Source organism: Acinetobacter sp. ACZLY 512 (genome assembly GCF_023614015.1).
GTDB classification, from domain to species: domain Bacteria; phylum Pseudomonadota; class Gammaproteobacteria; order Pseudomonadales; family Moraxellaceae; genus Acinetobacter; species Acinetobacter soli.
Genome location: NZ_JAKIVI010000002.1, coordinates 288,358 through 346,028, shown reverse-complemented (window position 1 = coordinate 346,028; position 57,671 = coordinate 288,358). Strand labels below are relative to the sequence as shown.

General features: G+C 43.0%; 52 protein-coding genes, 1 pseudogene and 1 riboswitch (2 of these 54 only partly in view). Of the genes and pseudogenes, 37 read left to right on the top strand and 16 right to left on the bottom strand.

Annotated features, from left to right (window positions below):
• From murG to lpxC, 7 genes are all read left to right on the top strand, one after another.
• Positions 1 to 761, top strand: partial view of an undecaprenyldiphospho-muramoylpentapeptide beta-N-acetylglucosaminyltransferase gene (murG, locus tag L2096_RS04030; RefSeq protein WP_250364917.1) — the 3' portion only. The gene continues 337 nt to the left of window position 1, outside the view; 761 of the gene's 1,098 nt are visible here — the last part of the coding sequence; its start codon lies off the left edge, out of view; it ends in the stop codon at positions 759 to 761.
• A 13-nt stretch (positions 762 to 774) separates the two neighbouring features.
• On the top strand, positions 775 to 2,229 hold the full coding sequence (murC, locus tag L2096_RS04025; protein WP_004933901.1) for a UDP-N-acetylmuramate--L-alanine ligase: 1,455 nt from the start codon (positions 775 to 777) through the stop codon (positions 2,227 to 2,229).
• 45 nt (positions 2,230 to 2,274) lie between these two features.
• Positions 2,275 to 3,204, top strand: coding sequence for a D-alanine--D-alanine ligase (locus L2096_RS04020; RefSeq protein ID WP_004944800.1), 930 nt, complete (start codon positions 2,275 to 2,277; stop codon positions 3,202 to 3,204).
• Positions 3,205 to 3,206: 2 nt separating this feature from the next.
• Positions 3,207 to 4,061 (top strand): cell division protein FtsQ/DivIB, encoded by an 855-nt coding sequence (locus tag L2096_RS04015; protein ID WP_004944803.1) that lies wholly within the window; start codon positions 3,207 to 3,209, stop codon positions 4,059 to 4,061.
• 63 nt (positions 4,062 to 4,124) lie between these two features.
• The gene (gene ftsA / locus L2096_RS04010) at positions 4,125 to 5,387 is read left to right on the top strand and encodes a cell division protein FtsA (RefSeq protein ID WP_004933909.1); all 1,263 of its coding nucleotides are present in this window, start codon (positions 4,125 to 4,127) and stop codon (positions 5,385 to 5,387) included.
• Between the two features lie 165 nt (positions 5,388 to 5,552).
• The gene (gene ftsZ, locus L2096_RS04005) at positions 5,553 to 6,722 is read left to right on the top strand and encodes a cell division protein FtsZ (RefSeq protein WP_004933913.1); all 1,170 of its coding nucleotides are present in this window, start codon (positions 5,553 to 5,555) and stop codon (positions 6,720 to 6,722) included.
• Between the two features lie 111 nt (positions 6,723 to 6,833).
• A complete protein-coding gene (gene lpxC / locus L2096_RS04000) occupies positions 6,834 to 7,736 on the top strand; it encodes a UDP-3-O-acyl-N-acetylglucosamine deacetylase (protein ID WP_076033187.1) in 903 nt (300 codons plus the stop codon).
• Between the two features lie 97 nt (positions 7,737 to 7,833).
• On the opposite strand, the gene L2096_RS03995 is transcribed toward lpxC, so the two are convergent.
• Positions 7,834 to 8,274: a hypothetical protein gene (locus L2096_RS03995; protein ID WP_004933917.1), complete on the bottom strand. Its 441-nt coding sequence runs from the start codon at positions 8,272 to 8,274 to the stop codon at positions 7,834 to 7,836.
• A 110-nt stretch (positions 8,275 to 8,384) separates the two neighbouring features.
• Here L2096_RS03995 and L2096_RS03990 point away from each other — a divergent pair, with 110 nt between their 5' ends.
• The 9 genes from L2096_RS03990 to recJ all read left to right on the top strand — a co-directional run bounded on the left by L2096_RS03990 (position 8,385) and on the right by recJ (position 21,628).
• The gene (locus L2096_RS03990; RefSeq protein WP_004933921.1) at positions 8,385 to 9,080 is read left to right on the top strand and encodes a M23 family metallopeptidase; all 696 of its coding nucleotides are present in this window, start codon (positions 8,385 to 8,387) and stop codon (positions 9,078 to 9,080) included.
• Positions 9,081 to 9,394: 314 nt separating this feature from the next.
• Positions 9,395 to 12,109: a pyruvate dehydrogenase (acetyl-transferring), homodimeric type gene (gene aceE / locus L2096_RS03985; RefSeq protein ID WP_004933924.1), complete on the top strand. Its 2,715-nt coding sequence runs from the start codon at positions 9,395 to 9,397 to the stop codon at positions 12,107 to 12,109.
• A 3-nt stretch (positions 12,110 to 12,112) separates the two neighbouring features.
• Positions 12,113 to 14,098, top strand: coding sequence for a 2-oxo acid dehydrogenase subunit E2 (locus tag L2096_RS03980; protein ID WP_250364916.1), 1,986 nt, complete (start codon positions 12,113 to 12,115; stop codon positions 14,096 to 14,098).
• A gap of 112 nt (positions 14,099 to 14,210) precedes the next feature.
• Positions 14,211 to 14,363, top strand: a riboswitch (yybP-ykoY riboswitch).
• A 48-nt stretch (positions 14,364 to 14,411) separates the two neighbouring features.
• Complete coding sequence (locus tag L2096_RS03975; protein ID WP_004933930.1) at positions 14,412 to 14,987, top strand: TMEM165/GDT1 family protein; 576 nt, start codon at positions 14,412 to 14,414, stop codon at positions 14,985 to 14,987.
• 203 nt (positions 14,988 to 15,190) lie between these two features.
• Entirely contained in the window at positions 15,191 to 16,207 is a 1,017-nt protein-coding gene (locus L2096_RS03970; protein WP_004944810.1) for an AI-2E family transporter, read from the top strand.
• Between the two features lie 129 nt (positions 16,208 to 16,336).
• The gene (gene guaB, locus L2096_RS03965; RefSeq protein ID WP_004933934.1) at positions 16,337 to 17,803 is read left to right on the top strand and encodes an IMP dehydrogenase; all 1,467 of its coding nucleotides are present in this window, start codon (positions 16,337 to 16,339) and stop codon (positions 17,801 to 17,803) included.
• A gap of 116 nt (positions 17,804 to 17,919) precedes the next feature.
• A complete protein-coding gene (gene glmM, locus L2096_RS03960; RefSeq protein ID WP_004933937.1) occupies positions 17,920 to 19,254 on the top strand; it encodes a phosphoglucosamine mutase in 1,335 nt (444 codons plus the stop codon).
• An 11-nt stretch (positions 19,255 to 19,265) separates the two neighbouring features.
• Entirely contained in the window at positions 19,266 to 19,922 is a 657-nt protein-coding gene (gene pdxH / locus L2096_RS03955) for a pyridoxamine 5'-phosphate oxidase (protein WP_004933945.1), read from the top strand.
• Entirely contained in the window at positions 19,922 to 21,628 is a 1,707-nt protein-coding gene (gene recJ / locus L2096_RS03950; protein ID WP_250364954.1) for a single-stranded-DNA-specific exonuclease RecJ, read from the top strand. The genes pdxH and recJ overlap by 1 nt, the downstream gene beginning before the upstream one ends.
• Before the next feature lie 47 nt (positions 21,629 to 21,675).
• On the opposite strand, the gene L2096_RS03945 is transcribed toward recJ, so the two are convergent.
• On the bottom strand, positions 21,676 to 22,449 hold the full coding sequence (locus L2096_RS03945; RefSeq protein WP_104123983.1) for a putative porin: 774 nt from the start codon (positions 22,447 to 22,449) through the stop codon (positions 21,676 to 21,678).
• 446 nt (positions 22,450 to 22,895) lie between these two features.
• On the opposite strand from L2096_RS03945, the gene prfB reads away from it, so the two are divergent.
• The 3 genes from prfB (at position 22,896) to L2096_RS03930 (ending at position 25,543) form a co-directional block, all read left to right on the top strand.
• A protein-coding gene (gene prfB / locus L2096_RS03940) for a peptide chain release factor 2 (RefSeq protein WP_119690053.1) occupies positions 22,896 to 23,991 on the top strand; the annotation gives its coding sequence in 2 pieces (ribosomal slippage) (positions 22,896 to 22,967 and positions 22,969 to 23,991; 1,095 coding nt in all).
• A 159-nt stretch (positions 23,992 to 24,150) separates the two neighbouring features.
• On the top strand, positions 24,151 to 24,450 hold the full coding sequence (locus L2096_RS03935; protein ID WP_004933957.1) for an ArsR/SmtB family transcription factor: 300 nt from the start codon (positions 24,151 to 24,153) through the stop codon (positions 24,448 to 24,450).
• A gap of 22 nt (positions 24,451 to 24,472) precedes the next feature.
• Positions 24,473 to 25,543 (top strand): alkene reductase, encoded by a 1,071-nt coding sequence (locus L2096_RS03930; RefSeq protein ID WP_250364915.1) that lies wholly within the window; start codon positions 24,473 to 24,475, stop codon positions 25,541 to 25,543.
• Positions 25,544 to 25,602: 59 nt separating this feature from the next.
• Here the strand turns inward: L2096_RS03930 and L2096_RS03925 are convergent, their stop codons facing one another.
• Together L2096_RS03925 and L2096_RS03920 are read right to left on the bottom strand one after the other, a co-directional pair.
• Positions 25,603 to 26,817, bottom strand: a complete 1,215-nt coding sequence (locus L2096_RS03925) for an amino acid aminotransferase (protein ID WP_250364914.1) — start codon at positions 26,815 to 26,817, stop codon at positions 25,603 to 25,605.
• 109 nt (positions 26,818 to 26,926) lie between these two features.
• Entirely contained in the window at positions 26,927 to 27,892 is a 966-nt protein-coding gene (locus tag L2096_RS03920) for an NAD(P)-dependent oxidoreductase (RefSeq protein ID WP_151764346.1), read from the bottom strand.
• Between the two features lie 257 nt (positions 27,893 to 28,149).
• Here L2096_RS03920 and L2096_RS03915 point away from each other — a divergent pair, with 257 nt between their 5' ends.
• The 8 genes and pseudogenes from L2096_RS03915 (at position 28,150) to L2096_RS03880 (ending at position 35,133) form a co-directional block, all read left to right on the top strand.
• Positions 28,150 to 28,569 (top strand): RidA family protein, encoded by a 420-nt coding sequence (locus L2096_RS03915; protein ID WP_250364913.1) that lies wholly within the window; start codon positions 28,150 to 28,152, stop codon positions 28,567 to 28,569.
• Between the two features lie 14 nt (positions 28,570 to 28,583).
• Complete coding sequence (locus tag L2096_RS03910; RefSeq protein ID WP_171493582.1) at positions 28,584 to 29,255, top strand: DUF1028 domain-containing protein; 672 nt, start codon at positions 28,584 to 28,586, stop codon at positions 29,253 to 29,255.
• Between the two features lie 36 nt (positions 29,256 to 29,291).
• Positions 29,292 to 30,278 carry a LysR family transcriptional regulator gene (locus L2096_RS03905; RefSeq protein ID WP_151764343.1) on the top strand — a complete coding sequence of 329 codons (987 nt, stop codon included), beginning with the start codon at positions 29,292 to 29,294 and terminating at the stop codon, positions 30,276 to 30,278.
• Positions 30,279 to 31,418 carry an acetylornithine deacetylase gene (argE, locus tag L2096_RS03900; RefSeq protein ID WP_250364912.1) on the top strand — a complete coding sequence of 380 codons (1,140 nt, stop codon included), beginning with the start codon at positions 30,279 to 30,281 and terminating at the stop codon, positions 31,416 to 31,418. It begins immediately after the preceding gene.
• A 235-nt stretch (positions 31,419 to 31,653) separates the two neighbouring features.
• A pseudogene (locus L2096_RS16135) lies at positions 31,654 to 32,331 on the top strand (amino acid ABC transporter permease); the annotation flags it as partial.
• Positions 32,332 to 32,436: 105 nt separating this feature from the next.
• The gene (locus L2096_RS16130; RefSeq protein ID WP_250364953.1) at positions 32,437 to 33,198 is read left to right on the top strand and encodes an amino acid ABC transporter ATP-binding protein; all 762 of its coding nucleotides are present in this window, start codon (positions 32,437 to 32,439) and stop codon (positions 33,196 to 33,198) included.
• A gap of 196 nt (positions 33,199 to 33,394) precedes the next feature.
• Entirely contained in the window at positions 33,395 to 34,237 is an 843-nt protein-coding gene (locus L2096_RS03885; protein WP_151764340.1) for an ABC transporter substrate-binding protein, read from the top strand.
• A gap of 26 nt (positions 34,238 to 34,263) precedes the next feature.
• Positions 34,264 to 35,133 (top strand): phytanoyl-CoA dioxygenase family protein, encoded by an 870-nt coding sequence (locus L2096_RS03880; protein ID WP_208476719.1) that lies wholly within the window; start codon positions 34,264 to 34,266, stop codon positions 35,131 to 35,133.
• A gap of 77 nt (positions 35,134 to 35,210) precedes the next feature.
• On the opposite strand, the gene L2096_RS03875 is transcribed toward L2096_RS03880, so the two are convergent.
• Positions 35,211 to 35,936 carry a class II aldolase and adducin N-terminal domain-containing protein gene (locus tag L2096_RS03875; RefSeq protein WP_250364911.1) on the bottom strand — a complete coding sequence of 242 codons (726 nt, stop codon included), beginning with the start codon at positions 35,934 to 35,936 and terminating at the stop codon, positions 35,211 to 35,213.
• A 315-nt stretch (positions 35,937 to 36,251) separates the two neighbouring features.
• On the opposite strand from L2096_RS03875, the gene L2096_RS03870 reads away from it, so the two are divergent.
• The 4 genes from L2096_RS03870 (at position 36,252) to L2096_RS03855 (ending at position 39,859) form a co-directional block, all read left to right on the top strand.
• Entirely contained in the window at positions 36,252 to 37,412 is a 1,161-nt protein-coding gene (locus tag L2096_RS03870) for a hypothetical protein (RefSeq protein WP_250364910.1), read from the top strand.
• Positions 37,413 to 37,539: 127 nt separating this feature from the next.
• Positions 37,540 to 37,776, top strand: a complete 237-nt coding sequence (locus tag L2096_RS03865; RefSeq protein ID WP_250364909.1) for a phytanoyl-CoA dioxygenase family protein — start codon at positions 37,540 to 37,542, stop codon at positions 37,774 to 37,776.
• Positions 37,777 to 37,913: 137 nt separating this feature from the next.
• Positions 37,914 to 38,057, top strand: a complete 144-nt coding sequence (locus L2096_RS03860) for a hypothetical protein (RefSeq protein ID WP_250364908.1) — start codon at positions 37,914 to 37,916, stop codon at positions 38,055 to 38,057.
• A gap of 527 nt (positions 38,058 to 38,584) precedes the next feature.
• Positions 38,585 to 39,859, top strand: coding sequence for a flavin-containing monooxygenase (locus L2096_RS03855; RefSeq protein ID WP_250364907.1), 1,275 nt, complete (start codon positions 38,585 to 38,587; stop codon positions 39,857 to 39,859).
• 247 nt (positions 39,860 to 40,106) lie between these two features.
• Here L2096_RS03855 and L2096_RS03850 read toward each other — a convergent pair whose 3' ends face one another.
• A complete protein-coding gene (locus tag L2096_RS03850) occupies positions 40,107 to 40,952 on the bottom strand; it encodes a hypothetical protein (protein WP_250364906.1) in 846 nt (281 codons plus the stop codon).
• Positions 40,953 to 41,247: 295 nt separating this feature from the next.
• Here L2096_RS03850 and L2096_RS03845 point away from each other — a divergent pair, with 295 nt between their 5' ends.
• A complete protein-coding gene (locus L2096_RS03845) occupies positions 41,248 to 41,799 on the top strand; it encodes a TetR/AcrR family transcriptional regulator (RefSeq protein ID WP_250364905.1) in 552 nt (183 codons plus the stop codon).
• Between the two features lie 466 nt (positions 41,800 to 42,265).
• On the opposite strand, the gene L2096_RS03840 is transcribed toward L2096_RS03845, so the two are convergent.
• From L2096_RS03840 to L2096_RS16045, 4 genes are read right to left on the bottom strand one after another with little or no spacing between them, the layout of a single operon-like run.
• Positions 42,266 to 43,093 carry an ABC transporter substrate-binding protein gene (locus L2096_RS03840; protein WP_250364904.1) on the bottom strand — a complete coding sequence of 276 codons (828 nt, stop codon included), beginning with the start codon at positions 43,091 to 43,093 and terminating at the stop codon, positions 42,266 to 42,268.
• A gap of 18 nt (positions 43,094 to 43,111) precedes the next feature.
• On the bottom strand, positions 43,112 to 43,960 hold the full coding sequence (locus L2096_RS03835) for an urea carboxylase-associated family protein (RefSeq protein WP_243897819.1): 849 nt from the start codon (positions 43,958 to 43,960) through the stop codon (positions 43,112 to 43,114).
• A gap of 47 nt (positions 43,961 to 44,007) precedes the next feature.
• Positions 44,008 to 44,664 carry a GntR family transcriptional regulator gene (locus L2096_RS03830; RefSeq protein WP_250364903.1) on the bottom strand — a complete coding sequence of 219 codons (657 nt, stop codon included), beginning with the start codon at positions 44,662 to 44,664 and terminating at the stop codon, positions 44,008 to 44,010.
• A 5-nt stretch (positions 44,665 to 44,669) separates the two neighbouring features.
• Positions 44,670 to 46,193, bottom strand: a complete 1,524-nt coding sequence (locus L2096_RS16045) for an amino acid ABC transporter permease/ATP-binding protein (RefSeq protein WP_284444895.1) — start codon at positions 46,191 to 46,193, stop codon at positions 44,670 to 44,672.
• A 396-nt stretch (positions 46,194 to 46,589) separates the two neighbouring features.
• On the opposite strand from L2096_RS16045, the gene L2096_RS03815 reads away from it, so the two are divergent.
• Together L2096_RS03815 and L2096_RS03810 are read left to right on the top strand one after the other, a co-directional pair.
• Positions 46,590 to 47,873, top strand: a complete 1,284-nt coding sequence (locus L2096_RS03815; RefSeq protein ID WP_250364902.1) for a 3-deoxy-D-manno-octulosonic acid transferase — start codon at positions 46,590 to 46,592, stop codon at positions 47,871 to 47,873.
• Positions 47,870 to 48,577, top strand: a complete 708-nt coding sequence (locus tag L2096_RS03810) for a 16S rRNA (uracil(1498)-N(3))-methyltransferase (RefSeq protein WP_250364901.1) — start codon at positions 47,870 to 47,872, stop codon at positions 48,575 to 48,577. Before L2096_RS03815 ends, L2096_RS03810 begins: the two co-directional genes overlap by 4 nt.
• On the opposite strand, the gene L2096_RS03805 is transcribed toward L2096_RS03810, so the two are convergent.
• Positions 48,557 to 49,507, bottom strand: coding sequence for a mechanosensitive ion channel family protein (locus L2096_RS03805; RefSeq protein ID WP_227264946.1), 951 nt, complete (start codon positions 49,505 to 49,507; stop codon positions 48,557 to 48,559). The genes L2096_RS03810 and L2096_RS03805 overlap by 21 nt on opposite strands.
• A gap of 135 nt (positions 49,508 to 49,642) precedes the next feature.
• Positions 49,643 to 50,227, bottom strand: coding sequence for a DUF805 domain-containing protein (locus tag L2096_RS03800; RefSeq protein WP_048765289.1), 585 nt, complete (start codon positions 50,225 to 50,227; stop codon positions 49,643 to 49,645).
• A gap of 285 nt (positions 50,228 to 50,512) precedes the next feature.
• On the opposite strand from L2096_RS03800, the gene acs reads away from it, so the two are divergent.
• Both acs and L2096_RS03790 read left to right on the top strand, forming a co-directional pair.
• Complete coding sequence (gene acs, locus L2096_RS03795; protein WP_250364900.1) at positions 50,513 to 52,468, top strand: acetate--CoA ligase; 1,956 nt, start codon at positions 50,513 to 50,515, stop codon at positions 52,466 to 52,468.
• A gap of 141 nt (positions 52,469 to 52,609) precedes the next feature.
• On the top strand, positions 52,610 to 53,791 hold the full coding sequence (locus tag L2096_RS03790) for an acyl-CoA dehydrogenase family protein (RefSeq protein WP_250364899.1): 1,182 nt from the start codon (positions 52,610 to 52,612) through the stop codon (positions 53,789 to 53,791).
• Positions 53,792 to 53,813: 22 nt separating this feature from the next.
• Here L2096_RS03790 and L2096_RS03785 read toward each other — a convergent pair whose 3' ends face one another.
• The 3 genes from L2096_RS03785 to msuE form a co-directional block, all read right to left on the bottom strand.
• Entirely contained in the window at positions 53,814 to 54,365 is a 552-nt protein-coding gene (locus tag L2096_RS03785; RefSeq protein ID WP_250364898.1) for a cysteine hydrolase family protein, read from the bottom strand.
• A gap of 220 nt (positions 54,366 to 54,585) precedes the next feature.
• The gene (gene sfnG, locus L2096_RS03780; protein ID WP_055415512.1) at positions 54,586 to 55,686 is read right to left on the bottom strand and encodes a dimethylsulfone monooxygenase SfnG; all 1,101 of its coding nucleotides are present in this window, start codon (positions 55,684 to 55,686) and stop codon (positions 54,586 to 54,588) included.
• Between the two features lie 30 nt (positions 55,687 to 55,716).
• The gene (msuE, locus tag L2096_RS03775; protein ID WP_250364897.1) at positions 55,717 to 56,451 is read right to left on the bottom strand and encodes an FMN reductase; all 735 of its coding nucleotides are present in this window, start codon (positions 56,449 to 56,451) and stop codon (positions 55,717 to 55,719) included.
• Positions 56,452 to 56,822: 371 nt separating this feature from the next.
• Here msuE and L2096_RS03770 point away from each other — a divergent pair, with 371 nt between their 5' ends.
• Positions 56,823 to 57,473, top strand: a complete 651-nt coding sequence (locus tag L2096_RS03770; protein WP_004933991.1) for a response regulator — start codon at positions 56,823 to 56,825, stop codon at positions 57,471 to 57,473.
• A gap of 60 nt (positions 57,474 to 57,533) precedes the next feature.
• Here the strand turns inward: L2096_RS03770 and L2096_RS03765 are convergent, their stop codons facing one another.
• A protein-coding gene (locus L2096_RS03765) for a hypothetical protein (protein ID WP_004944834.1) crosses the window boundary here: on the bottom strand, positions 57,534 to 57,671 show its end. 633 nt of this gene lie beyond the right edge of the window; only the last 138 of its 771 coding nucleotides appear in the window; the start codon falls outside the window, past its right edge — the gene reads right to left on this strand; the stop codon is at positions 57,534 to 57,536.

Genomic DNA, 57,671 nt, shown 5'->3' with positions numbered 1-57,671 from the left:
CTGGCGGGCTTGCCGCGCGTATTTTAGGGATACCGGTGCTGATTCATGAGCAAAATGCGGTTGCAGGCTTTACCAATACGCAGCTCGCACGTGTTGCTGCAAAAGTCTGTGAAGCTTTCCCCAATACGTTTCCTGCACATAGCAAAGTCGTAACCACAGGTAATCCGGTGCGTCAGGAAATTTCAGCCATTCTTAGTCCGAAGTGGCGCTATGACAGCCGTGAAGCAGCTGGCCAACCACTAAATATTTTAATTGTAGGCGGATCGTTGGGAGCACAGGCACTCAATGAACGTTTGCCAGAGGCGCTGTTAAAGCTCCGATTGCCGCTCAATATTTTTCATCAATGTGGGCAAAAACAGCTTGATGACACCCGTGCACGCTATGCCAATGCACCCTCTCATGTACATGTACAAGTGATGCCGTTTATCGAAGATATGGCACAGGCTTATAGCGATGCCGATCTGATTATTTGCCGTGCTGGTGCGCTAACCGTCACTGAAGTGGCAACAGCCGGTGTGGCGGCAGTTTTTATACCATTACCCATCGCAGTGGATGATCACCAAACTGCCAATGCCAAGTTTTTAGCTGATGTCGGTGCTGCCAAAATTTGCCAACAATCTAGCATGACGCCAGAAACGCTCGATGCATTGTTGCGCCCGCTCATGAATCGTCAGTTACTCTCTGAAATGGCCGTGAAAGCCCGCCAACATGCGCAACCCAATGCTACCCAACACGTGGTAGACCTTATTGAAACTTTGTAAGTTAGAGTGCCCTATGTCACCAACAACCCCAGCCGATCAAGCCAAAAAACTCATTAAAGTTCCTGAGATGCGCCGTATTAAACACATTTATTTTGTGGGAATCGGTGGTGCTGGGATGTGCGGCATTGCAGAAGTTTTAAAAAACCAAGGGTATAAAATATCTGGCTCGGATATCAAAGCCTCTAAAACCACGGCACAGCTTGAAGAAAAAGGCGTAAAAGTTTATATCGGACACAGTGCCGAAAACCTGAAAGCTGTAGATGTACTGGTGGTATCGACAGCCATCGATCAGGAAAACCCTGAAATTAAAGCAGCGATGGAGCAGCGTATTCCTGTGGTGCGCCGTGCAGAAATGCTGGGTGAGCTGATGCGCTACCGTCATGGGATTGCAGTTGCAGGCACGCATGGTAAAACCACAACCACCAGCTTGCTGACCACCATGTTGGCCGAAGAAAATCTGGATCCAACTTATGTGATTGGCGGTTTGCTCAATCGTACCGGAGTGAATGCTGCGCTCGGTGCAAGTCGCTTTATTGTGGCCGAAGCTGATGAATCCGACGCCTCATTTTTATATTTGCAACCAATGGCCGCCATTATTACCAATGTCGATGCGGACCATATGGATACCTACGGTGGAAGCTTCGACAAATTAAAAGATACCTTTGTCGAGTTTATTCATCGTTTACCGTTTTACGGTTTGGCTGTGGTGTGTGGCGATGATCAGAATGTGCGTGAAATCATGCCACGTTTTGGCCGCCCAACCTTGACCTATGGCTTTAATGAAGACAACGATATTCGTGCTGTAGACGTGGTGCAAGAAGGCATGCAGTCGCATTTTACCGTATTGCGAAAAGATCGCGAACCATTGCGTCTGACGGTTAATCAGCCAGGGCTGCACAACATTTTAAATGCACTTGCAGCGATTGGTGTGGCCACCGATGAAGGGGTTTCCGATGCAGCGATTGGTCGTGCGCTAGAAGGTTTTAGTGGTGTTGGACGCCGTTTTCAGGTGCAAGGTGAATATGCACTTGGTGATGGAGATGTCAAACTGGTCGATGATTATGGCCACCATCCAAAAGAAGTCGAAGCCACCATTAAAGCGGCCCGTCAAAGCCATCCAGATCGTCGTCTGGTCATGATGTTTCAACCGCATCGTTACAGCCGTACCCGTGACTGTTTCGATGATTTTGTAGAAGTGCTGTCACAGGTGGACCAACTGCTGTTGCTCGAAGTTTACCCTGCGGGTGAAAAGCCGATTGTTGGTGCCGACAGCCGCGCCTTGGCACGAAGTATCCGCCTACGTGGTGATGTAGAGCCTATTTTGGTCGATCCGGTTGAAGGCAATTTGCCCAACATCATACAAAAAGTGTTACAAGCAAATGACTTGTTATTGACGCAAGGTGCGGGTAACGTGGGAGCAATTTCAGTCGATCTTGCCCAGCAGCATTTGTATTTAAAATCAGTGTAATGGTTTTGGTCAGATTCAGTGTGCGAAAAATTTAAGGATAAAAACGTGTCAAATGCGTCAAAGTTCGGCAAAGTTGCCGTGTTGTTTGGTGGGAAATCAGCTGAGCGAGAAGTTTCTTTAGATAGTGGTCAGGCCGTACTCGATGCATTGTTACGTTCGGGTGTTCAAGCAGAAGCATTTGATCCTAAAGAACGTAGCGTCACCGAACTGGTGGGTTACGATCGCGCGTTTATCGTATTGCATGGTCGGGGCGGGGAAGACGGCCAGATTCAAGGTGTACTGGAATGGTTAGATATTCCTTATACCGGAACAGGTGTACAAGGCTCCGCCATTGGCATGGATAAAATTAAGACCAAGCAAATTTGGCAGGGCAGTGACTTACCGACTGCACCTTACCGGATTATCAATAAAGATTCAGATTTGAACGAAATTGTGGCGTCTCTTAACCTGCCTGTGATCATCAAGCCAGTACATGAAGGCTCAAGTATTGGCATGAGTAAAGTCGAAAAAATGGCAGACTTTGCAACCGCCATTGAAAAAGCAACCGCCCATGATGCCGTGGTAATGGCTGAACAATGGATCACGGGGCGCGAGTACACGATTGTGGTGCTAAATGGTCAAGCTTTGCCCGTCATTCGTTTGCAGCCACCTCAAGACGTGGCGTTTTACGATTACGATGCCAAGTATCAGCGTAACGATGTGCAATACGGTATTCCGTCGGGATTGTCCGATGCCGATGAAAAGAAACTACAAGCACTCACTTTGCGTGCCTTTCATGCCGTTGGAGCCAGTGGTTGGGGGCGTGTCGATGCGATGCAGGATGAGCATGGAAACTTCTGGTTGCTCGAAATCAATACTGTACCGGGAATGACCAGCCATTCGCTTGTACCAAAGGCTGCGCAGGCCGTTGGAATCGATTTTGATGCACTGTGCGTTGAAATTTTAGCGCAAACTCTTACAGGTTCGACACACTAAATATGGCTCAGCTTCCAGCATCCATGCGTCGTAAACGAGCGGCGATTACATCCATTCATGAAAAGCCACCCACGCGCAAGCAAAAGCTTGCCAATATTGGTGGCTGGATCTTGCTGTGTATTGCATTTGTGGTGCTGGCTGCTGGCGTGTTTGGTTTGTATAAAGTGATTACCGATGCAAAAATTGCCGATTTAGACATTGTCGGCACACGCTCTGGTATCGAGCAATCACAGCTTGAGCAGCATATACGACCCATCATCAAAGAAAATTACTTTACCTCGGATCTAGAGCAGATCCGCGACAAAGCACTAGAGATTTCTTGGGTAGATCGCGTAGTGGTATCACGTGCTTGGCCCAATAGTATTCGTGTACGGATTATGCCGCGACATCCAATTGCACGCTGGGGCACGGGCCGATTGCTCAGTGACAGCGGCGATGTGTATGCAGAAGCCGAACTCAAAAATCATCCAAATTTACCGATGCTACATGGGCCAATCACCCAGTCGAAGGCCATGATGCGTCGCTATAACGAAATTAATCAATTATTCCAGCCCGTCAATTTACGTTTAACCGAGCTTTATCTCACCGAGCGTATGACGTGGTTTATGCAATTTGATTCTGGTCTGCGTATTATTGTGGATCAAGATCAAACCATGAGTAAACTGCAACGTTTAAGCCATCTGGCTCAAACTGACCTGAAACCAGTGTGGTCCAAAATCTCAGCCATTGATTTACGCTATAGAAATGGATTATCACTACAATGGAAAACAGGCGCACCGCCTAAGATACTAAATGGTCAGTTTGTTGTAACGAGTGATGACACAAATGTTGCATCTGGAATAACAGCAAAGCCATAATGTTTGGCTTTAAAAATAACAGGCATTTTGCCATATTATACAACGAACGAATGGTAGTGAGTAATGAGTGAAGCTGTTCCCTCGATTGTTGCGATTGACATTGGGACGCATAAAGTTTCAGTTTTAATTGGTAAAGTTCACGCACCGGATAACATTCAAGTCATCGGGATGGCGACTGCACGCAACCGTGGCATGAATAAAGGAAAAATCGTCAGTCTCGATAAGGTCATTTCGGCAATTAAAAATGCAGTGGCTGAAGCAGAGAATATGGCGGAATGTCGTGTGCACACGGCATGGGTGTCAATTCCAACAACAGAATTACAAAGTTTTTATGCCTCTGGCCGAACGCCGATTGCCAAAGCCGACCACACCATCACCACCAATGAAGTGGTACGTGCCTTAGAGCTGGCCAAAGCCAGTCATGTCACGCCAGATTATTATTTGGCCAGTGCGGTGCCGTTAGGTTTTGAGCTCGACGACGAATCAGAGTGGGTACAAAATCCGATCAATATGTCGGCGCATAGCATGACCGGTCATTATCAGCTGATGATGATGCCGATCAGTATCATGCAGAATCTGGATCGGGCCATGAAAGGCGCCAACATTGGTGTTGAAAAGATGGTGGTGTCGTGTTTGGCGACTGCCGAAGCCAGCCTGCTCAAAGACGAAAAAGAATATGGTGTGTGTTTGCTCGATATGGGTGCAGGTATTTCTAATCTTGCGGTATATTTAGACGGACGTTTAGCACTGGCACGTACTTTGCAGCGCGGTGGGGAAAATGTAACTCGTGACATTGCAGCAGTACTGCAAACCACCACGGAAGAAGCAGAACGTATTAAAATTCTGCATGGTTGCGTGGATTTGAGTGCGATCAAACCCGATCAGATGATTCAGGTACAGGCGATTGATGGGCCACAAACCATTAGTCGTATTGAGCTAGCAGAAATCATCATTGCACGCTATGAAGAGATTTTAGGTCAGGTTCGTGATGAACTTGAGCGTAGTGGTGCCATTCATGGTCTGTATCATGGTGTGGTTTTAACAGGTGATGCTTGTCAGATTGAAGGTATGGTGAGTCTGGCACGCCGTATACTGGGTGTTTCGGCACATTTAGGTAATCCGCCATTACAGGTGTATGCTGATGAACAGCATCAGGCGGCTATGCGTCGCTCGATGTATGCCACAGCTGCGGGCTTACTGATGTTTAGCCAAAGTGAACTGCAAGATACCGTTGAAGATTCTGAAGAGGTCGCCCAGCGTTCATTGTGGAATCGGGTTGCAAATGGTTGGAATACCTTAAATACCAAGTTAAAAGCCATCTTTTAAGGTGTATGTATTTTTGGACAATATTGTTGGGAAGTTGTAATAGAAAATTGTCGTACTTGACAAGGTCACTCTTGAGCAGCATCCTAAAAATGAAGTTTTATTAAAGATCAAGGCAGTATACGGGCTGAAGTGACTGCCAATATGAATTAGGGAACTCTACAGGTCATGGCCTCATTTGAATTTATAGAAGATGAACTAAGCGATAGCAACGGTCAAGCCCGTTTCACTGTGTTTGGTGTAGGTGGTGGTGGCGGAAATGCCGTACAGCACATGGTGCAATCCGACATCAAAGGTGTGAAATTTGTTTGCGCCAATACAGACAAGCAAGCTTTAGATAGCATGAATGCACCTTTTAAGATGCAGCTTGGTGAGCAAAGCACACGTGGTTTGGGTGCAGGTGCAAACCCGGAAGTGGGTCAGATTGCAGCAGAAGAAAGCCGCGAAATTATCCGCCAGCATTTAGAAGGCACCGATATGGTGTTTGTGACTGCCGGTATGGGCGGTGGAACCGGAACTGGTGCTGCGCCAGTTGTGGCTGAAATCGCACAAGAGATGGGCATCTTAACCGTTGGTGTAGTAACAACGCCATTTAACTTTGAAGGCCGCCGTCGTTTGCGTGCTGCCGAAAAAGGTATAGAAGCACTTGAGGCACATGTTGATTCATTGATTATTATTCCAAATCAGCGTTTGCTCAGTGTCTATGGCGACATCTCAATGCGTGATGCGTACAAAAAAGCAGATGATGTCTTGCTTAATGCGGTACGTAGTATCTTTGATTTAGTAGTCAACCGTGGTCACATTAACCTTGACTTCGCCGATTTGAAAACTGCCATGAGTACCCGTGGCTACGCCATGATGGGTGCTGGTTTAGGCCGTGGTGAAGATCGTGCGCGTCAGGCAGCTGAGCAAGCCATTCGCAGTCCGCTGCTCGATAATGTCAATATCATTAATGCCAAGGGTGTATTGATCAACATTACCGGTGGTGATGATATTACCTTGCGTGAAACCGAGATTATTACCGACGTGGTTAACCAGATTGTCGATCTTGATGAAGGCGAGATTTTCTACGGTACGGTATTTGACCCTGAAGCACGCGATGAATTACGTGTGACTGTGATTGCAACAGGGTTAACGCGTAATGCCTCTGAAGCAGAACCGCGTAAACGTCATGTTCAACATCATGTGAATGTACCAAGTGCACATACAACTGATGACGATGACGTACCAGCGATTAACAAGCGTCAGGGTGTTGAAGCGGCAGCTGCACCAAGCTCTTCACCACGCTCTTCACCGATGAGTATTCAGGATTATCTTAAAAATCAACAACGTAAATAATAACGTTATTGAGTTAACTAAAAGGTAGTGAGATTCACTACCTTTTTTATTTTTTATCAATAGCTAAATATGCTAACTTATATCGGTTTTTAGAGATAAAGTAAGCGTAGCATGTTGAAACAACGTACCCTCAAACGCGTGGTTAAGGCGAGTGGCATTGGTCTTCATAGTGGTCAGAAGGTCATGATCAATTTTTTGCCTCATGCAATTGACGGTGGCATTGTATTTCGCCGGATTGATTTAGATCCACCAGTCGACATTCACGCCGATGCTTTGCTCATTCAAGAAGCATTCATGTGTTCCAATCTGGTCATTGATAATGTCAAAGTGGGCACCATTGAGCATGTCATGAGTGCAATTGCAGGATTGGGAATAGATAACCTGATTATTGAAGTGTCTGCCTCGGAAGTTCCGATTATGGATGGTAGTGCAGGGCCGTTTATCTATTTATTGATGCAAGGTGAACTGTGTGAACAGGATGCCCCAAAAAAGTTTATAAAAATCTTAAAACCTGTTGAAGCACTGATCAACGATAAAAAAGCCATTTTTACTCCGCACGATGGCTTTCAACTTAATTTTACCATTGATTTTGATCATCCAGCCTTTGCCAAAGAATACCAGTCAGCCACGATTGATTTTTCGACCGAAACGTTTGTATACGAGGTGAGTGAAGCACGTACATTTGGCTTCATGAAAGATTTGGATTACTTAAAAGCCAATAATCTTGCACTGGGCGCCAGCCTTGAAAATGCCATTGGTGTAGATGATACCGGTGTTGTGAATGAAGAAGGCTTGCGTTTTTCGGATGAGTTTGTACGCCATAAGATATTAGACGCCGTAGGGGACTTGTATTTGATGGGTCATCAGATTATTGCCAAGTTCGATGGCTACAAATCTGGCCATGCTTTAAATAACCAGTTACTTCGCAACGTACAAAGCGATCTAGCCAATTATAAAATTGTAACATTTGATGACGCACAGGATTGCCCAATTTCTTACGTAAACATTGGCTAAGTCATTGTCTCGCAGTTGTTATGTTATAGTGTAATTCTTTAAAGAGATAACTGCATCACAGATTTAACGCACCGCGAGCCAGACCTAACGCTCGAGATTATTTTTTATTGCTTGCCAAACGTAGTAAAGCTTGGCTAAGCTTAGGGTCGCTCACCAAACCAGCAGCACCTTGTAACATATCTTGGGTTTCTGGTGGGAGAGAGGTAACTGACGGTGATGATGTTGGGGGAAGTTGCGATTTTGGTCGTAAACGCACTTGGAGTCGTTGCAGTTCGTGTAAGCCTTCTAGTTGAGCTAATTTCGTAATGTATTGTGTTTGAAGATAACCGAGCTGACTAATCATGGCCTGATTTTCGCCGGTGAGGGTCAAGACACCATATTGATAACAGACTACTTGCCATTTTTCAGGTTGCGGCAATAAGGGTTGAATTAATTTCGTAAGTTTTTGCCACTGTGCAACTTGCGTTGTAAGAAACGTTAAGTTTCCTGTTTTTATGTGTTTTCTTGTTTGTTGAAACACGTTTTTAGGTTCAGACATAGTCGTGACTCACTGCAGGCAATGTCTCATCTTATACGCGTCATTCAATGGATATCAAGGAAGAGATCACGCAAGGAACTTTTAGTAAGAACAGTTTCACGAGGTTTTTTATGCATACGCGTCGAATTTTACTTGCTTTTTCTCTGGCAGCTTCTGCCGCATCAGTTGCTTTCGCTGATTACCAAACGATTGACCAGACAGATACATCATCCGACCGACTCGAACAGCTTTCCCGTACACTCAGTCAAGGTTCTTACACGCATCCAGACGATTTGGATATTCCCGGTAAGACACAGGTTTCAGTCACCTTACGAGAAAAAACAACTGAACTGAACAATCAAAGCATCGAAAAAAAGTACGGTAAATCCTCTTCTTCGCGTTATAGCGCCGCCTCAAATAACAGCCCTTACTCATGGTTAGTAACGCATCCATTGCCAGACATGGTGCGTGTCTCTTCGGAATTTGGTACACGAACTTTACTCGGCACCACACGCGCACATGAAGGAATTGATCTCTCTGCGCCAAGTGGTACACCGATCTATGCTTCTGGCCCAGGTATTGTGACCAAGGCGGGTTGGGGTACAGGTTATGGTCAATATGTCGAGATTAATCACGGCAACGGTTACCTCACACGCTATGCACATGCTTCACGCGTGATGGTACAGGTCGGTGACCGTGTAGGTGCGGGTGAGCACATTGCCAATGTTGGCTGTACAGGGCGCTGCACGGGACCACATTTACACTTTGAAGTGGTGAAAGACGGTCAGCGCAAGAATCCAGGTTCTTATCTTGCCATGTTGCCATAAGTTCTTTATATCCATCTGACTCCTGTTTTATTGAATCTTGCTTTACATAAATTCTTAACAATAAACAAACCGCGCAAAAGTCGCGGTTTGTTTATTTTTGAGTCAAATTTGACTCTAACATCAAATTTCAAATACTCGTGTATAAAAAAACAGCTTTAATTGGCGTTTTTTTGTTATTTTGGGTTATAAAAAGTCAATCAGTATTTATTATCTAAATAATAGTGCCTATCTGTATTCACCTGCGGGGATAACTTGCATGGCGGTAAATATGATAAAAATACACCCTAGACAAAAGACTAAGGAAAAGGTGAACTATGGCGTTTTATGGTGATTCCGACGCACAAGAAACCCAAGAATGGCAAGATGCATTTGATTCGGTTTTACAGCACATGGGAACTGAACGTGCAGCTTTTTTATTGGAAAAGCTTTATCAACGCGCGATTGCGAAGCATGTTCCCATTCAACGCTTGAATACACCTTATCTCAATACAATTTCTGTGGATGAACAGCCTGCAATGCCGGGCGATCAAGACATGGAACGCCGTATTCGTGCATTGATCCGTTGGAACGCGTTGGCCATGGTACTACGTGCCAACAAAACAGGCGACGACTTAGGTGGTCACTTGGCCAGCTTTGCATCTTCAGCAACGCTTTACGACGTTGGATTTAACCACTTCTTCCGTGCCAACAGCGACAGCTTTGGCGGCGACATGATCTACTATCAAGGTCACTGTGCACCTGGTATTTATGCGCGTTCTTTTCTTGAAGGCCGTTTGACAGAAGACCAACTCAATAATTTCCGCCGTGAAGTAAATGGCAATGGTCTATCAAGCTATCCACATCCTTACTTAATGCCAGATTACTGGCAGTTCCCAACCGTATCGATGGGCTTGGGTCCAATCATGTCGATTTATCAAGCACATATTCAAAAGTACTTGATGAACCGTCGTCTGATCAAAGAAGAAGACCGTAAAGTCTGGGCATATCTCGGCGATGGCGAGATGGATGAGCCAGAAAGTACTGGTGCAATTTCACTGGCAGGTCGTGAGAAACTCGACAACCTGATCTGGGTAGTCAACTGTAACTTGCAGCGTCTTGATGGTCCTGTACGTGGTAACGGTAAAATTATTCAAGAGCTTGAATCGTTGTTCCGCGGTGCCGGATGGCGCGTGATCAAAGTGGTTTGGGGCCGTCATTGGGATCCACTTTTGGCCAAAGACACCTCAGGTGCGCTTAAAGCAATTATGGATGAAGCAGTTGATGGTGACTACCAACGCTACCAAGTAAAAGGTGGTGCTTACACCCGTGCGCACTTCTTTGGTAAATATCCAGAAGCTGAAGAGCTGGTGAAAAACTTAAGCGATGAAGATATCGACAATCTGAATCGTGGTGGTCACGATCCGTACAAAGTATACGCAGCTTATGCTGAGGCAATGAAGAGCACTGGTCAGCCAACCGTTATTCTGGCAAAAACTGTGAAAGGTTACGGTTTGTCTGACGAAATTGAAGCGGTCAACAAAACGCACCAAATCAAGAAAATGCATGTTGACTCACTCAAATATGTACGTAATCGTTTCAACTTGCCATTTAACGATGAGCAATTAGAAGATTTGCCGTTCTATCGTCCTGCAGAAAACTCGCCAGAACTCAAATATATGAAAGCGCGTCGTGAGGCTTTAGGTGGTTATCTGCCTGCACGTCGTAAAGAAAGCGAATCTTTGGCGATTCCTGAAATTTCAGTATTTGACAGTGTATTGAGCGGTAGCAACGGTAAAGAACAATCGACCACCATGGTGATGGTGCGTTTGATCGCGTCGTTGTTAAAAGAAAAAGCGATTAAAGATCGCGTAGTGCCAATCGTGCCAGATGAAGCACGTACCTTCGGTCTTGAAGGGATGTTCCGCCAGTTGGGTATTTATGCTGCCCATGGTCAGAAATATACCCCAGAAGACAATGAACAGCTCATGAACTACCGTGAAGCAAAAGACGGTCACATGTTGCAAGAAGGCATCAACGAGGCGGGTGCGATGAGTGCATGGGCCGCGTTGGCAACCAGTTATTCAACCAATAACTTGCCAATGATTCCGATGTACATGTATTACTCAATGTTTGGTTTCCAGCGTATCGGTGATATTGCATGGGCAGCAGGCGATGCACAGGCACAAGGTTTCTTGTTGGGCGCGACCGCTGGCCGTACGACGCTAAACGGTGAAGGCTTACAGCACCAAGATGGTCACTCGCATATCCTTGCAGGAACGATTCCAAACTGTATCTCTTATGATCCATGTTTCGGTTATGAGCTTGCAGTGGTCGTACATGATGGCTTGAAGCGTATGTATGTCAATCAAGAGCGTGTATTCTATTACCTAACGCTCATGAACGAAAACTACGAGCATCCAGAAATGCCAAAAGGCGCTGAAGAAGGCATCAAACGTGGTATGTACCTGTTTGAAAAAGATGAAAAAGCCACTGTTCAGTTACTTGGTTCTGGCGTGATCTTACGTGAAGTCATCAAAGCGGCGAAAATCTTGCGTGAAGAATATCAAATTCACTCAAATATCTGGAGTGTTACCAGCTTCAACGAGTTGGCGCGCGACGGTATGGCCTGTGATGAATACAACCGCTTGCATCCGCTAACCGAAGAAACCAAAGAATCTTGGGTATCTCAGCAGCTTCGTGGTACAGACGGTATCGTGGTATCGGCAACGGATCATATGCGTGCTTATAGCGAACAGATTCGTGCCTACCTCCCAGACAACCGTCCATACGTGACTTTGGGTACCGATGGTTATGGCCGTTCAGATACGCGTGCCAACCTACGTAGCTACTTCGGTGTCGATGCAGCTCACATTGTGGTGGCAACACTGAAAAAACTGGCTGATGAAGGTGAAGTAGAAAACCGTCTGGTGAAAGATGCGATTTCAAGCTTCGAACTCGAAACAGACCGTCCAGTTGCATGGGCACCACAGACGCATCCAGAGGTTCATCCTGTGGCAGCGTATGAAGAACACTCAGGTGAGGGGAACTAAGACATGCAAGTGAAAACACCTGATATTGGCGTAGATAAAGCAACGGTTGCTGAAATCTTGGTAAAGGTTGGTGACACGATTTCTGAAAACGACAGCCTGATCTTGCTCGAATCGGACAAAGCATCGGTTGAAGTACCAAGTACAGCAGCTGGTGTGGTCAAACGTATTTTGGTTAGCCTTGGTGATGAAGTCACTGAAGGTACAGACTTGGTTGAGCTTGAAAGTGAGGGTGCAACGGCAGAACCTGCCGCTGCGCCAGCACCAGAAGAAAAACCAGTTGTACAAGAAGCAGCACCTGCACAAGAAGCACCAGCTGCACAGCCTGCTGCTGGCGGTGCAACTCAGGAAATTGAGGTTCAGGTTCCTGATATTGGTGTAGAAAAAGCAACAGTTGCCGAGATTTTGGTGAAAGTTGGCGACGAGATTGCCGAAAATGACAGTCTAGTTTTGCTTGAATCGGACAAAGCGTCGGTTGAAGTGCCAAGTACAGCAACAGGTACTGTGGTGTCTATTGCGATCAAAGAAGGCGACACGGTTCAAGAAGGTGTTGTGCTGCTTAAGCTTAAAACAGCGGGCGGCGCATCTGCTGCGCCTGAACAAGCACCTGCTGCATCAAGCGCTGCTGCACCTGCCAAAGAATCTGCGGCAGAAACGGCACAACCTGCTACTGAATCAAACGCACCTGCGGGTGATGTTGAGGTCAATGTTCCAGATTTAGGTGTGGACAAGGCTGCAGTGGCTGAGATTTTGGTCAAAGTGGGCGACAAAATCACCAAAGACGAAAGTATCGTGGTGGTTGAATCGGACAAGGCAACAGTTGAAGTTCCAAGTTCGGTTTCAGGCGTGGTTAAAGCCGTGCATGTTCAAGCCGGACAAGATGTTCAAGAAGGCGTACTGCTGATTACAGTTGAAGCCGAAGGCGCAGCGCCAAGTGCACCGAAAGCGGCACCAGCAAAAGCTGAAGCAGCACCTGCACCAGCGGCACCAAAAGCAGCGCCTGCGCCTGCTGCCAAAGCCGATCATGCAGCGCCACAGGCAAGCCAAGACAGCAAATTGACCAAAGAGCAAGAAGCTGAAAATGCCAAAGTCTATGCTGGTCCAGCTGTACGTAAACTCGCCCGTGAATTGGGTGTGGTGTTGGCACAGGTCAAAAATTCTGGTGAGCATGGTCGTCTGATTAAAGAAGACATTTATGCATACGTGAAGCAGCGCTTAACTGCACCAGTTGCTGCGCCAAAAGCAGCAGCGGCTGCAGTGGCATCGGGCTTGCCGTCATTGCCAGATTTCAGCGCATTTGGTGGCGTTGAAGAAAAAGCACTGACGCGTTTACAGCAAGTTTCGATTCCGCAATTGTCGCTCAACAACTTTATTCCGCAAGTGACTCAGTTTGATCATGCGGATATTACTGAGCTTGAAGCATGGCGCAATGACTTGAAGGGTAACTTCAAGAAAGAAGGCATCAGCCTGACCATCATGGCGTTTATCATCAAGGCTGTGGCACATCTGCTGAAAGAAGAGCGTGAGTTTGCTGGTCATTTGTCTGACGATGGTAAATCAGTACTGCTTCGCAACGAAATCCATATGGGGATTGCTGTTGCAACGCCAGACGGTTTGACTGTACCGGTACTACGTAACCCAGATCAGAAATCGATTAAGCAGATCGCGGTTGAGCTAGGTGTAATTGGTCAAAAGGCACGTGATAAGAAATTATCGCCAAAAGACTTGCAAGGTGCCAATTTCACCATTTCAAGCTTGGGCGCGATTGGCGGAACAGCCTTTACACCGTTAGTGAACTGGCCACAAGTGGCGATTTTAGGTATTTCACCTGCTGCGATGCAGCCAGTATGGAATGGCAAAGATTTTGAGCCTCGCTTGATGTTACCGTTGTCATTGTCGTATGACCACCGTGTGATTAATGGTGCCGATGCAGCGCGTTTTACCAACAAGCTGACCAAATTGTTGCAAGATATCCGCAGCTTACTGATCTAAATCATCGTTTATTTAAAAACCCTGCTTCGGCAGGGTTTTTTGATTTAAAGTGGTTGAATATGTGTTTCAGATCAAAGCAAATTGAAACTAGGCGATCAAACAGGTATAATCGATTCACTTCATTGGGGAGTAGCCTCTATTTACGCAATGTAAATAGGTGATGATCAACATAATTGTTCCACAGAACATGGTCATCATAGCTTAAACGCATACGTGTGTTTCCGAGTTGGCAAGACCTTTGATTTATCGTTCTGCACATTTGGCTAGCAGGGGCGGTAAGTCATCGGTACGTTATGCTAGCCAGAGAACAGATATGCAAGAATTCCTGATTTCGACTTCTGTTGTTGCCCTTGCTGAAATGGGCGACAAAACCCAGCTCCTTGCGCTTTTACTCGCAGCCCGGTTCCGCAAACCTGTTCCTATCTTAATCGCGATTTTATTGGCGACCACCATCAACCATGGTTTATCTGCGGTATTAGGACAATGGCTGACGACCGTCTTAAATCCTACCGTTATGGTGTGGGTATTGGCCATTGGCTTTATTGCAATGGCACTGTGGATGCTGGTGCCAGACAAGCTCGATGACGAAACCGATAGCATCAATAAATGGCAACGCTTTGGGGTATTTGGCGCCACCTTTATTTTATTTTTCTTGGCAGAAATTGGCGATAAAACCCAGATCGCGACCGTTGCACTGGCAGCACGTTTTGACAGTGTGTTTTGGGTAATGCTCGGGACCACTGTCGGCATGATGATTGCCAATGCACCAGCGGTATTTATTGGCAACAAAATGGCCGATCGTTTACCTATTTCGCTCATTCACAAGATTGGCGCGGCAATTTTCTTGGTGGTGGGTGTCTCTACACTGGTACAGCATTACTTCTTTTAAATTGCTATAAAAAATCAAGTCGACCTAAAAACGCGCAATCTCATGCGCGTTTTTTTCAAAAAGTCGCATCAGAAAAAATCGGATCATGTTTATTTTGCGCTAAAATAAATCATGAGTGAGCAGCGAAACTTACTCAAGCCTCATATAAAAAAATTCTTCAAGCATCAGAAATCTGTAGTGAACGCAGGAAAAAGGATTCATGTATGCCATTACTAAATGAGCGTCAGTGTGTAATTGCCAGTTATCTGATCATGACCATCAGTTTACTCATGATTTTACCGCTACATCTGTTGCCCGGGCTTTTGTCGGGTTTACTGGTTTACGCGTTGGTCACCAGTTTAAGCCCCTATGTCGAGCGCTTTTCCAATCGAAAGTATGGCCGTGTAACGGTGGTGGCATTATTTAGTGTGGTGATTATCAGTCTGTTGGTACTGCTCATGGTGAGTTTAAGTGCCTATGTGGTGCATGATCTACGCGGCGGTGGGCTGGCTGAGGTCAATGCCAATCTGGATGCCTTGCTCAAAAAATTTCAAAGTGAAGTGGGCGGGTATTTTCCTGGATTTGTACCTGAAAGTATCGATGAGATGAAAGATACTTTGCTGCGCTTATCCAAAGAGCACCTGATCACGTTGCAACATGCCGGAACCGATGTATTGCATGGTTTTGTCACCATGATTGTCGGCATGATCTTAGGTGCCTTGATTTCACTACATCCGAATCAAGACGAAAAAGACATGCCAATGTTTCGGCGCGTTTTTCTGCAGCGCTTAGATACGTTATACCGTGCCTTCAAGAATATCGTCTTTGCGCAGGTCAAAATCTCCCTGATCAATACGATTTTATCGGGACTGTTTATTTTCATTGCCTTACCGCTGATGGGAATGCATTTGCCCTTTGGAAAAACCTTGGTGATTTTAACCTTTGTATTTGGCCTGTTGCCCGTGATTGGTAACTTGATGTCCAATACCTTGATTGTTTTATCCGCCATGAGCGTGTCTTTTACCACGGCGGCCATTGCCCTGTTGTATCTGGTTCTAATTCATAAACTGGAATACTTCTTAAATGCCGATATTATTGGTCAGCGAATTAATGCCAAGGCGTGGGAGCTATTAATTGCGATGCTGGTATTTCAGGCCGTTTTTGGGCTGATTGGCTTGGTGGCTGCACCGATTTACTATGCATACTTCAAAAGTGAAATGAAAAAAGCGGAATTAATTTAATTATTTCAGCGCCTTCTGGGCGCTGATTGATATAACAAGTGTTAGAATTTAAAAATTAGCGCAAGAAAAAATGAAATTTAAGCGCAAATTTGTTTATAATAGCTCACGGAAATTACCAGTGAGATTGTTATGCTGACCATCGTTCAAGAAGCGTTAACCTTCGATGATGTCTTATTACTCCCTGCCTATTCTACAGTTCTCCCAAAAGATGTCTCCTTAAAGACACGTTTGACTCGCGGCATTCAACTAAATATTCCACTCGTTTCGGCTGCAATGGATACCGTGACTGAATCACGTATGGCCATTGCAATGGCGCAAAACGGTGGTATCGGTATTTTGCACAAAAACATGGACATTGCAGCTCAAGCAGCTGAAGTTCGTCGTGTCAAAAAATTCGAAGCCGGTATGGTCAAAGACCCGATTACTGTAACCCCTCAAACCACCGTACGTGAATTGATTGCCATTACGCAAGCCAATAACATTAGTGGTGTGCCTGTGGTACAGGACGGCAAGGTTGTGGGTATTGTGACCGGTCGAGATACACGTTTTGAAACCAATCTTGAGCAACCTGTTAGCAATATTATGACCCCTCAAGACCGTTTAGTGACGGTGAAAGAAGGTGCGTCAAAAGAAAGTATTCAAGCGTTACTTCAAAAGCATCGTATCGAAAAAGTCTTGGTTGTCGATGATCATCATGCCTTAAAAGGTCTGATCACCGTGACCGATTTTCGTAAAGCCGAGCTTTATCCAAACAGCTGTAAAGATGATTTAGGTCGTTTACGTGTTGGCGCAGCAGTCGGCACAGGTGCCGAAACCCCTGCACGTGTTGAAGCACTGGTCGATGCTGGTGCAGATGTGATTGTGGTCGATACCGCACACGGTCACTCAGCCGGTGTGATTGAGCGTGTACGTTGGGTGAAGCAGAACTATCCGCAAGTACAAGTGATTGGCGGCAATATCGCAACTGCAGATGCAGCCTTGGCATTGCTTGATGCGGGTGCAGATGCGGTCAAAGTTGGTATTGGTCCAGGTTCGATCTGTACCACGCGTATTGTTGCAGGTATTGGTGTACCTCAAATTTCTGCGATTGACAACGTGGCACGTGCCCTCAAAGGTGAAATTCCATTGATCGCAGACGGCGGTATTCGCTTCTCTGGTGATATGGCGAAAGCGATTGCGGCTGGTGCAAGCACCATTATGGTCGGATCTTTGATGGCAGGTACCGAAGAGGCGCCAGGTGAAGTTGAATTGTTCCAAGGTCGCTATTACAAAGCGTATCGTGGTATGGGTTCATTGGGTGCGATGTCGGGTGTGAGTGGTTCATCAGACCGTTATTTCCAAGACGCGAAAGCGGGTGTGGAAAAGTTGGTGCCGGAAGGGATTGAAGGTCGTGTGCCTTACAAGGGGCCAATGAGCGCGATTGTACATCAGATGATGGGCGGCCTACGTTCATCTATGGGTTATACAGGCTCTGCCGACATCGAAGCGATGCACCAAAATACCCAGTTTGTGAAAATCACAGCAGCAGGTATGCAAGAGTCACACGTTCACGATGTGACGATTACGAAGGAAGCACCGAACTACCGTATTGGTTAATTACCACTTACGGACCTCAGTGAAAAACGCCGTCAGTCCACTGACGGCGTTTTTGATTTGGTGTAAAGTAAACACATGGATGGTGGCGTCACCATAAAATGAAAAGTGAGTCAAAAATGAGTTATTTTGGAACCGATGGCATTCGTGGAAAATTCGGTGTAACGCCGATCACACCTGAATTTGCACTAAAGTTAGGGTTTGCCGCTGGAAAAGTATTAAAACGAACAAGTCCAATTCATAAACCCATTGTTGTTTTAGGTAAAGATACCCGTTTATCTGGCTATATTTTAGAGTCTGCTTTACAGGCCGGTTTAAACGCCGCAGGTGTTTATGTCCACCTACTCGGGCCATTACCGACGCCTGCTATTGCACATCTCACACGTGCCTTACATGCCGATGCCGGTATTGTGATTTCCGCATCGCACAATCCTTATTTTGATAACGGTATTAAATTCTTTTCAGGTGAAGGCAAAAAACTGCCTGATGATTTACAAGATGCGATCAATCAGGAGCTTGAGCATGAGCTTTTGATTGAAGATACTGCCAATTTGGGTAAAAGTGTCCGTGTGAAGGATGCTAATGGTCGCTATATCGAGTTTTGTAAATCTACCTTTCCCTATCATTTCGACTTACGCAGTCTGACCATTGTGGTGGATTGTGCCAATGGTGCTGCCTACAATGTCGGGCCATCGGTGTTTCGTGAACTCGGTGCAAAAGTGATTGCGCTGTATAACGATCCGACGGGCATGAACATCAATGAACATTGTGGTTCGACCCATCCAGAAAACTTACAAAAGGCCGTGGTGCATTATAAAGCCGACCTAGGCATTGCCTTTGATGGCGATGCTGATCGTGTGATTTTAGTGGATAAATTCGGACAATTGGTCGATGGCGATCATATTCTGTATATTCTGGCGACCCAAGCCAGAAAGAAACCGGCAGGTATTGTCGGGACAGTTATGAGTAATATGGCGCTCGAGTTAGCACTGGCCAAAGCCGAAGTGCCGTTTGTGCGTGCCAAAGTTGGTGACCGCTATGTGCTTCAGGCGCTTGAAGAAAATGAATGGGTGATTGGTGGTGAGCCATCTGGTCATATCTTGACACTCGACAAGAGCACCACGGGTGATGCCATTATTGCTGCCTTGCAAGTGTTGACTGTTATGGTTGAAAAAGGCAAAGCCTTGCATGAACTTGTGGCTGGTTTTGAGCTGTTTCCACAGGTATTGGTCAATGTACGTCTGGATCAAATGATCGATCCGTATGCGATTCCTGAACTGGCGCAGGAGTTTAATCAGGCCGAAGCACAACTTAAGGGACGTGGACGTTTACTGATTCGAAAATCAGGAACCGAACCTGTGATTCGTGTGATGGTGGAAGGCGATAACGAAGAAGAAGTGACGACCCTAGCGCATCGTTTAGCGGACTGCGTCCGTGAACATGCTGCTGCATAAGAGAGATTCACATGACAGATACCATTAAAGATCTGAGTGAGCTGCGTTTAAGCTACGAAAAAGGGCAGTTAGATGAGGGTCAAGTGGATCCAAATCCACATGGCCAGTTTTTACAGTGGTTTAACCATGCCTTGCAAGAGAATTTCCTCGAACCCTATGCCATGTCACTGGCGACGTGTAACCGTGCTGGTCGGCCGCACGTTCGAACGGTTTTACTCCGTGGTGCGACTGAACAGGGGTATGACTTTTATACCAACTACGATAGCCAAAAAGGGCTTGATTTGGCCGAATCAGCCTTTGCTGAATTACTGTTTTACTGGCCGAGTCTTGAGCGCCAGATCCGTGTCAGTGGCAGTGTGGTCAAGATTCCAGAGGCTGAGTCGACGGCGTATTATCATAAACGCCCACGCGATAGCCAGATTGCAGCACATTTAAGTACGCCGCAAAGCGGGGTGATTGCAAGCCGTGAATTGCTTGAACAGCGCTTTAAGGCATTTCATGAGCAGGTGCAAGATCAGGCCGAGATTGAAAAGCCAGCCTTCTGGGGCGGTTATCGGGTACAGCCAGATCACTATGAGTTCTGGCAGGGTCGACGTAATCGGATGCACGATCGAATCAGCTATGACAAGCATGATGATCAATGGATCATGCAACGATTAATGCCTTAATGAACTTCGTTCAGATCAAGCAGCGCCCTTTACTCACGCCGCCAGAATCTTTTCAGGCGGTGCCTGAATTTCTTGCACAGATTTTGGCGCGCCGCGGTGTGCAGTCCGAACAGGAACTGGATTTAAAGTTACGGCATTTGCTCAAGCCAGAACTCAAAGATTTGGCCACTGCAACAGCGTTGATCGATGCAGCGATTGATCAGCATGAGCATATTGTGATTGTGGGCGATTACGATGCAGACGGTGCGACCAGCACGGCATTGATGTGTTTGGTGCTCAAAGCGTTGGGCGCCCATGTCGATTATATCGTACCGGATCGTTTTAAATACGGTTATGGGCTGACGCCTGCAATTGCAGATCTGGCCGAAACCACTTTTGCACCAGATTTACTGATTACTGTAGACAACGGAATATCCAGTCATGCTGGAGTAGCGCGCGCGCAGGCATTAGGCATGCAGGTGATTATTACCGATCATCACCTCACCACTAAACAGCCACCCGATGCCGAAGCGGTGGTCAACCCTAATCAGCTTGAGTGTGCCTTTCCAAGTAAAGCCTTGGCCGGTGTGGGCGTGGCGTTTTATTTACTTGCGCATTTGTGTACTTTACGCCAGCAACAACAAAAATCGAGCTGCAAAATCAGTCAATATCTGGATTTGGTGGCGCTGGGCACGTATGCCGATGTCGCGACGCTAGATTACAACAACCGGATTTTGGTCGATGCAGGACTCAAGCGCATTCAGCAACAGCAGTGTCGGCCGGGTATTTTAGCCTTGCTCGAGATTGCCAAGCGTGACGCTGCAACGCTTAAAGCACAGGATTTAGGTTTTGTGCTTGGGCCTCGTATCAATGCTGCTGGTCGGATGGACAGTATGAATATTGGAATTGAATGCCTGATGGCGCCAGATTTCAAAACGGCTTATCCAATTGCAGAGCAACTTAATCGGCTAAATCTAGAGCGCCGTCAAGTCGAAACTGAAATGAAGCAGCAGGCACTGGGCTATCTGGAAACACTTCAACTCAATGAAACACAAATTCCACCAGCGCTGGTGTTGTTCGAAGAGAGTTGGCATCAAGGCGTGATTGGTATTGTTGCAGGGCGTTTAAAAGAGCAGTTTCATCGACCAACCATTGTGTTTGCACCCGATACCGATGGCGAGCACATCAAGGGCTCTGCACGTTCCATCGATGGTATTCACATTCGCGATACCATTGAGCAGGTGGCTGAGCAATATCCGCATTTGGTCAGTCATTTTGGTGGACATGCGGCGGCGGCGGGTTTAACGCTGAAAAAACAGTATTTCGATGAGTTTAAACGTATTTTTACCCAGTATGTTGCTCAGATGGATGAATCTTTACTGGACGCGGTCCTCTGGACAGATGGCGTTTTACCGATGTCTGCACACCAGCTCGATACTTTAAACTGGATTGAGCGTTTAGGCCCATGGGGACAAAAATTTCCTTACCCACAGTTTGAAGGCCGCTTTCAGGTGCTCGATTATCGCTGGCTCAAAGAACTTCATTTAAAGCTAAAGCTCTCGCTGGATCAGTACGGAACCATAGATGCGATTGCCTTTAATGCGGCACATCAATTCGAATTTGATCCGAGTATACCGTTTGTCAATTTAGTCTATGAGTTAGATCGAAACGAATTTAACGGCAGTGTGAATTTGCAGCTTCGTATCCTACATTTAGATCAGACATAAAAAAACTGCTCCGAGGAGCAGTTTTTTTATACGTCTAAACCGATTGCTTAGAAGCGATATGATGCACCTACTGAATAAGTATTGTAGTCATCGCCGAAACCTAATCGACCATCAACACTTACTTGCTGGCTTAAGAATTTTTTAGCTGTGATGCCCCATTGGTCAAGATTAAGGGCCTTATCACGCTGATAGTCTGCGCCAACACTTAATGTTTTGTCGATATAGTAGTCGCCTGCAACGTAGTATTGCTTATTGTCATTGTTACCAAACACACCACGGGCTTCAAGGTTTACGTCATGTTGGCCAACTTGAGTAACGTATTTGGCACGTAAGGTTGGATCAACATCATCTCCACCATTTTTTGTGTCATAACCTTGTAGACCAAGTGCAACCAATAATCCTGGTGCTGGAAGATAACCTACCTCGGCATTATAACGGGTGGTTTTTGTGTCGTTTAAATTCTTAATTTTATTTTCTTCACGAGCAACGCCTGCACCTAAATAGAAGTCGCTGTTTGGTACATAGTATTCACCAGCAATACCAATATTTGTATTTTTAGTGCCGCTATTATCGCCGTATACACCGCCAACACTCACGTTACTTGCACGATCAAGAAATGCTGCTTCGGCTAATGGCGCGTTACGAGTTTGAACAGGATTAAAGTAGTAAGTGCCACTTGCACCAAATGTACTTACACCGCTACCGTTATCTGGATCTAGGTAATTGTAGTTACCGTTAACTTCAGTTTGGTAAGCGTGAGCAGTAGTTCCTACAAAAGCGAGTGAAGACAAAAGTGCTGTGACTAGAGTTAACTTTTTCATGGAAAATCTCCCCTCCAAAAAATAATAATTAATGTTTTGTTACAACTTTCAGTCTAGTGAAAAATTTGAGTGCGTCAATTAGGCCAACGTAACCGAACGGTAATAATGTGGAATTCGTGTAATTAATTATTTTTAAGTTTTTGATATTCAATAATAAATATGAAATGTTTTGTTTTATTAAAAGCTAGAGGGTTTTGTGAAGTTATCACGAATATGCACAATTAATCATCAATATTGTGACCAATTGTATTTAAAATGCACCAGTTTAGACCTCCATAATGAAGATTAGATTAATGTTATAAAAACAAATTCATAACGCTTTATAGGGATTAGATTTCAAACAAATCGGGGTTTTTTTATAGGACTAAAACGCAGTTTTTCTCTCTCGAAGCGGGCTGTGTTAAACTAGACAGCGAAATAAATGAATGTAATGTGGGAATTGTGGCGTGGAAATTAATCCGTATTTGAACCAATTAAAAGATTTAACCGAACGTAGTCAAACACTACGGGGGTATCTTTGACTACGATCTAAAAAAAGAACGTCTAGAAGAAGTTTTACGCGAGCTTGAAGATCCGGCGATCTGGAACGACCAAAGTCGTGCTCAAGCCATGGCCAAAGAAAAAGGTGAGCTTGAAAACGTTCTGAACGTTTTAGATGGTCTTGCCAATCAGCTCGACGATGCTAAAGCAATGCTGGATCTTGCCGTTGAAGCCGATGACGAAAGTCTGCTCGAAGATGTTGATGCAGAGCTTGTGGCGGCAGAAGAGGCGCTGGCCAAGCTCGAATTTCGCCGGATGTTTAGCAATCCGATGGACCCGAACCCATGTTATGTCGAGATTCAGGCAGGTTCGGGTGGTACCGAGGCACAAGACTGGGCTTCCATGTTACTGCGTATGTACATGCGCTGGATCGAGCGTCATGGCTTTAAAGCTGAATTGATGGAAGAATCAGATGGTGATGTAGCGGGCATTAAATCGGCCACTATCCGAGTCGAAGGCGAGTACGCATATGGCTGGTTACGTACCGAGTCTGGTGTACATCGTCTGGTGCGTAAGTCGCCATTTGACAGTGGCAACCGTCGTCATACCTCGTTTAGTGCTGTATTCGTTTCACCTGAAATTGATGACAATATTGAAATTGAAATCAATCCAGCTGATGTACGTACCGATACATACCGTGCATCGGGTGCCGGTGGACAGCACATTAACAAAACCGATTCTGCCGTGCGTTTGACTCACGCGCCGACAGGGATTGTGGTGGCTTGTCAGAACCAGCGTTCTCAGCATGCGAACCGTGACCATGCATGGAAACAGTTACGTGCAAAATTGTACGAACTTGAAATGCAAAAGCGTAATGAAGCTGCACAAGCCCTTGAAGACTCAAAGTCTGATATCGGCTGGGGTAGCCAGATTCGCTCCTATGTACTGGATGACTCACGTATTAAAGACTTGCGTACTGGTGTTGAAAATTCAAATACAGGTGCTGTACTCGACGGCGATCTGGATAAATTTATCGAAGCCAGTTTGAAACAAGGCTTGTAATTGTAAACATCCGCAAAGCGTGTTTACCTGTGCTTACAATATATCTATTAAAATCGATATTAATATTTATAAAAATAGATATTAATATCGTAATTATACGATACAATGTAAAGTATGGTGTTGAACAACGCTTTGCGCCCTAATCTTTGAGCTTTGCTTATGGATACCGATGTAATTTTTAAAGCCCTCGCCAATCCGACTCGTCGTCAGATTTTGGAATGGCTCAAGCATCCAACAAAATACTGGGCCGCAGAAGAATGCGGCAATTTTGAGCGGGGTGTTTGTGCCGGGCAAATTGAGCGATTAGGCAATGTGTCACAATCGACCATGTCTAATCATTTGTCTGTTTTACAACAGGCAGGTCTCATTACGGTAGAGAAATATGGCCAGTGGTCTTATTTTTCGCGCAACGAAGCGTTGATTCAGCAATATCTCGATCATTTAAAAGAAACGCTTTAATCGAGCGTAAGCTGAGGTTGTGATGGCTGAACTAAGTTCTCCGTTAAAAGTTGGTGATTTTGAATTAAAAAACCGTTTGGTGATGGCGCCGCTGACTCGCTCGCGCAGTGGGGAAAGCCGAGTGCCAAATGCGCTGATGAAAGAGTATTATCAGCAGCGTGCCAATGCAGGTCTGATCTTGACGGAAGCCACGGTGATTTCTCCTAAAGCCGTCGGTTATGAAGATACACCAGGACTTTGGACAGAAGAACAAGCACATGCTTGGCAACCCATTATTCAGGCGATTCATGCACAAGGCGCCAAAATCGTGGCGCAACTTTGGCATGTGGGCCGGATCTCAGATCCTCAGTTGCTTGATGGTGATCTCCCGGTTGCACCGAGCGCGATTCAGCCAGAAGGACATGTCAGCCTATTGCGTCCGAAACGTCCTTATGTGACACCGCGCGCATTATCGCTCGAAGAAATTGACGAGATTGTTCAACAGTACCGACATGCGGCTGAAATGGCCAAACTGGCTGGTTTTGACGGCGTAGAATTACATGCTGCCAATGGTTATTTAGTCGATCAATTCTTGCAATCGCAAACCAATCAGCGTGATGATCAATACGGTGGTTCACTCGAAAATCGTGCACGTTTACTGTTGCAGATTGTCGATGAATTCATTGCAGTTTGGGGTGCTGGACGTGTTGGTGTACATATTGCCCCTCGCGGTGATTCGCACGATATGGGCGATGCCAACCCACTTGAAACCTTCGGTTATGTGATGCGTCAGCTCAGTGAGCGAGAAATTGCCTTTGTATTTTCGCGTGAATATGAAGCCACAGACAGTATCGGGCCTGAATTGCGTAAACAATTTAGTGGTGTATGGATTGCCAATGAAAGCCTAACGCCAGATTCTGCGCGTCGTATATTGGCCAATGGCGATGCCGATGCCGTATCTTTTGGTAAAGCGTATATCGCGAATCCTGATTTGTACACGCGACTAATCAACCATGCACCGCTGAATGATGTCAATCCAGAAACTTTGTATGCCAAAGGTGCAGAAGGTTATACCGACTATCCTACGCTACGTGAATCGACGCTTGACGCCTAAATTTGCGTGAGTTATTCAGAGCGCCATACATTAACAAATGTATGGCGCGTCGCATATTTTTAAGCAGGAATGGCTTCAGTGGCTAAGACTTCAGCGATTGCTTTGGCAACATTATAGATATTGTTCATATTAAGACCTGCCATACAGATACGACCACTGCGTACCAGATAAATGGCATAGTCTTCACGAAGGGTGTCAACTTGTGCAGCAGTCAGACCCGTATAGCTAAACATGCCTTTTTGTTCTATCAGATAGTTAAAGTTACGATCTGGTAAAGCTTTGCTTAATTGATCGCGTAAAATGACACGCATTTTTAGAATGCGTTTACGCATCTCTTTCACTTCGTTTTGCCACTGTTGATTGAGTTCGGCATCATTCAAGACCTGATCCACCAACCATGCACCTGTTGTCGGTGGATTGGAATAAATTCGGCGAACAGTGGCTTTAAGCTGACCAAAAGTGCATTGAGCTGCTTCAACATCATCACACACTACAGTAAGACCACCTACACGTTCACCATAGAGAGAAAAGGTTTTGGAGAACGAATTACTGATAATAAAATTTAGGCCAGATTGATCCATGGCACGAATAGGGTATGCGTCTTGTTCTATGCCTTCGCCAAAGCCTTGATAGGCAATGTCGAGAAACGGAATGAGATGACCTGACTTTAATACTTCAATCACTTGATCCCATTGTTCAGGTACTAGATCAACCCCAGTCGGGTTATGGCAGCATGGATGTAGCAGTACAATACTATGCTTTGGAAGTTGCTTTAATGTTGCCAACATACCTTTAAAATCAAGGCCATGTGTTTTAGCATCAAAATAAGGATAGAAGTGAGTTTTAAACCCTGCACCATTAAAAATGGCGATATGGTTATCCCAAGTGGGTTGACTCACCCAGACTTCTGAATCCGGAAAATAGTTCTTTAAAAAATCGGCACCCACTTTGAGTGCACCTGAACCACCAATCGTCTGAATGGTCACGGCACGTCCGTTTTGAACCGCTGAGCTATTGTTTCCAAAAAGCAGGGCTTGAATTGCGTCACGGTAAGGTTTAAAACCTTCCATTGGTAGGTATGACTTCACCTTGCTTTGATGAAGTTCAATCCGTTTTTGTGCTTCAACAATAGTATCAAGCTGAGGTACGATACTGTCTTCATTATAATAAAGACCTATGCTCAAATTAACTTTTGCTTCGCGTGGATCGGTGTTAAATTGTTCCATAAGGGAAAAAAATGGATCGCCTGCATATGGTGGGATATGTTGAAACATTATAAAATCCTTGCTTTTCACAGTTGAAACTACTCACCGTGTTGAGGTGAAGTAGGTGAGTTTAAAGTGTCTATAAATCAAAATAAGTTATTGTAAATAAATAATATTTTTAAATTAACACAAGATTTTTTTCAATACCTTGCATATTTTTGTTGATATTATCCTGTAAAATTTCGAATAGTCGCTGCTGCGCCTCATCAGTTGCCCAGGCAATATGTCCTGTAATTAATACGTTGGAGCAATCTTGTTGGAGTTGTAAGAGAGGGTGATCAATTGCGGGTGGTTCTTGATCCAATGTATCAGTTGCGAAACCTGCTAAATGCCCACTTTTAATCGCATCAATTAAGGCAACATCATCGATTAACTCGCCCCGACCCACATTAATCAAGAGACTTCCTTTTTTGAGCTGCGCTAATGTATCAGTGTTCATTAAATGTTGGGTTTGCGCGTTGAGTTCACAGTGTAAAGATAAAATATCTGCTTGCCGAATTGCATCTTCAAAAGCCACATAACCAGATCGGCACATTAATGCATCTTTTCGCTCGCTGAATATGACATGCATACCAAAGGCGGTTGCTTTTTGCGCTAGTGATTGTCCAATTTCACCTTTACCCAAAATGACTAAAGTTTTATTTTTAAGCTCATGTATGGGAGAGGCAAGATAAAATGCACTTGAACCTTGTGACCATAGACCTGCTTTGACTGCATCAAGTTGTAAGTTAAAATTTTTGATCAAAAGCATCATCATAGTAAAGGCATGTTCTGCTACAGCATCCCCAGCATAGTTACGGATATTACAAACTTTTACGCCGTGTTGATGCAGTAATGCGAGATCGATATGATTATAGCCAGTTGAGCAAAGTGCCACTAATTTCAAAGTTGGATTATTTTTTAGGATAATTTTATTTATTTCGAGTTCACTGATAACAATCACATCTTGATCATGAACTTGCTGCTCAAATTCATGCTGAGTTAACTGATCATATTCAGTATAGTGTGCTGGAAAATCAAATTGAAAAGCGCGTTGGATTAAAACATATTTTTCTGCGCAAGTAATTTTAAATGGAGTCGTCATTTTAAATTCATTCATCTTAACAATGAATGATGGAATTTAGGATAAAAACAACAGGTAGGCAATATTACAATTCTAAAGCAATGCGTAGGAAAACTAAAACTAGTAGCGTGAATAAATCAAACTGAACGAAATATAACCTGCGACCAAAATAGCGTTGATTAATACGGAAAATTTGAATCACTAACAAGGAAAACGAAAATTGCCTTTAAAGGTGAATCGTAGATACTCATTTTATTACTTAATTGGAAGCACATGTGATGAAACATACACGCATTCGAACATTCAATACTAAAAAAACTTACCCAGAACAAAAACTCGATAATGACTTATGTCAGGCTGTCGTTGCGCGTGGCAGTACCGTTTTTTTACGTGGGCAAATTGGGCAGAATCTAGACACTTCTGAAAGTGTATGTATTGGTGATGTTCGTGGTCAGGCAGAGCAGGCCATGTACAACATTGATATGCTACTCAAAGAAGCGGGTGGAGAGCTTGAAGATATATGTAAAATCACGATTTATATCATTGATCCACGTTATCGTGAAGAGGTTTATCTGGTTGTAGGTAAATGGCTTAAAGGCATTTTTCCTGTGTCTACAGGTATTGTAGTATCCGCTTTAGCACGCCCAGAATGGCTTGTCGAAATTGATGCGATTGCAGTTATTCCCGATACACCCTAATGAGGAGCATGCCGATGACTTTTTCAATTATTGCTCGATGTAAGAAAACTGGACAGCTTGGTGGTGCTATTTCATCTTCCTCTCCAGCCGTTGCTGCACGGTGTTTACAGGCCAAAGCAGGTATTGGTGTAGCCGCAAGTCAAAATATCACCGATCCCTACTTGGCAAACATTTTGCTTGATATGATCAAATACGACATAACGCCTGCAGATGCGATATCAGAATTGGTCAAAAATACTGATTTTATTGAATATCGCCAGTTGGCATTAGTTAATTTGAATGCTCCACCTGCTGTGTTTAGTGGTCAGCATGTTTTGGGCGTGGCTTCGCAGTGTGTTGGTGAAGATGCTGTTTGTGCGGGTAATTTGTTAGAAAATACAACAGTTCCTCAACAGATGCTGGATGAATTCCAAGCGGCTAAAGGAAGTTTGGCGGAACGCCTGATGATCGCGCTTCAACATGGTTTAAAAGCAGGGGGAGAGGCAGGCCCAGTTCGTTCGGCTGGACTACTTGTTGTTGATAAATTGGAATGGCCCGTCATCGACTTGCGGGTGGACTGGTCTGGGACGCCTATAGATGATTTATATGAACTATGGAAAGTATATGAACCACAAGTAGAGGATTATGTTATTCGGGCATTAAATCCAAGCGACTCTCCGAGTTATGCTGTTCCAGGTGATGAATAATAAATTAATAGTGTTTATTGATAAGGTTTAAAACACGTGCTAAATCGTATTTCATTACGTCAAATACAATATTTTGTTGCCACTGCTGAAAGTGGCAGCATCATTATTGCATCTGAGAAAATTCATGTTTCTTCGCCTTCAATTTCAGCAGCGATTGCGCATATAGAATCAGAGCTTCAGGCACAGCTGTTTATTCGTCAGCATGCCAAAGGGTTAATTTTGACCGATATTGGTGAAAAGGTAATGCAGGAGTGCAAGGTGCTTCTGAGTCAGGCAGATAATCTGTACGCACTCGTTGCAGATTTTTCTGGTTCAGTACGAGGGCCTTTAAAACTCGGTTGCTTTACAGCGTTTGCGCCCATGATTCATGCCGAAGTCATTCAGGGATTCTGTAACTTATATAAAAATGTAACGTTGAATGTATCTGAAGACGATCAAATGGTCTTAATGAATCGTTTAATCCGTAATGAATTAGACGTGGCACTCACCTATGACTTAAATCTGGAAGAGGATTTGATTAACTTTGAATCACTGGCGATTTTACCGCCTCATGTTTTAGTTAGCGAATCTCATCCATTAGCACACAATAGTGCAGTGACATTAGAGGAACTAACGGAGCTACCGATGGTGCTCTTAGACATGCCATATAGTAATGATTATTTTATTTCATTATTTAGAAAGTATAAATTAAGTCCCAAAGTCACTCATTCTTCTCGGCATGTTGATGTTGTTCGCTCTATGGTTGCAAATAATTTAGGCTACACCATTTTAAATGTAAGGCCCAAAAACAATTATTCACTAGATGGTAAACGTTTGGTACGGTTGCGGATTGCTGGTTCACATCGTCCTATGCATATTGGTCTGGCAACTGCAAAAAATGCCACATTAAACACAGTCGCGCAGGCATTTATTAGCCGCTGTCGTGCTTTTATTTCCAATCATTATATTTCAGGCATGACGGATGCTCATTTCTTTGACCCACATATTAAATCTCATGCATTCGATGTTCAGGGACCTGAGTAAATGAATAAGCAGATGAGAAGTTTAGCGTTATTAGAACGGTTAATTGCATTTGATACGACATCTTATAAAAGTAATCTCGAACTGATTGATTACGTAAAGCAGATCTTTGAAGCAAACCAAATCAATGTGCAGCTTAACTTCAACCAAGACAGAACCAAAGCCAATCTATTTGCCAGTACAGGTCCAGAAACTGAAGCTGGTATTTTACTTTCGGGGCATTCTGATGTGGTTCCAGTGACGGGACAACAATGGGATACACCTGCTTTTAATGCTGTAGTTAAAGATGGCCATGTGTATGGTCGTGGTACAGCAGATATGAAAGGTTTTTTGGCCTGCGCCATCAATGCAATGTTGGATGCTTCACAGTATCAGCTGAAAAGACCGTTACAGTTATGTATTTCTTATGATGAAGAAATTGGCTGTATTGGTGTAAGAGGAATTCTGGAACATTTATCTGAAACTTTAATGCCTCCGCTGGCATGTGTCATTGGTGAGCCAACCATGATGCAGATGGCACTGGCACATAAAGGTAAAACTGTTTATCAGGCGCATTGCTGTGGTGAAGAAGGGCACTCCGCCTTGGCGCCGCGCTTTATTAATGCAATTCATGTTGCAGGTCATCTGATTCAATCCTTACAGCAAACTCAGCAGTACATCGCGTTACAAGGGCAGCAGGATCAAGGTTATGACATCCCTTATACGACTATTCATGTGGGAAAGATTGCAGGGGGAACAGCTTTGAATATTGTTCCAAATCAATGTGTTGTAGATTATGAAATCCGGAACTTGGCTGAGGATAGTAGTGCAAAAATTCAAAAATTGATCTTTGATAAAATTAGTGAAGAGTATCAATCGCATATTGAAATTAAGCAAGTGAATCAATATCCAGGACTAAAAACCTCACCGACTGTACAGGCGGTTGAATTTATTCAGCAATTTCTTCCTGTCGATACGACACAGACTAATATTTCGTTTGGGACAGAAGGTGGCCTGTTTCAAAATACCATGAATTGTCCAGTGATTGTTTGTGGACCAGGGGATATCGCAGTGGCGCATAAACCAAACGAATATGTCTCACTGGCACAGTTGCAACAATGTGAAATATTTTTGGAAAAATTAGTGACAACCATTACGGTCTAAACCATCAGCTCTGAATCATGCTGTCAGACAGCATGATCTTTCTGGACGTTCTATTTTTATAAATTCATTGTGCCGATATCTTCATTTGAATATGTCGGTACTGTCTTATTTTTTCACAAGACAGGAAATACTTATCTGCACTGGGTTTAGTCATCGCTTTAAATTTTTAATAGGCTTACTTCACTTTTTCAAAATTACTTATTGTGCCAATTTCCGCTATAACAAAAGTAATTAAATGAGTATTTTAGTGCAGAGGTACCGTATGGATTTTGATTGGACATATACCTTAGGGTTATTGTTAAACAAAAATTTTTGGATGGCAACTTGGACAGTCATTGAGCTGAGTATTTTGGTTTGGTTCATTGGAATTCTATTCGGTTTTGTTTTAGCCTTTGCAAAGCAATCCAGATTTAAGCCTATCGCATGGATGAGCGGTACATATATCTGGTTTTTTAGAAGCCTTCCTCTTTTGGTATTACTAGTTTTTGTCTATAACTTGCCACAAATTTTTCCTGCTTCAAGCGTGGTTTTAGCATCGCCCTTTTTAGCAGGTTTAATTGCCATGACTCTGAGTGAGGCGGCCTATATTGCTGAAATTCATCGTGGTGGTCTGACTTCAATTACCAAAGGCCAAATTGAAGCAGGCAAAGCATTGGGCATGAAATATTTGGGTGTTCAGCGCTTGATCGTGATACCTCAAGCATTTCGCGTGGCACTTCCTTCTTTAGCCAATGAATATGTATCGATTGTAAAAACGACTTCTCTAGTTTCGGTCATCTCGCTGACTGAAATTTTATTGGTTGGCCAACAACTTTATACACGAAATTTTCTAGTCCTTGAAACCATGCTGGCGGTTGCCTTTTATTACGTTTTAATTGTGACGGTATTTGGCTGGTTAATTCAATGGTTCGAGCATAAAATTGATGTCACCCATCGAAAGCCAGGCTTATTAAATGAGCTTGATCCTTTAAATAAGTTGCCTAATATTTCCAATGCATCAATTAGTGCCCGTAAAGCAATCCTACCTGAACGCCAGGGGGAGTATGCACTTGAAGCAACAGATATACATAAGTCATATGGCGATCATGAGGTACTTAAAGGAATTGATCTGAAAGTGCGCTGGGGAGAAGTGATTTCGATTATTGGTCCATCAGGATCGGGTAAAACCACTTTTATCCGGACACTAAACGGTCTTGAGTCTTTAAATCGTGGAACGGTTCATTTGCTCGGTCAACCGTTCCTTAAAGATCATGTGCTCACCGAAGACTCGCCTGAATATAAAAACCAGATTGTGCGTGTCGGGATGGTGTTTCAAAGCTTCAATTTATTTCCACATAAAACAATTCTAGAAAATGTCATGCTGGCACCCAATTATCACAAAATGGGTAGTACCTTAGAGAATAAAGTTACGGCTTTGGCGATGTTAGATAAGGTAGGAATGAAACAGCATGCCTATAAGTATCCTCATCAACTCTCTGGTGGGCAACAACAGCGTGTTGCAATCGCACGTGCACTTGCGATGAAACCATCAATTATTCTATTTGATGAGCCGACTTCTGCGCTGGATCCTGAACTGGTTAACGAAGTGTTGAAAGTAATTGAGGAGCTTGCTCAAGAAGGCCTGACCATGATTATTGTGACACATGAAATGAGTTTTGCTTTTAAAGTTTCAGATAGAGTCATGTTTATGGAAAACGGTTATGTTGTAGCTGAAGATACTCCAGAAAATTTACTAAATTCATCCAACGAACGCTTAAAGCAGTTTATGAATAAAGCTTAACAATTGTGTTATCCGAAAACATTTCTAAGCCTATTTTTATAAAAGAGCCATTTTTCTTAATGGCTTTTTTTTGATTTGTGTAGCAATAGATTGGATTAAGATTTTATTAAGAACTAGATCAGTAAATACAAATTATCAAATACGAAAAATCACCTATATTGGATCTTAGGTGATTACATAACTCAGGTGAAAAGATATGAAAATGAAAGGGGTATTTACAGTAAGTTTGCTGGTAAGTAGTTTAATACTGACTGCGTGTTCTAAAGGCACGGATCAAAGCCATACTTCGCAAGAGACGACCAAAAAAACAACATTAAACCTAGGTTCAGATATGACCTTTCCGCCTTATGAATATTTAGAAGACGGAAAACCTAAAGGAGTCGATGTCGAAATTATGGCCAAAATGGCGCAGCTAGATGGTTCTTATGAACCGAACTGGATCGATACCCGATGGGCGAATCTCATCCCTGGTCTGAAAAGTAAAAAATTTGATGTGTTGTTTTCTTCGATGTATATCACCAAAGAGCGTTTACAACAAATTGACATGATCCCATATTACAAAACTGATATTTCATTATTAGTTCGCGGTGATTCCACTTTAAATCCAAAAGGACCAAATGACCTATGTGGAAAAGTGGTTGGAACAATGAAAGGTACAACGTTTGCAATACAGATACAGGAGATTTCTGAAAAACGCTGCGTGGCTCAAGGTAAGTCAGCTATTAAGGTTAGAGAATTTGAAACTTCACCTCAAACTACTCAAGCGCTTCTTGCGCATGCTGTTGATATTCAGTATGACGATGCAGCAGTGATGGCCAATGCAGTCAATAATTTAGGCAGCAAGGTGAAAATAACGTCTACCGAAGAGTTCTATCCAATTTTAGGTGGAATTGGTATTCGTAAAGGTGACACTGAAACTTATAAAAAAATTGAAGATGGTTTAAATAAAATCAAGGCTTCTGGCGATTACCAAAAGATTCTGGCTGCACATGGCCTAAAAGAGCCTACGGCAGATGATATTGCGAAATTAATGAAATAATGCCCGATACTAAGAGGATAAATTGAATGCTAACTCAAGAACAAATCCAGCAATTTCATCAAAATGGATATTTAGTTGTAGAAAATGTAATCCAGCAAGATGAACTGAACCAGTTGCGTCAACAGCTAGAGGCTTGGGTGAAAGAAAGTTGTCAATATGACCAACCTTGGGGAACAACCATAGATGGTCGTTCAAGATTCGATATCGATCCAGCGGATCATCGCCCTGAGCACCCCTCTTTACGACGGGTCAGTTCACCGACAGAAATTTCTGAGGCGTATTACAAAACGGCTCTCGAGTCGAAAATGGCAGAAATGGCTGGGCAGCTTATTGGTGGAAATGGAACCAAATTTCACCATAGTAAAATTAACGCGAAATTGCCACATACCAGTACCACTGTAAAATGGCATCAAGATTTTCCTTTTACCCCACATACCAATGATGACATGATCACAGCGTTACTCATGGTAGGAGAAGTAACTCAAGATAATGGCCCTTTACAGGTGATTTCAGGAAGTCATCAAGGACCTATCTACGATCATTGGCAGGATGGGCGTTTCACAGGAAAGGTCGAAGCAGAAATAGAGGCACAACAGTGTCAGAATTATGAGTCTTGCATTGGCCCAGCAGGATCAGTCTGTTTTATGCATACACGATTGTTGCATGCTTCTGGTGCTAATCTGACCGCATTACCACGTTATTTATATATTGCAGTTTACGCTGCTGAAGATGCAATGCCATTATCTGATAATCCGTTGCCAAGTGAGCATGAAGGTCATCTGGTCTATGGTGATTTAAGTGGAACTGTTCGTATGACACCAAATCAGCTTAAGCTTCCACAAAAACCAAAGGGCGCGTCATTTTTTGTACAACAAGCTGGCTTGGAAATGAACTAAATAAACAATGCAAAGCTTTCACCATCTAAGCATAAGTTAAATCGAAGCAAGCTTCGATTTAACTCTATTTAAAACCTTTAATCCATAAAACTCGGATCTTCTTTCATTAAAATCATTTTCATCTCTTCAAAATGTGCCTGAGAATAATCATCAATTTTCTCCCAGTCTTTTGCCGTTTTTTCAGCGATATGATCATCTAGAATACTGAGCGCTTGTCCTGTTGCATAAGCATTGACTAGAAGTTGACTTGCACGCTCTATGGTGTACATGTCATCAAATGCAATGCCGATCTTATGTGAACTGACAATCACACCATGATTTCCCATCAATAAACGACTTTTGTCTTGAAGTAGTTGCGTCAAACGTTGACCTTCCGCGCGCTGGTCGGCCATACCTGAATAGTTAAAATCATAAGCCACACGTTGAAAGTAACGCGCACTATTTTGATCTATAGGTAAAATGGTGGGATTCTTTAAACATGAAAGTGTAGTGGTATAAATAGGGTGTAAATGCATAACCACACGAATGTCTGGACGCATGCTATGAATCTGACCATGAATGGTCCATGCAGTTGAATCAATCTCGCCCCGATTAAAACTTTGTGGGTCATCTGCATCAACTAAAACCAAATCACTGGCTTTAATGCGAGAAAAATGCATCCATTTCGGATTGAGAAGAAATTTCTTTCCATCCTCTGAAACTGCCGCACTAAAGTGATTGGCAACACCTTCATGTAAACCCAATTTTGCACATGCACGAAAGGCTGCTGCTAAGTCTATTCGAATTTGTTGTTCATTTAACATTGATTCATCTCACGATTAATTTAATTGAAAGTCTATGACTTTTTACTCGAACTTTTGCATCGCTTTTTTTGGATTAATGGCTAGGAATTTCAAAATTACTTTCTGAAAAGATCTCACGTATAACTTGTGTTAAGCGCATTAAATTTTTTGTGAATGGAATTGAAAGTGAGAGTAAATCTAACTTCATACAAAAGTATAACTTACAACCACTTACAGATGCAGACATTGAGAACTATATGCCGAAGTAATTTAGGATTGACAGAGTTCAATTCAATATCTGTGTTTCATACATCATAGAGTTTCATGGGGAAAACGATGTCAAAGAAAACGTTATTGTGTACAGCATTAAGCATGGCATTTGCCATGTCAGTAAATGCAGCAGATTTAAGTGTGGGGGATTCTAAATCTGATCTAGGTGAATTGTCTGTATCAGGATTTTTAAGAGCTAAATATCAGGATAAAGACTGGTCTTCAAACGATCATAAATTGACGTTTGATGCGGCACGTATCAATTTAGATTATGCCTCACCCCATATTTTTGGTCATGTGGAATATCGCTGTTATCAATTTGCCAAATTGTGTGATTTCGCACCTCTGGTCGATAGCTATATCGGCTATAAGTTTAATGAACAAAATCAGGTTCAGATCGGTTTACAAACGGTTCCCTTTGGGCCAGCACGATTTTGGGAAAGTAATAACTATGGCGGCGTTGTTACACAAATTGGTCTAGAAGATGTGCACAACTTAGGTGCTAGTTATACGTTTAAAGCGACGCCATCGACGACAATTGATTTGGCTTACTTCAATCGTGATGGTGGTAGTTATCATGGAAGTAGTCAGGATTCAAGCCGTTATACATCCAACTATGTACAACCTGAAAATAGTAATCAGACGTATTTAAAAGAAAAAAATATGTGGGTAGGCCGTGTTCGCCAAGATTTGCCATTGCATGATCAACACTGGAAAAGTTCAGTCGGTGCCTCATATTGGGTGTCTGATATTGAAAATAAAACCAATGGACTAGAGGGGAGTCGTAAAGCTTGGTCTGTATTTACATCGATGAGCTATGACCAGTTAACTTTAAGTTTAGTGGGTGGACAAAACAAGGTGGATAATAAAGATCCGATAAATCCTCATACTTCTGTGATGGGCTCATTTGATGACAATTATCTGGTGGCGAATAAAGGTAATTTTTACACCGCAGACCTGAGTTATAAATTTGAGCATGTTGGCAAATTAGATGCGATCACCTTGTATGGAATGTATAGCAAATATCAGAAATCAGTATCGGAATTCAAAGATTCTGAACGTAATATTTTGGGGATGTCGATAGATTATAAGAAATTGACGTTTATTACAGAATATATCATGGGTAAAAATGACTTCCTGATTGGTGGTACAGATCAATCCTATGCTGCTGGTGATGCAACTGGACGAAATAATCTCCTGAACTTACAAATGATTTATCATTTCTAAATGTCCTAAGCCGTTCCATCTTTTGCATTAAGTCTATCGCAGGCTTAATGCATAACTTCAAAACAGATCTAGCCTTTATTTAAGTGTATCGATTGTTTTAATTCCTGAATTATTGGAGTACGAACGTATGCTACAGACTGAACAAAAAATGTTTTCGCGTGACGGTGCGACCGTGATTCGTGGCTTATTTAAAGACTGGGTTACACTTTTGCGCCATGGTGTCGAGCTAAATGAGCAGCAACCTAGTCCAAGCTTTCGAGACTACACGCCTGATCAGCCAGAAAATCGTTTTTGGGCTGATTACTGTAATTGGCAACGAATCCAACCTTTTTACGAATTTGTTTATCAAAGTCCAGTTGGGTAGATTGCAAAAAGTTTGATGCGATCTCGTGATGTCCGTGTATTTCATGAACATGTACTGGTTAAAAGTCCCAATTCATCAAAAATCACACCATTCATGGCGCACCTGGTAATTTATCTAGCGAACATGCCAGACGTGCCGTGTCGTTTCGTTGGTTAGTAGATGACGCGATTTATGTGATTCGGGGGGGCAAGACCTCACCTGAGTATCCGTATTTAAATTTAATTTTAAAAACAGGCGATGCACTACCGATAGATGAATTTCCGTTTATTCCCACACTTTAAAAAAGCCTAGTTCGCTGCATATAGCCAATCTTATTTTTCTTGAGATTGGTTTTCGTATTTATATTAAAAATGATTTATTTAAATGGGTTAAAAGATCATAATAGTTCGATTGAAATTCATACTTAAATAACCAACTAAATTTTATAAATATATTATTTCGTTTCAATACACTTTTTTACTTAATCTCAAGCATATTCAATACTTAATCTAACTGATACGGTATGAATCTTTATGAAAACCTGAGTTCTATAGCCCAGCTACAAGTATGAATCGGGTCGCATAGAGTTAATCAGAAAATCGAGCGACTAAACATCTCATCGATTTAATTTAATGAGATCGATTAATTCGTTTTTTTCGATTCAAGCGTTCTGCTTATATGATTTTCACTTTAGGTAGCAGCTTATTATATTGAAATCATCGTAGTTAGTTTCTTATACATTTCATCAAGGTATTTGATGAAAAAGTGAAGCTGCATTCAAAAACAATACAAGGTAATCAAAAGAGCTATCTTGTAAAGGAACGCAAAGATGAAATTAGATCATATTCAAGTTGATACTGTCGTGGTTGGTGCAGGTCAAGCAGGCGTTGCCATGAGCGAGCATCTAACAGCATTAGGGATTTCCCATCTTGTCATTGAAAAGAATCGTATCGCAGAAGCGTGGAGAAGTAGACGCTGGGATTCATTAGTTGCCAATGGTCCATGCTGGCATGATCGTTTTCCCAATATGACCTTTGATGCCGATCAGGATAGTTTTATTCATCATGACCAAGTTGCTGAATATTTTGAGAAATATGCAAAGCAATTTAGTGCACCGATTGAAACGGGAGTTGAAGTCACCAAAGCCTATAAAAATAAGCATAAAAAAGGATTTACTGTCGAAACCACTCAAGGCGTGATTCAAACCCAGCGTATTGTGGTAGCAACAGGTGCTTTCCAAAAAGCAATTATTCCGTCAATTGCACCCAAACAGCCTGATTTTTATCAAATTCATTCCGATCAATATCGTAATCCACAGGACTTGCCAGAAGGAAATGTATTGGTCATTGGTTCAGGTTCTTCTGGCGTACAAATTGCAGATGAAATCAATCGTTCTGGCCGGAAAGTTTATTTATCTGTTGGACCACATGAGCGTCCGCCACGTCATTATCGTAATCGTGATAATGTCTGGTGGTTAGGGGTATTAGGCGGCTGGGATTATATGAAACCCGATAATAGTCCGCTGAAAGGTCTAGCCGTAAGTGGTGCTCGAGGAGGAGTTAATATTGACTTTCGCCTATTGGCAAATGAGGGAATTACTTTATTGGGTATGACTCAATCTTTTGAAGGCGATAAAATTTATTTCCAAAATGATTTACAGCAAAATCTAAAAGATGGCGATAAAACGCTCCTTAAATTTTTAGACAGTGCTGATGAATATGTACGTCAAAATGAGCTGAATCTACCTTTAGAGCATCATGCCCGTGAGATTCTTCCAGATCCATCATGTGTAACGGATCCTATTCTGGAGCTTAACCTTAAACAAGCCAACATTACAACCGTGATTTGGGCATCGGGGTTTGGTCTGGATTATGGCTGGCTACAAGTCAACACTTTCAATGATCAAGGTCGGCCTGTACACAAACAGGGCATTTCTGATGAGCGTGGTGTTTACTTTCTGGGGTTACCTTATCTGACAGGTCGAGGTTCGAGCTTCATTTGGGGGGTCTGGTATGATGCAAAACATATTGCTGATCATATCCAAATTCAACGATCTTATTTGGACTATCAAACCGACAAAGATTCACTCGACCATAGTGCTTGATGGTGTAGGTTTAACTTAACTTGAATCACGGATAAGTCTTGGATTTAAAAAATGAAGGTCTAGAGTGGTAAGTTTGGTGTAATAACTCAACTGATAGCTTTGTTCCCCGTCTTTCAAGAATCTATTTTTTGGTAAAAATGCTGGTTTTTGGTGAAGAATACTTTTTGAAATAATTGGGCATAAATCTAAATTTATGCCCAATTATTTGTAAAAATCTAAGAAATTAATTGATTTTTGGATAATAAACTTAAATATTGTAGTCCCAGTTTTTCATTTGATAATCCCAGAATTTGCACCACAATTCACAATATTCAGTACATATTTTGGACAGATATTCATAATTTTCTTCAGAGCATGCCTGAGTTAAAATAAACCATAAATCATCTTCGTGATCATCGTCCGCAGCTTCAGCAAACTCATCATCAGATACTCCATGAACATAATAATAGCCACTATCAACAGATCTACCAATCGCTTTCACCGCTTCACGTAGTGCTGGACTAAATAAGATAACTTCTTCTTCAGCAACTGCGAGTAAAGCTGTTACAGATAAATAGCAATTATATGTATTTTCAAGATAGCGTCTTACTTGATCAGAAATAGTAGATGGAGCATAACTCTTTCTATCGTCTTCAGTTATATCTAAAGAATCTAGAAGTTTTTCGTAAAGTGGATAATGAGCATGGTCAGGATGTCCAATATAATATCCACTTTCACTTAGACCTGGTTTAAAACCAAATTCGTCTAATACATTTAAGCTCAGTAAGAATCTTGCTGCCATTTTAGAACCAGAGTTCAATAAAGGCTCTAATTGCTTAGATTGAAATTGTGCCATAAGTAATGCATCTGTAAAAATCTGAACAATTGCATGACGATATTCTAAATGAACATGTTTTAACTGCTCAATGTTGAGCTGGCCACTTTTTAAGATTTGAATTGCAGGATGATTAGAAACTCGATGATTTGTGATTCTCTCACGAAGAGACTTAAGAAAATTAGTATTATTATCCCATGATGTTGCAGGAATCGACTCTTTCATACTCAAAATAGCATTTTGTCTAGGATCATCCAAATTAATTGAGTTCTGATGCATAACCATCTCTTTAATCTTAAGTCAATAATTTTACAGTTAACAGCATGAGTAATATCGCTCAAATGTGCAACTAAAACAAGACAAAATTTACGTATTATCTTATTGTACTTTTTAATCCTCAATTAAATTTTTTATAGAAGTAACACGAAGCCACAAATGCTTAATTAGTATTGATAATCATTATTATAAAAATCTTATATTTTATTTAAAATAAATTTTGTTTCAAAAAAATATAATTTTATATATAATCCAAGAAATTAAGTCCAAATCTGATAGTGTTGAAAGGTAAAAATTGATGTCTAAGAAAGATCAGATTTTAGAAACAGCATTATGCTTATTTAATACCTATAATTACTCTACTGTTGGTATTGATAGAATTATCGAGGAATCTAATGTCGCAAAAATGACTTTTTATAAATACTTCCCTTCAAAAGAAAGTCTGATTTATGAATGTTTACTATTTAGGTCTTCAAGTTTAAAATCTAAGATATTATTAGAGCTTGAAAGTCAAGAGCAACCTTTGGCTCAATTAAAAAAAATTTATGATTGGCATATCGATTGGTTTAATGCAGACGACTTTTGTGGATGTATGTTTCAAAAAGCTATGTTGGATACATTGACAAAATATCCTTCAGTTATTGAACCTATTATTAACTATAGAAAATGGTTGCATGAAACAATTTCGATTATTCTAGAGAGAATGGAAATAAATAACTCATCTGTGAGTGATATATTTATTTTTATTCTAGATGGAATGACTATTCAAAGTAAGGTTGATAATTCGACTATGGATTCACATACTCACTGGGAGTATATTTTGAAAATTATTAGTTTTGAATTAAAATAATAAAAACAGAATCTATGATAAAAATCGATTTGAAAAGAGAGACTATAGTCATCAGTTATGTAATAGCGCTAAACTTATTAGGTATGAAATCCGTCTAACTCATCGTTACTGATACAGTAGGGGGAATATAGCGTTGTAAAAATTTTTCAAGGTAATTTTTATTGTTATAAAGAGATTTATTAGTTTAAAGGAAAAAATAGGCTTAGTTTAAAGTTGTAGTAGTCTAATGAAATCATACGGTGAGTTAGAGCTATAATTTTATTACTGTTAGCCATTAGACTATCGATGGTATTGATAAAAAGGCCAAGCTGGCTGAACAAGAGACATCTATAATTATGTCTTATCTCATACAGCCACTAATATTAAAAACCAATAAGCAATTAAAAGAACAGTTATACTAAAATCTTGGTGTGGTTGGAGATACTAGTACTCACAGTTATTTTACTTAGTCATATATTGATGGGACTTAGGAACTAGGTGCTCTCAATCCATTTTGATCAAGTAACTTTTGATAATCATCATGTTTCTTTAACTCCTGTAGTGCGGTTGATAGAACTTCGAACGTCGCTTTATCATCTTTACGAATCGCCAATCCAATTACTTCTGGATATAAAATATCTTTTGATGAAACGAAAGTCTTATTTTTTACTTTCTCAATCAGATTTTTAGCCACAACTGAATTTTCAAATTGTACGTCCGTGGATTTAGACAATAATGACTGAAGCGCTTCTGGTGAGGTTTCAAATTCACGAATATGGATGGGCTCTTTGTGATTTACCAAACAATACTCTTCAGAGACTTTCTCCAATCTTGGAATCCATGATGCCCCTTTAATCGATCCGACTATTTTTCCGCATAAGTCTTCAGGTTGCTGAGGCACAAAATTTTCATTTAATCTGGCTATCAATACGCCACCGACTTTAGCGTAAGGAATAAAATTAACCTGTTTCTCACGTTCAGGCGTAATATATAAAGCAGAAGCAATCACCTCAAATTTTTTGCTATTCAAGCCAGGAATGAGGTTGGCAAAGCGCGTATCCATAAACTCGGGTTGAAATTGGGTGGATTGGGTTAATAATTTGACAAATTCAATATCAAAACCTGCTGGTTGATTGTCTTTAAAATAAGCAAAGGGTGGATAAGTAAGATCCGATCCAATACGTAATGTTTGCTTTTGTCCTTCTGACGTAGAGTTCTCTTTTGGATTGTTGTCAGAAGATGAGCAGGCGACTATTGAACTGGTTAAGATCACAAGACTAACAGCATGAAGAAGTTTGGAAGTTATGTTTAACATGACTTTATCTCACTTGGATTACATCGAACTTTTAAGTGTTAAACCATGCTGTCCTTGATAAGGCGAGCATTGCGGAGATTGCCAGTCTCGGATAAGTTCAGGATTCAAGTCATAGATTTCAACACCTAATGGACGACAAACTGAAATTGGATCTTGTGCATTAGGACCCCACATTTCAAGAGAAAGATCTCCACCCGGGCAAGTGGATAACGCACAAAGTAGATCAATTTCTGCAAAAAATTCAAGATAATCACCTGCTTTGGCTGGGCTCGCTTTCATAAAATATTTACTCTCATGATTGAGTCCAGTGACTTGAAAAATATTAAGTACATCATGTACATCAAATTCAGTTAAGCCATGTGGCAATATCGCGCGAGTCAGGTTTGAATGGCAATGATGATCAAAATCTTTGCCTGTCAATAATCGATTAATGTAAGGGTCACAACGTGTGCCTAATAAATCATGGATGCGTCCACCATGCTCATCAATTCCATAATCTTTTAATGTATCGTCTGTGATCGTGACTAAAGGACGCATAAAAGGAAGCGTTGACCATAAGCGATCATAGATGCTGACGTGTGATCCTTGTAGTTGACGTGTACGTGAAGCCCACAATCTCTCACGGGGATCATGCGCATTCCAGATATTGAAATCACCTACCTGCGGTCCATGAGGAGCTGTCACCCGAAAGACTTGACCTGCTTTTACTTTCCAAGCAAAACCCGAACGGATCGGTATTTCAAAAGATTCGACCAGAACTCGCTGATCTTTTGCATCACGAATCTGATCGTAAAAGGGTTTATTGACTTCTAAAATTGAATCGGCAGAACTTTGATAAGCTGCTGGATAATCTTGATACATCATCATATTCCTCTATAAGGGTATTCAATAAATTGATCTGACATTTGAATCGGTCAGTACTTTGTTGGATGGTCGAGCTGTAGAATATTTTTTTCTGACTCCATGAGATAAAGCTCTAAGGCTTCATAAGCCGCGTCGAATTTTTGTGTCACTAACAAGTTAAGAATCTGTCGGTCTTTTTGGAGCCATGGACGTTGGAATGTGGCTTCATCGGAAGACAACGCAAATACCAGACGTAATTGCGCTAAAATATTTTGGAAAAAATCAGAGATCAGTCGATTGTTGAGTGCACTTACAAGATGTTGGTGAAACCTTAAACTCATGGTTGCAACCATTTGCCAGTTTTCTTGTTGGTAAGCATCTCTAGCCATATCAATATCAGATTCAAGCAACTGAATTAATTCACCTTTATCCTTTTTTAAGGCATGAATCGCATTTAATTCCAATAATCTTCTGGCTTGAAAAATCTCACGGATATCGGTTTTTTCTAGTCGACGAACAAATACACCTTTATGACGCACATATGTGGTTAAACCATCTGACTGTAATTGGTGTAGGGCTTCTCTTAATGTATTTCGTGAAACTTGATATTTAAGTGCCATTTCACTTTCTATAAGTGCCATGTCGGGGATTAGATCACCTCGAATAATATCTTCACGAATTTGTTGTGTTACGATATTTGCTCGGCTTAATCCAGTTATATTTTGCATGTTTCTTATTCCTGATTTTTGCCAATAAAACGCTGTAACCGTTCATTTTGACTCACTAAAAGTTCTTGAGGATGATCATCTGCAACCACATGGCCGTTTTCCATAAACACCACACGATCTGAGACTTTAAATGCAAAATTCATTTCGTGAGTCACAATCAGCATGGTCATTCCTTCTTGAGCAAGTTGTTCAATGACTTTGAGAACTTCATTGACCAATTCTGGATCTAAAGCAGACGTTGGTTCATCAAACAAGATCACCGATGGATGCATTGCAAGTGCCCGAGCGATAGCGACGCGTTGCTGTTGACCGCCAGATAACTGGTGCGGAAATTTGTTAGCATGTTGTTTCATGCCTACTTTTTCTAGCATGGCAAGTGCTGTAATTTTGGTTGCTAATACAGTGTCATATTTGTGATACAAGGGTGCTAACATGACATTTTCAAGTACGCTTTTATGAGGAAATAAATTGAAGTTTTGGAAGACCATTCCGATATGAACAATTTGCTGTTTATAATTTTTATTCTTTTCTGGTGAAATCTGGCTAGATAAAAATGGATGTCCCATTAAGTTGACTTCACCACGTGTCAAGCTCTCTAAACCATTCAATGTGCGGATAAAGGTGGTTTTACCAGAACCTGAAGGTCCTATGATGGAAATGACTTCACCCCATCGAACATTTAAATTGATTCCTTTTAAAACGTCATGCTGATCATAAGCCTTATGGATATTACGCGCTTCTAGGGCATATTCACCAATATGATCTACCTCAATGTGTTTGCGTTTTTTTATGGCACTCTCAGGTACATTAGCCAAATGATTCAGAGGATCATCGGCAAGTAACAGGCCAGGCTTACGATGTGTGACATCAAATCGTTTTTCAATCCGACTCATGATCCAACTAAATACAGTGACGATGAGTACGTAATAAAATGCCACGACGACCATGGTTTCCATAACTAAAAAGTTTTGGGTATATAGGCGTTGACCAACCAACAAAATTTCGGTCAAGGAAATTACTGAAACCAAAGAAGTTAATTTCACAATGGTAATAAATTCATTCCCTAAGGAAGGGAGGCTGACTCGAAATGCCTGCGGAATAACAATATGAAATTGAATGCCTGAATAGCGTAGCCCTAATGCCTTACCTGCCTCAATTTGTCCTTTATGTACGGCGTTTAAACCTGAGCGATGAATTTCTGCAATATATGCGGCTTCACTGATTACCATTGCAATTAAGCCAGCAAAAAAAGGAGAAGAAAGAAGCACACTGGTTGACGGATAAATTTGAGGTAAATTAAAAGTAAAAACTAAAAGTACGAGCAAAGGTAAACTTCTAAAAAACCAGATATATAGCGCAGAACTTTGAGCTATGACAGGATGACGTGCCTGCTTTGCTAAGGCCAGAATAAAACCCAGAATAATTCCAATAATCCAAACTAAAATACTCAGCTCAACAACCAGTAAACTTGCTTTCCAAAAGGAAATATTCCACAACTGATCTAAAGTATAGTGCCAATCAAATTGCATACTTCCCCCGGGTATTAAAGCTTGTTTGACCAAATGTAGATAAAAGATATTGTTCAACAATATGGTTATTTATACCTAGCATGAAACGTACCAATATTTTTTATTATGAAAATCAATAATTTGTGTTTTATTGAAATTAATATTGTTGAACAATATGATGCATTTATATTGAGTTGCATTATTAAGGTTCAAAAATATGACTCAGAAATAGAGTTGATTTGATCTGAATTGGTTATTTCTTACAGCATGGTTTACTGATTTGAAGGCGTTTTTAAGGTGGCTAAAATAAATTGACTACAGCAAAATGAGCAGCATAGATTTTGAAATACACCACATTAACAAATGTATGGCGCTCTGCTATATTCTGCCCATCGAATATATATTGAGACAGATGTATTGGCGACTCCATTGTGGTACAACGCGGCCTTGGTTTTACTCAAACCTTTGTACCGTTGGCGAATCCGTAAACGTGCCCAGAGTGACGCAGCATACCAGCAAGAATGTTGTGAACGTTTTGGTCCATTTCAGCCTCCTCAACATCGTCATGCCATCTGGTTTCATGCAGTCTCAGTCGGTGAGACCAATGCAGCACAGCCACTCATCGAACATTATCTTCAAGCGGGTCATCCGGTGTTGGTCACCAATACCACCAAAACGGGTCAAGCACGTGCCAAGACGCTTTTTTTAAAACCGCCCTATCAGGATCGTTTTCAAGCAGTTTATCTACCAGTCGATCAGGTGCATTTACTGCGTGAATTTTTTGCGCGTTATCAGCCTAAAATACTAATCTTGGTCGAAACTGAGCTGTGGCCCAATTTGATTGATCAGGCCGCACAACATGGAGTCGCCCGAGTCTTAATCAATGCGCGCCTGTCGGAAAAATCCGCACGGGGTTATGCCCGTGTGGCGGGTCTTACCCGAGGGATGTTGAACAATCTGAGCACATTACTGGCGCAAGACCAGAATACTCAGCAGCGTTATATTGCGTTGGGCCTAGCCGCAGATAAATCCCAAGTGGTGGGTAACATCAAATTTGATATTCATGCACCCGAAGCGGTAGGGTTGCAAGCGGCATCTCTAGTGCAGCAGTGGCAACTCGGCACACGTAAAATAATGGTGCTTGCCAGTACTCATGCACCCGAAGAACAGCAGCTTTTGACTGCCCTTAAAACGCATCTAAATCATGATCCTGCGCTACTTTGTATTGTAGTGCCACGCCATCCCGAACGTTTTGATGAGGTTTTTCGTGTGAGTCAGGATCTGGGCTTAAATACCTCACGACGCAGTCTTGCCGAATCTATCATGCCCGAAACGCAGGTTTATCTGGCCGATAGTATGGGAGAATTGTGGTTGTGGTATGCACTGGCACAGGTTGCTTTTGTTGGGGGATCACTCAATACGCCCGGCGGTGGTCATAATATTTTAGAACCCATGGCACTGGATTGTCCGGTGGTGATTGGGCCACGTTATTTCAATTTTCAAACCATTGTAGATGAGTTTGTTGAGGCAGCAGCGATTGATGTTGCTCCAGATGCGCTTCAGGCAGTCGAGTATTTACTCAGCTATGCCAACGCATCTGCGCAAGCCGCGGCACGTGCTCAACATGCGCAAACCATTTTAGCCCGTAATCAGGGAGCACTGGATCGCCATATTGCGCTGCTCGATGGATATATCACATGAATCTGGTCTTGATTCCACCACAAGAAAATCTCTCTGGGCCATGGCAAATTCATGCACCGCGTCAGGTCATGCATTTGCGCGAGCAACTGAACTTGCAAGTGGGAGATACGCTCAAAGTCGGGATACTGGGGCAGGCACGCTACCTCACCCGAGTGATGACAATCACAGCGCAATCTATCGAGGTAATGCCGCTACAGCAAGAAGCGTGTCCTAAAAAACTTCCAGTTACGCTTATTGTGGCACTGCCACGCCCCAAAGTGCTGCGCCGTTTAATCATGGACAGTGTGACACTTGGTGTTGAGCGAATTTGCCTGATTCACAGCTATCGGGTGGATAAGAGTTACTGGCAAACGCCATTTTTACAGCAGCTTGATGATTATGTACAACTTGGGCTAGAACAGGCCGGCGATACAATTGCTCCAGACATTCAGCTCTACAAACGCTTCAAACCGTTTGTAGAAGATATTTTACCGGACATGATTCAACCAGAACGTCCAGCCTACGTGGCGCATCCGTATAGCGCACAAACCATGCCTATCAATATTTCACACGGCTGTTCACTCATTATTGGCCCCGAGGGTGGCTTTATTCCATATGAAGTCGAACTGATGCAAAAAAACGGCTGCCAGACGTATCAGTTAGGCAGCCGTATTTTGCGAACCGAAACCGCAGTATCTTACGTGTTAGGTCGACTGTTTAGCTGAGTCGGTAGGCGCTGAGGCAGTATGTGGCAATGCTGCGGTCGACTCTTTATGTACTTTTACTTCTTGTACCGGGTAAGGAATATTAATACCTTCCTGATTAAAAGCACGTTTCACTTCAGTCTGAATTTCACTCACTGAGGCTGAAATATTGGTTTCAGTGGTATCAATCCACCAACGCACCGTGAGGTTGACCGAAAAATCGGCCAGCGCTGTCACATTCACACTAAATGCAGGCTGGCTGAGGACATTACGATTGTTGTCCAAAATATTCAAAATAATACTTTTGGCTTGTTGTTCATCGTCGTCATAACCGATGCCGACCACAAATTCACAGCGACGGCGCTGATAAGCGGTATTCACGGTAATGGCACTGGTGTATACCGTGGCATTTGGAATCACAATGCGGCGCCCATCGTAGGAACGAATAAAGGTTGCGCGAATCTGGATATCTTCAACTGTACCTTCCATTCCGTTGACAACAATGTCATCGCCAATACGAAACGGTTCACCCAATAAAATCAGTACGCCAGATAACAGGTTTTGGAAAATATCTTTAAATGCAAAACCAATTGCCACCGAACCGATACCGAGTGCGCTCATGAGCTGGCCTGGTGTGAATCCTGGAATCGCAATCACCAGTGCAATCAGAAAACCGATAAACAAGATGAGGACAGATCCAACACGATTCAGAACCAAGACCAAATTTTGACGGGTATAACTACGATTGGTCAGGGTTTTATCAACGAATAGTTTAAAGACTTTGGTCAACAACCAGAAAACTAAAAATACGACAAGCGCGATACATAAATAAGGAATACGCTCCCAAAAACTATCTACAATTTTATCAATTGCAGTATAAGTTTCATGGTATTTCTCGGTATGCTGTAGAACGGATTGAGTGGTTTTTTGCCCCGCTTGTTGCAATAGCATCGCTGTATCTGATGCGACCTGATCTAGTTTATTTTCTTCAGACACTCGAATTCCTGATGTGATAAAAGTTAAGAGAAAAGTAATGCGAAAGTGTAGTATGAACTGTATATTCGCTCAACCTTTCACATATTTTGTTTAGAAATAACCAGTGTGTGACTGAAGCATTAAATGCTGTAAATCGATATTGCCAGTACTCATCATAAAGTGCATGGCTTGTCCAAAAACCAAAATACTCATCACAAACATCAGCACGACCAACCATCCCATCAGCTTTTCTAAAAAACGAGAAGGTCGGGGTGGACCATAATCATTTACCCCAGATGAACCTGGCGCGATCAGTAAATACAACAATAGAATCCATTGAATCACGGGCAGTAAAAACAGCAGGCTCCACCAGCCAGAATGATTGGTGTCGTGTAAGCGTCGAATGATAAGGAGCAGATGAAGATAGATAAATAACAACGTGCCAGCGAGCAGCAACCACCCCGAGCCATCGAGCCATAATGCAAACCCATGATCGTACAGTGTTCCGAAATCAAGACGAATTACACCTAAGCCGAAGTGAAGCAATAACAGCAATGCAATGGGTAACAAATTAAAGAAACCATACCAGCCCAAGTAGCTTAAACGATTAAAGCGCCCTCGAGTCGAAAAGGGGTGATCGTTACGGCGTGCAGGGTGTGATGACCAGTCGGAATGATCGGTTGAGGTAGAATGCATATCATCCTCCTGTTGAAGCGCTGCCTGAAACGTCAAGATAGATGCGGATACAGGCAATCGTATGAATGTCTTCAAGAAATACTACAACCAACATACAAAAAATGTTGAATCTTTGGGTGTTTAAATTGTTTCGAATCTGATAGGTTGAAAAATATACGACCAAATGCGTATTGTCAGGCCCAACCACGTGTGTGGATACTGTTTCAGCAACAACAAAAAAAGATCAAACACAGTGTCGGTTAAAAAAGCCTCGTGATGGGGCCTAAAAATCAAGGAAGTGATACTATGAATGAAATCTATCCAGTACCAGAAGAGTTTAAAAAAACAGCCCGAACCATTGAAACCGATTATTTGGCGCGCTATCAGCAATCAATCGATGACCCTGATGGATTCTGGGCAGAAGAAGCCCGCAATGTCGATTGGATCAAGCCATTTACACAAGTTAAAAATACCAATTACGCGGCCGATGATTTTAAAATCGAATGGTTTGCCGACGGGCAATTAAATGTATGTGCCAACTGTCTGGATCGACATCTTAAAACACATCCGCACAAGCCTGCCATCATTTGGGAAGGCGATCATCCATCACGGCATAAAATTATTTCTTTCAAAGAGCTGTATGAAGAGGTGTGCCGTTTTGCCAACGTGCTAAAAAAATATGGCATCGAAAAGGGCGACCGTGTGGTGTTGTATATGCCAATGGTGTCTGAAGCGGCGATCGCCATGTTGGCCTGTGCACGGATTGGTGCGGTGCATTGTGTGGTATTTGGTGGTTTTTCACCCGATTCGCTCGCCAGCAGGATAGAAGATTGTCAGGCTAAACTGGTGATCACTGCCGATGCCGGTATGCGTGGCGGTAAGTTACTGCCATTAAAAGAAAGTGTCGACGAAGCCCTAAAAGTTAAGGGAACCGAGTCGGTTGAGCATGTGATCGTGGTTCATCGCACAGGTAATCCGGTTCGCTTTCAAGAGGGCCGTGATCTTTGGTATCACGTGGTGATTACCGAAGTGAATGATGTATGCCCACCCGAACCCATGAATGCAGAAGATCCGTTATTTATTTTGTATACCTCCGGCTCGACGGGTAAACCCAAAGGTGTACTGCATACCACAGGTGGCTACTTGGTGTACGCCACCACCACATTTAGAGAAGTTTTTGATATCAAGCAAGATGATGTGTATTGGTGTACTGCCGATGTGGGCTGGATCACGGGACACAGTTACCTGATTTACGGGCCACTGTCGAACGGTACCAGTACGCTGATGTTTGAAGGTGTACCGCAATATCCGACGTGGGCCAGAATTGGACATATTATCGATAAGCACAAGGTCACCATTTTATATACTGCCCCAACGGCAATACGCTCCATGATGCGTGAAGGCGATGCCTATGTACGTGAAAGTGATCGGAGCAGTTTACGATTACTGGGCACGGTGGGTGAGCCGATTAATCCGGAAGCGTGGTCATGGTATTACAACGTCGTGGGAGAGGGACGCTGTCCGGTGGTCGATACTTGGTGGCAAACCGAAACTGGCGGAATTTTGATTGCACCACTTCCGGGTGCAACCGACCTAAAACCGGGCTCGGCTACACGTCCATTTTTTGGTGTGCAACCTGCACTGGTAGATGGTGACGGACATGAAATTGAAGGGGCTGCCGAAGGCAATCTTGTGATTAAAGATGCTTGGCCGGGACAGATGCGAACCATCTGGGGCGATCCGAAACGGTTTATTGAAGCTTATTTCTCGACTTTTCCCGGGCGTTACTTTACCGGCGATGGTGCACGTCGTGATGAAGACGGTTACTACTGGATTACCGGACGAGTCGATGATGTGTTGAATATTTCGGGACACCGCTTGGGTACAGCCGAGATCGAAAGTGCACTGGTTGCGCATCCGCATGTGGCTGAGGCTGCGGTGGTGGGTATGCCGCATGACATTAAAGGGCAAGGCATTTGTACCTTTGTGACGCTACAGGCAGGTGTGGAAGAGTCTGAAGAATTACGTCAAGAGCTGGTACAGTGGGTGCGAAAAATACTGGGACCGATTGCCACCCCAGACGCGCTGCACTGGGCACCTGCTTTGCCCAAAACCCGCTCTGGAAAGATCATGCGGCGCATTTTAAGAAAAATTGCGGCAAATGAGCTAGACAGCTTGGGCGATACCTCCACCTTGGCAGATCCCGCCGTGGTTGAACATCTGATTCATACGGTATACCCAGCGTCGAAAGTAGCCACTTAAGTACTGACAGCATCTCCTGCTTAAGTGAGCAGGAGGTGTTTTTATTTTATTGTTTTGAGCAAAGCTATGCCTAAATTTGCATAAAGCAGTGGGCAGAGATTTGCTAGGCTTAGACCTTGTTTTGCTCCTTCGGATTTGCGCATGAATCAACCTTATTTTGCACAGACATTTGATCCCTTGGCACAAGCTCAAAGCTTGGCGGCAGCGTTTGAGAAAACCGCAGCCGTACGGGACAAGCAAGGGGGCACGGCCAAAATTGAGCGTGATTTGATTCGGGCTAGCGGACTACTCTCGCTCTCAATTCCCAAAGCATATGGTGGGCAGGGAGCCGACTGGGAAACAATTTTTAAGACCATTCAACTGATTGCACAGGTCGATAGTTCTCTGGCGCATGTCTATGGTTTTCACCACTTACTGATTGCCACGGTTCAGCTTTTTTCCCAGCCCGAGCAGTATGAGAGCTGGTTTCGCCAGACGGCTCAGCAACAGCTCTTTTGGGGCAATGCACTGAATCCGCTAGATCGGCGTACGCAGGTGCAAGCGCTCAACGACGATACTTTTATTTTTCAGGGTGAAAAAAGTTTTTGTTCGGGTTCAATCGATTCAGACATGCTGCTTTGTTCGGGTTATAACCAAGAGGATAAACTGCTGATTGCGGTAGTGCCCACGCAACGTGACGGTATTCGTTTTTTAGGCGACTGGAATAACATGGGACAGCGCCAGACCGACAGCGGCACCACTCATTTTGAACAGGTCAAGATTTTAAAGCATGAATTACTGCTCAATCCCGGGCCACTGAGTACACCGTATTCGAGCCTAAGGCCTTTAATTGCGCAGCTGATTTTTGTGCATTTGTTTTTGGGCGTCGCAGAGGGCGCTTTTAAAGTCGCGCATCAGGCGGTGCAACATCAAAAAGCATGGGCCACGTCAAGCGCAACGCAAAGTGTAGATGACCCCTATATTCAAAAGCATTTTGCCGAATTTTACGTGCAACTTGAAAGTGTCCGCTTACTGACCAACAAAGCCCGTACGCTCTTACAAAACGCGTGGAACGAAGGGCCAGACTTGAGTGCTCAGCAACGGGGTGAGGTATCGGTGGCGGTGGCCACAGCGAAAATTGCAGCGACTCGCATGAGTCTGATGCTCACACAAGATATGTTTCAGGTGATGGGTGCCAGAGCGACTACAGCAGCGCTGAATCTGGATCGCTTCTGGCGAAATGTAAGAACCCAAACCTTGCATGATCCGATCGATTACAAATATCAAGAGGTCGGGGAGTGGGTATTAACTGGCAAAGTTCCGCATCCTAGTTTTTATTCCTAACCATGACCTTTGGTGTTGAATCTCAGGTTGCAGCGTACGTCTGTAAAAAAGCCGCGGTGTTTTGAACATCGGCAAAGGTGGTGAGTGCACTCAAAAACGCATGTTGTACGGCATCGGCGGGTGTGGTGTGACCCTCAAAGGTTAAATCGCGTGTTGCTGTTGCATCGGCAATTAAAATCGGCTGATAGCCACGCTCTGCTGCGGCACGGGTACTGGAGTCGATACACATGTGCGTCATCATGCCGGTAATAACCAACTGTTCAATCTCCAAGGTTTTTAAGGTGTCTTCTAGTGAGGTATTTAAAAAACTGTTCGGTTTGTTTTTGGGAATGACAATGGCATGAGCTTGGCGCTTGAGCCCGGCATGTAACTCGACTCCAGATGTATTGGGACGAAAAAAAGTGGCTTCTGGTGGGTTGATATGCTGAATATAGATAACCGGTAAATTCTGCTCGACAAAATACGTTTCAAGACGATTAATCTGGCTGAGCGCTTGGTCTGGGCCCGCCAGTGTCATTGCACCACCTTCAAAATAGTCATTTTGTACATCAATGATCAGCAACGCTTGTTTCATGGTTTATTCTCGTTTTGATGATGCGATGTTTTTAGCTTAAATGGGAATATCCCTCGATACCATGTCAGATTGAGGTAAAATTGTTGGGCTTCGTTATCTCATGAGTTATTGTGTTTTGACGAATGATTGCGTTACAGCATTTTTAAAATAAAAAAAATACCCCGAGCCGAGTCTCAGGGTAAAGATGTATGTACCACCACGTTATTATTATAATTTCTCCTTAAGCAGATTTGGCGGTGATTTCCTGCTGCTGTTCCAGTTCGCGTACCAGTGGCAACACATGCTGTCCGAAATACTCGACTTCTTCGATAAAATGTAAAAACCCAGACAAAATCAGATCAACCCCCACATGTTTCAAGGCAACAATCCGTTCTGCGATTTGCTGCGGTGTTCCAATCAGATTGGTTTTAAAGCCATCGTTATACTGCACTAAATCTTCGAAGGTCGACTTGGCCCAGTTTCCTTCACCTTCGGGGCTGGCAGCTCCCGCCTGACGTGTGGCATCGCCAAAGGCATGTACCGCTTCGGTATTGGCCTGATCAATAATTGACTGTAATACGGCTTGCGCTTCTTGTTCTGTATCTCGGGCAATAATAAAGGCATTTACGCCAATTTTAACCTGATGCTGGTTGGCCTTGGCTTTGCTGCGAATATCGTGTACTTGTTTTTCAATTTCCTCGACGCTATTGCCGTTGGTAAAATACCAGTCCGATACCCGGGAAGCCATATCACGTGCTGCCCGTGAGCTGCCTCCTTGAAAGACTTCGATATGCGGTTGCTGTAGCGGTTTTGGCTTTAAGGTATAGTTTTGAAACTGATAGTACTTGCCGTCAAAACTAAAATTGTCTTGTGTCCAAATGCCCTTTAGGCTGCGGATAAATTCCTCAGAGCGTGCATAGCGCTGATCGTGCTCTGGCCATGGCTCGCCAATGGCATCAAACTCACCTTTAAACCAGCCACTCACCACATTGATGGCAATACGCCCCTGCGTGAGATAGTCAATGGTCGCCAGTTGTTTGGCTGCCAGTACGGGTTTCCATGGGCCGGGTAATATGGCCGCAATTACTTTAAGCTTTTCGGTTTTGGCCAATAAGGCATGACTAAAGCTCACCGATTCATGCTGATACTCTGCGCCGTAGCCCGCAGTAAAGCGAATCTGGGTCAGGGCATATTCAAAGCCATTTGCTTCTGCGGCCTGAGCCAGTTTAATGTTGTATTCGTAGCTCCAGTCAGTTCGTTGTTCGATATTGCTGACCACGAGTCCACCACTGACATTGGGGACCCAGTACGCAAATTTGATGGGTGCAGTTGATTGACTCATGGCAAAACTCCTTCTCATAAACGGTACGGCTTAGGCCACGTTGCTTTTTAAATTTTTAGGATGCAAGCGAGATTCGGCAGCGTCCAGATTGGGAACCGCAGCCGATGGCAAAACTTCGTCCTGCTCGATTTGTTTGTTGATGCCCAGATTTTGGTTGGCCTGTGCCGTTTTGTCTTTGACCACCTCGGCGCGCTGGCCTTTGGCAGGTGCCCATTCCAAAATAGGCAATGCACGTGCCACAGCCAACGTGATACGGTCACGAAGTAAATCGCTTTGAATGCTATAGTCTTTCGCAAAGTCGCGATCGGTGGCATAGACGCCAATTGGCAGTGTTTGGGCTTGGAAAAAGCTAAACAATGGGCGTAGCTGATGTTCAAGTACGAGGGCATGGCGGTCACTACCACCTGAGGCTGCCAGCAAAACAGGGACATCGACCAGCGCGGTTTGTTCAACGAAATCAAAAAAATGCTTAAACAGGCCAGTAAAAGATGCACGGTATACCGGTGTGCCTACAATCAAGGCATCGGCTGCTTCAACCTTGGCGAGATCGTCTTGCACGCGCTGGGGAAGCTGGTTACGGTAAATCGCACCGCCAAGCAAATGACCGATTTCGCTAAACTTAATAAAATGCACCTGAATCGGGGTTGCATTGGCCAGCTCATTTAGAATTTCTTGAACCAGCGCTTCAGTTTTAGATGGATGATTTAAACCGCCAGAAACGGCAACAATATTGAGTGGTTTTTGAGTATTTGAATGTTGTGGCATGATCAACCTAAATAGCAAATAAAACAATTGATCCTATTAATCGGTATTTCCAGCCTCAGGTAAAATAATCAAATTGTGAAACCTTATCGTTTTTTCTTCTATATTGGCACACGCGTTCATCGGTGTATAAGGGCTATTTTAACCCTATGAATTTATTTTATTTTCTTCTTTAAGATAAGGTCTTCAGTATTTTTAATAAAATTATAACAATAATCACTAAGCTTTAAGCGATTTTGAAAAAACGAAAAAAATACTGAAATCTAACGGCTTAACCGACATTTTATATAAAAATTGGGTAATATGGTTCTATCCTTAAAGCCAGCAGTATGAGTAAAATCAAGATACTGCGCCAGAGATCTCTCGTTTCGCTTATGAATATTTTAATCGTCGATGATCATCCTCTGTTTCGCCATGCCCTAATTCAGGCGGTGCGATACAGTCTGCCTCAAGCTCAAATTTATGAAACTGCAGCAGTCAATGAATTTTACGAGCGCTTAGAAAGTGGAGCAGAGCCAGATCTGGTATTGCTGGATTTAAACTTACCGGGTGCATCGGGCTTTTCTGCGCTGGTGCATGTGCGTGCGCAATATCCGTCGCTACCGATTATTGTGGTGTCTGCACATGAAGAGACCTCGATTATCCAGCGTGCGATTGCTCATGGTGCCATGGGCTATATTCCAAAATCTGCGCATCCAAGTCATATTGGCGAAGCCATCCGCCATGTGCTCGAAGGTGAAATCTGGTTGCCACCCAACTTACCTAATAATTTAAGTTTCGATCCGCGCGCTGCAGATGAAACTGAGCTGGCCGAACGTATTCAGTCGCTGACGCCGCAGCAGTTTCGCGTTTTAATGATGGTGGCTGAAGGCTTGCTCAATAAGCAAATTGCCTATGAATTAGATGTTTCAGAAGCGACCATTAAGGCGCATGTGACCGCTATTTTCCGTAAACTGGGCGTACAAAATCGTACCCAAGCGGTATTGGCGATTAACGCCTTAAATATTGAAGACAAAAGACTTTAACTATTTAAGTGTATATGTAAAAAACAGGGGAAAATCCCCTGTTTTTTTATGGCCAAAAATTTAAGCCAGACAGTCTTGCTTGGTGGTAATGTTGTCACAGTACAGCGGATTAAGCGCACAGTGCAGTTCATCGATTTGATCTTGAGTCACATAACCTTTTTGTTTGAGATACTCGGCCACGCGATCATCGCGCAAGCT

Excerpts from the sequence above, each read along its gene's own strand:
- L2096_RS03975 (WP_004933930.1), top strand. The coding sequence starts at position 14,412 with ATGCAAGAATTCCTGATTTCGACTTCTGTTGTTGCCCTTGCTGAAATG.
- L2096_RS03875 (WP_250364911.1), bottom strand. The coding sequence starts at position 35,936 with ATGTTAAATGAACAACAAATTCGAATAGACTTAGCAGCAGCCTTTCGT.
- msuE (WP_250364897.1), bottom strand. The coding sequence starts at position 56,451 with ATGCCACAACATTCAAATACTCAAAAACCACTCAATATTGTTGCCGTT.
- L2096_RS03945 (WP_104123983.1), bottom strand. The coding sequence starts at position 22,449 with ATGAAAAAGTTAACTCTAGTCACAGCACTTTTGTCTTCACTCGCTTTT.
- L2096_RS03785 (WP_250364898.1), bottom strand. The coding sequence starts at position 54,365 with ATGAAACAAGCGTTGCTGATCATTGATGTACAAAATGACTATTTTGAA.
- L2096_RS03850 (WP_250364906.1), bottom strand. The coding sequence starts at position 40,952 with ATGCATCAGAACTCAATTAATTTGGATGATCCTAGACAAAATGCTATT.
- sfnG (WP_055415512.1), bottom strand. The coding sequence starts at position 55,686 with ATGAGTCAATCAACTGCACCCATCAAATTTGCGTACTGGGTCCCCAAT.
- L2096_RS03835 (WP_243897819.1), bottom strand. The coding sequence starts at position 43,960 with ATGATGATGTATCAAGATTATCCAGCAGCTTATCAAAGTTCTGCCGAT.
- aceE (WP_004933924.1), top strand. The coding sequence starts at position 9,395 with ATGGCGTTTTATGGTGATTCCGACGCACAAGAAACCCAAGAATGGCAA.
- L2096_RS03980 (WP_250364916.1), top strand. The coding sequence starts at position 12,113 with ATGCAAGTGAAAACACCTGATATTGGCGTAGATAAAGCAACGGTTGCT.
- recJ (WP_250364954.1), top strand. The coding sequence starts at position 19,922 with ATGAACTTCGTTCAGATCAAGCAGCGCCCTTTACTCACGCCGCCAGAA.
- L2096_RS03810 (WP_250364901.1), top strand. The coding sequence starts at position 47,870 with ATGAATCTGGTCTTGATTCCACCACAAGAAAATCTCTCTGGGCCATGG.
- L2096_RS03855 (WP_250364907.1), top strand. The coding sequence starts at position 38,585 with ATGAAATTAGATCATATTCAAGTTGATACTGTCGTGGTTGGTGCAGGT.
- L2096_RS03870 (WP_250364910.1), top strand. The coding sequence starts at position 36,252 with ATGTCAAAGAAAACGTTATTGTGTACAGCATTAAGCATGGCATTTGCC.
- L2096_RS03805 (WP_227264946.1), bottom strand. The coding sequence starts at position 49,507 with ATGCTATTGCAACAAGCGGGGCAAAAAACCACTCAATCCGTTCTACAG.
- L2096_RS03910 (WP_171493582.1), top strand. The coding sequence starts at position 28,584 with ATGACTTTTTCAATTATTGCTCGATGTAAGAAAACTGGACAGCTTGGT.
- L2096_RS03995 (WP_004933917.1), bottom strand. The coding sequence starts at position 8,274 with ATGTCTGAACCTAAAAACGTGTTTCAACAAACAAGAAAACACATAAAA.
- L2096_RS03770 (WP_004933991.1), top strand. The coding sequence starts at position 56,823 with ATGAATATTTTAATCGTCGATGATCATCCTCTGTTTCGCCATGCCCTA.
- L2096_RS03920 (WP_151764346.1), bottom strand. The coding sequence starts at position 27,892 with ATGACGACTCCATTTAAAATTACTTGCGCAGAAAAATATGTTTTAATC.
- ftsA (WP_004933909.1), top strand. The coding sequence starts at position 4,125 with ATGAGTGAAGCTGTTCCCTCGATTGTTGCGATTGACATTGGGACGCAT.
- L2096_RS03880 (WP_208476719.1), top strand. The coding sequence starts at position 34,264 with ATGCTAACTCAAGAACAAATCCAGCAATTTCATCAAAATGGATATTTA.
- L2096_RS03840 (WP_250364904.1), bottom strand. The coding sequence starts at position 43,093 with ATGTTAAACATAACTTCCAAACTTCTTCATGCTGTTAGTCTTGTGATC.
- pdxH (WP_004933945.1), top strand. The coding sequence starts at position 19,266 with ATGACAGATACCATTAAAGATCTGAGTGAGCTGCGTTTAAGCTACGAA.
- L2096_RS03990 (WP_004933921.1), top strand. The coding sequence starts at position 8,385 with ATGCATACGCGTCGAATTTTACTTGCTTTTTCTCTGGCAGCTTCTGCC.
- lpxC (WP_076033187.1), top strand. The coding sequence starts at position 6,834 with ATGTTGAAACAACGTACCCTCAAACGCGTGGTTAAGGCGAGTGGCATT.
- L2096_RS04015 (WP_004944803.1), top strand. The coding sequence starts at position 3,207 with ATGGCTCAGCTTCCAGCATCCATGCGTCGTAAACGAGCGGCGATTACA.
- L2096_RS03935 (WP_004933957.1), top strand. The coding sequence starts at position 24,151 with ATGGATACCGATGTAATTTTTAAAGCCCTCGCCAATCCGACTCGTCGT.
- glmM (WP_004933937.1), top strand. The coding sequence starts at position 17,920 with ATGAGTTATTTTGGAACCGATGGCATTCGTGGAAAATTCGGTGTAACG.
- murC (WP_004933901.1), top strand. The coding sequence starts at position 775 with ATGTCACCAACAACCCCAGCCGATCAAGCCAAAAAACTCATTAAAGTT.
- L2096_RS03915 (WP_250364913.1), top strand. The coding sequence starts at position 28,150 with ATGAAACATACACGCATTCGAACATTCAATACTAAAAAAACTTACCCA.
- guaB (WP_004933934.1), top strand. The coding sequence starts at position 16,337 with ATGCTGACCATCGTTCAAGAAGCGTTAACCTTCGATGATGTCTTATTA.
- L2096_RS03865 (WP_250364909.1), top strand. The coding sequence starts at position 37,540 with ATGCTACAGACTGAACAAAAAATGTTTTCGCGTGACGGTGCGACCGTG.
- L2096_RS03790 (WP_250364899.1), top strand. The coding sequence starts at position 52,610 with ATGAATCAACCTTATTTTGCACAGACATTTGATCCCTTGGCACAAGCT.
- L2096_RS03885 (WP_151764340.1), top strand. The coding sequence starts at position 33,395 with ATGAAAATGAAAGGGGTATTTACAGTAAGTTTGCTGGTAAGTAGTTTA.
- L2096_RS03845 (WP_250364905.1), top strand. The coding sequence starts at position 41,248 with ATGTCTAAGAAAGATCAGATTTTAGAAACAGCATTATGCTTATTTAAT.
- L2096_RS03830 (WP_250364903.1), bottom strand. The coding sequence starts at position 44,664 with ATGCAAAATATAACTGGATTAAGCCGAGCAAATATCGTAACACAACAA.
- argE (WP_250364912.1), top strand. The coding sequence starts at position 30,279 with ATGAATAAGCAGATGAGAAGTTTAGCGTTATTAGAACGGTTAATTGCA.
- L2096_RS03925 (WP_250364914.1), bottom strand. The coding sequence starts at position 26,817 with ATGTTTCAACATATCCCACCATATGCAGGCGATCCATTTTTTTCCCTT.
- L2096_RS03930 (WP_250364915.1), top strand. The coding sequence starts at position 24,473 with ATGGCTGAACTAAGTTCTCCGTTAAAAGTTGGTGATTTTGAATTAAAA.
- L2096_RS03970 (WP_004944810.1), top strand. The coding sequence starts at position 15,191 with ATGCCATTACTAAATGAGCGTCAGTGTGTAATTGCCAGTTATCTGATC.
- L2096_RS16045 (WP_284444895.1), bottom strand. The coding sequence starts at position 46,193 with ATGCAATTTGATTGGCACTATACTTTAGATCAGTTGTGGAATATTTCC.
- acs (WP_250364900.1), top strand. The coding sequence starts at position 50,513 with ATGAATGAAATCTATCCAGTACCAGAAGAGTTTAAAAAAACAGCCCGA.
- L2096_RS03800 (WP_048765289.1), bottom strand. The coding sequence starts at position 50,227 with ATGCATTCTACCTCAACCGATCATTCCGACTGGTCATCACACCCTGCA.
- ftsZ (WP_004933913.1), top strand. The coding sequence starts at position 5,553 with ATGGCCTCATTTGAATTTATAGAAGATGAACTAAGCGATAGCAACGGT.